Genomic DNA, 55,953 nt, shown 5'->3' with positions numbered 1-55,953 from the left:
CAGCCTCCGCGGACCGCGCCATGCTTGCGCAGCGCCTCCAGCGCATAGGCGGAGCAGGTGGGCTGATAGCGGCAGTTGAATCCGACCCAGGGTGAGAAGATGAGCCGGTAGCCGCGGATCGGAAGCGACAGGATCCAGGCGGCGGGGCTCATGACTTGCGCGGCCTGGGCGAATGCACTCGCTCCAGCGCCGTTCGCAGATCGTCCAGCAGCGCGTCGAACGGCAGGTCGGCCGTCGCGCCCGCCTTGCCGATCAGCACGTAGTCCCAGCCCGGCCGCCCGGCCTCGGGCAGCACGGCTCGGGCGATCTCCCGCAGGCGGCGCTTGGCGCGGTTGCGGGCGACGGCGTTACCGACCTTCTTTGAACAGGTAAAGCCGACCCGCACAAGCGACGGATCGGCCTCGTCATCGCGGCGCTTGCGCGCCTGAAGCAGAAATCCCGGCGTCCCGGCACGCCCCGCACGGGCGGCCGCCAGGAACTCGCTGCGCTTGGTCAGGGTGGCCATCGGTGGCCGCCCCCGGCTCACGCGCTGAGCGACTTCCGGCCGCGGGCGCGGCGGGCGTTCAGGATCTTGCGACCACCCTTGGTGGCCATGCGCGCACGGAAGCCGTGGCGGCGCTTGCGAACCAGGTTGGAAGGCTGATAGGTGCGTTTCATCGCTCCGTCTCCGTTCTTGTGCTTGGGCCCAAATCCGGCACGGATTCGAAGGCTCTGATATCTCGAAGCCCGGCGCTTAAGCGAGATTGCGACCCGAGTCAATTCGGTTTGCTCACAGAAAGCCTGCAACATTCAGGTTTTTCGGCGGCCGATTTCCAGACCGGATGTTTCAAAACCCGCACCGGGACGCAGGACTTATCACGAAAGGGCAGGTGGCGCATCAAGCGGGCGTGAGCCCTCTGTCGCATTTCCGTGCCAAAGCTCATGTTCGGGATGACAAGATCACATCATGAGCAAGCCAAGACCCATGCCGAGCGACACGACCCAACCCAGACGCGCAAATGTCACGCGCGCCCTTCCTCTTGCCGCCATTGCCATCGTGGCGGTGGCCGGCGCCTTCCTGCTCGGCGATGCCCTGAGCTTCGAGACCCTCGCCGAGAACCGCGAGGCGCTGATTGCCTTCCGCGACAGCCATTTCGTGGCCACGGCGCTTGCCTTCGTTGCTGTCTATATCGTCATCGTCGCCTTTTCCCTGCCGGGCGCCACGGTTGCCACGTTGACCGGCGGTTTCCTGTTCGGCCTGTTTCCGGGCGTGCTCTTCAACGTGCTTGGCGCCACGATCGGCGCCTGCGTGATCTTTCTCGCCGCGCGTCGCGGGTTGGGCGAGGCACTCGCGGCGCGAATGGAAGCCTCCGAAGGGCAGGTCCGCAAGATCAAGGCCGGGATCGACGCCAACCAGTGGGAAATGTTGTTCCTGATCCGGCTGGTGCCGGTGGTGCCGTTCTTCGTCGCCAACCTCGTGCCGGCGCTCGTGGGCGTGCCGCTCGGCCGGTTCGCGATCACGACCTTTCTCGGCATCATCCCCGGCGGGCTGGTCTATACCTCGGTCGGCAGCGGGCTGGGCGAGGTGCTGGCCGCGGGCGAAACCCCCGATCTCGGCGTGATCTTCGAGCCGCACATCCTGCTGCCTCTCTTTGGCCTCTGTGTTCTGGCGGCGCTGCCGATCGTCCTGCGGGCGGTTCGCGGCCGCAAGGAGGACTGAGCGATGGATCGCATCGAAACCGATATCTGCATCATCGGCGCCGGGTCGGGCGGCCTGTCGCTGGCCGCCGGCGCGGTCCAGATGGGCGCGCGGGTGGTATTGATCGAGGCCGGCGAAATGGGCGGTGATTGCCTGAACTTCGGCTGCGTGCCGTCCAAGGCGCTGATCTCCGCCGCGAAGCACGCGCATGCCATGCGCTCGGGCGCCGCCTATGGTGTCACGCCTGTGGAACCCGAGATCGACTATGCCGTGGCGATGGGCCATGTCCGCGGCGCGATCGAAACCATCGCCCCGCATGACAGCCAGGAGCGCTTCGAGGGGCTGGGCGTGACCGTGCTCCGCGACCGCGCGCGCTTTGTTTCCGAGAGCGAGGTCGAGGCCGGCCCGCACCGCATCACCGCCCGCCGCTTCGTGGTGGCGACCGGGTCCCGTCCGCTCGTGCCGCCCATCGACGGGCTGGCTGACGTGCCGTTCCTCACCAACGAGACGCTCTTCGAGCAGCGCGAACGGCCGGAGCACCTGATTATCATCGGAGGCGGGCCGATCGGGTTGGAAATGGCCCAGGCCCACCGTCGTCTCGGCTGCCGGGTGACCGTCATCGAGGCAATGCGCGCCCTCGGGCGGGAAGATCCGGAACTGGCGGCCATCGCGCTGGAGCGGCTGCGCGCCGAGGGCATCGAGATCCTCGAGGACACCAAGGTCGAGAAGGTCACCGGATCGGCGGGCAACATCACCGTGCACAGCGGCGAGGCGGCGATCACCGGCACGCATCTTCTGGTCGCGGCGGGGCGCTCCCCCACGACGGAGGGGCTGGGCCTGGATGCCGCGGGAGTCGCGTTCGACAAGACGGGCATCAAGGTCGATGACGCCCTGCGCAGCAGCAACCGGCGCGTCTATGCCATCGGCGATGTCGCCGGCCGGCAGCAGTTCACCCATGTCGCGAACTACCACGCCGGGGTGATCGCGCGCTCGATCCTGTTCGGCCTGCCCGCCAAGGCGTCTGACGCGCATATTTCGCATGCGACCTATACCGACCCGGAGCTGGCGCAGGTCGGCCTGACCGAGGCCGAGGCCCGGGACCGTCACGGCGACGGGCTGGAGGTGGTCCGCTTCTCCTACGACCAGAATGACAGGGCGATTGCCGAGGGCCGCACGACGGGCCTCGTCAAGGTGATGGTCCACAAGGGGCGCCCGGTCGGGGCCGGCATCGTGGGCCCGCAGGCCGGGGAAATGATCGGCACCTGGGCGTTGATTCTCGCCAACGGGCTCAAGATGAAGGCGCTGACCAATACGGTGCTGCCCTACCCGACGCTGTCGGAGGTCAACAAGCGCGTCGCAGGGGCCTATTTCTCCCCGCGTCTGTTTGATAGTCCTTGGGTTAAGAAAGTGGTGGGCTTCATACAGCGCCACGTCCCGTAAGGCACTCAAGGCAGATGTTCCTCAATTCGCTCTCCGGCCGCTTCCTTCTTCTGACGGTGGCATTCGTCATGCTGGCGGAGGTGCTGATCTTCGTGCCGTCGGTGGCGCGGTTCCGCGAGGACTTCCTGCTGTCGCACCTGGAGCGGGCGCAGATCGCCTCGCTGGCGGTGCTGGCCTCGGACGACATGCTGGACGAGGAGCTTGAAGCCGAGCTGCTGGAGAACGCCGGGGTGCTGAACGTGGTTCTCCGCCGCAACGAGATCCGGCAGCTTGTGCTGTCCTCGCCCATTCCCGCTCCGATCCAGGCGACCTACGACCTGCGAAATGCCAGCGCGCTGGAACTGATCCGTGATGCCATTGCCTGCATCCTCGAGCCGGAACCGCAGGTCGTCCGGGTGATCGGCGACCCGGTCCAGCAAGCCGGCCTGCTGATCGAGGTCACCATGATGACGGGCGAGCTTCGCAGCGCCATGGTCGACTACGGCCTGCGCATCCTGCTGCTCTCGGCGGTGATCTCGGCCGTCACGGCCCTGCTGCTCTTCCTCTCCGTGCGCAGCCTGATCGTCGCGCCGATCCGTCACCTCGTCGATGTCATGCAGAGCTATGCGACCGCGCCCGAGGACGCGCGCCGGATCATCGCGCCGGGGGCCGGCGTGCGCGAGCTGCGGGAGGCCGAGGAGGCGATGCAGTCCATGCAGACCCAGCTGACCGGGGCCCTGCGCCAGAAGGAGCGGCTCGCCCAGCTCGGGGCGGCGGTGGCCAAGATCAGCCACGACCTGCGCAACATCCTGACCTCCGCGCAATTGTTCGCCGACCGGATGGAAAGCAGCGAGGACCCGGCCGTGCAGCGCGCCGCGCCCAAGCTGGTGAACTCGATCTCCCGTGCCGTCTCGCTCTGCGAGTCGACGCTGGCGTTCGGCAAGGCCGAGGAGCCCGCGCCGCGGCTGCAACACATCCAGCTCGCCCCGCTCGTCTTCGACGTCGTCGAGAGCGAGCGCCTCGCCGTCGGCAACGAGGACGTCAGCTATGGCGAGGATATCCCCGCCGGCATGTACCTGCGCGCCGACCCGGAGCAACTCTACCGGGTTCTGAGCAACCTCATCCGCAATGCCCGGCAAGCGATCCTGGCCAGCGGCAAGGGCGGCGAGATCTGCATCTCTGCCGACGAGACGGACGAGGGCTGGACGATCAAGGTGGAGGACACCGGCCCCGGCCTGCCGCCCAAGGCGCGGGAATACCTGTTCCAGGCGTTCCAGGGCGGCACCCGCAAGGGCGGCACCGGCCTCGGCCTCGCGATCTCCGCAGACCTCGTGCGTGGCCATGGCGGCCGGCTCGACATGCTTCATACCGGACCGGAGGGCACCGCGTTCGCGATCTTCCTTCCGAAGGCGGTAGCGATGGTCGCCGATGTCGCGGAGTGATTTTCTTCGATTGGCTCTTGCATCGCCCGACAGCCGAGTCTAAACGAACGCCTCACGCGCTGGTAGCTCAGTTGGATAGAGTACTTGACTACGAATCAAGGGGTCGGGGGTTCGAATCCTCCCCAGCGCGCCACTCAATCCTGATATCCAACTGAAATTGAACGACTAGATCGGATTGCGATTGGTAGGTTCCCCCATTTGTTCCCCCAGCTCTTTGGAGTGCTTGGAGTCGTTGAGTTGGGCGGCAGCTATCTAGTTGCACCATGGCCGTGGAAGTCTTGGGCAGGAAGTGCGACCGCAGATGAACCTCGCAGCCAGACCTTCCGATACAAGAATGTCGCCAACGTCGCTCCCGTCCACCCTTAGGTAGGCGCAGGCGCGGCCATAGTTGCACTGGTTGGTTCCCTGGGTCCCGGGTTTGCAGGCGCATGGCACGAATTCGACTTCCGCGAACTCGGCGTTGGTAAGCAGATCTTTCAGGCGCGCAGTGGCTTGCTTGCCAAGTTCGTATCCCTTTGCGCACACTGGTTCGTACGTCTCAGGTGTATTGAATCCAACGAGCCGAATCCGCTGTCCGTCGGAACCCAAACGAATTGTGTCGCCGTCGATGACCCCAATTTCTGAGGGGTCAACCGTCGAGGATGGCCTGGGGGTACTTCTCCGCTGGGAAAGCTTTGGCCTGGGCGAGACGGATATTCCGGCGCCGTCCTTCTGTACCACGGATGTTCCAACATCCACGCCGGCAGCAAATTTTCCACCGGAGACGGCATCGAACAATCCGTCCACGCTGACGTTGTCAAAAAGTTGCCAGGCCGAGAGCGCCACAACACTTGCGGCGACCGTAGGCAGAACCCATCGGTGCCATTTGTCTCGCCAAGGGGGAAAGGTGGTTACCTGCCGCTGGGTTCCTCCACGTTGCCGGCCAACGTCACGACGGTGTTTGCTGGTTGCGCCTTGCTGCTTTGTCCGAAGATCTATCACAGTGCCGTCTCGGGTATCGTACTTGGAAAGCGTCTCATGCAGCTTTGCGAACTGACGCGCACTGAGCCGCGAGCTTCCCCAGGACTGGGTTAGCTTCCGGCGAATGTCGGTAAGGAACCTCCGCTCCCACTGCTTGAGCTTGGCACTGGCGAGCGCTCGCTCGATCCGCAAGAGCGCTTGTTTTGCTTGTTCTTCCGTCACGGTCCAATCTCGCGCATCAAATGGTGCGCATTTCGAAAGCAATAGGTCTGTCGAATGGGCACATAGCATGAAGTACGGACATTGGGCACGTCACGCCGGTGCGCCACATTCCTTCGACTAGAAGAAATCTCGTCTGACGGTCGAAGGGCAGCCCGAGCGAGCGCCGAATGTTTGAATTGCGGATGCATGCAGGTACCGAAGCGACCGGTTGCTGGTCTTGGCGCTGCCGGGATTGCCCCCCCCCCCTTTCTTCTGCACCGCGAACAAAACCGGCGCCGCGCAGATAGCGCGACGCCGGGATGTTTATCAATTAACTCGCTGCACCTCGCCTCTAAAAACCCAAGGGGCAGGTGCCAAATTCACAAGTCAAAGAGGGGCAGGAGACTCATTCACGACTTAAACCATCCAAGGGCTCGGTACACAACGTTGCCCCTCTGACAGTGACTATGCCCCATGGTGCGTCGGGTTTCATGATGCTCAATAGTGCAATCGTGGCGTGCCATGCCGGGACGATCTCTCCTCGCCGGTGCCATTGTGAGGCCGCTTGATCAAATGCCACGATCTGGACAAGTCGATGCCGCGGTCTCGACCGGCTCGATTCCTGGCATGCATGGACGAAAAGCCCGCAGCAGGCGATCTATCGTTCATGCCAATGTGTGCGGCCAGCCGAAGCCGGAAGCACCCATCGGCCGCGCCCGCTGAGCGCAAGCCGGTTAATGGCCAATCGACCGATAAGACGCTGAAGAAGCGGTCATTCGATTTCGTCGCTCAGTTGACCGTGCAGAGGCCCTTGTCGTTCGGCCAAGTACGCCGAAGTGCTTGGCATGAATGCCGACCTTGCGGTCATCTGACGAAAAGGCTCAGATGACCGTTGTGAGCCCGAAGCGGACTTAACTCTTCAAGATGCTTGCCGTTGCTGCGATCCCGTTGACCAAGAACTCTGGCAGCGCGGCAATTCAAAAAGCGATTCTCCATTCCGCCCACAGCGAATGTGTCGATCTGAACGAGAGACTTGCGGAACTTTTTTCCGTTCGCTTCACGGATTTTTGGCGTCGCCTGGTTCCGGCGATTCAGATAGGTTCTTTACGTTGGCCTCGGATTTCCGGTCCGTGCCTTTTCCTCTCTCTGCGGAGATGACAGCCCGCAAGACCGAATGCGGGACATCGCTTTGACCTCGAGCCACTCCACTCCGCTGAGCCCGCACGAGCATCCACACGAGTTGAACAACACGCGCGGGCTGTTGCTGATGGGGCTTGGCTTTCTGCTATTCTCGGCCGCCGACGCCCAGGCAAAGCTGCTGACGGAGTCATTCCATCCGGTGCAGATCGTCTGGTTCCGTCAACTTGGGTTGCTCTCCGGTGTGGTGATTGCGCTGGCCATACGGGGGCCGTCGATCTTACGCACCCGCCATCCTGTGCTGCAGATCGCACGCGGGATGTTGGCAGTGATATCTGCGACATGTTTCATATTTGCCGTGAAATTCGTACCGCTGGCGGACGCTGTAGCGGTCAGTTTCGTCGCCCCATTTCTGGTCACGGCGATGGGGGCGTTGCTGCTGGGCGAGCGAGTCGGCTTGAAGCGCTGGATCGCCGTTGCCATCGGTTTCGTCGGGACACTGATCGTGATCCGCCCGGGGATGGGAGTCATGCACCCGGCGGTGTTGTTGGTTTTGGTCGCGGCGTCTGCCTTTGCCGTGCGGCAGGTGCTGTCGAGGCGGTTGGCCTCGAGCGACCAGACGATCACCACTGTCGCATATACTGCGCTTGCGAGCGTGCTGGCTCTATCATTTTCATTACCCTTTTTCTGGACGATGCCCGAGGCAGACTTGCAATGGGCGCTGCTGGCCGGCATGGCCGTGTTCGCGGCACTGGGCGAGCTTATGATTATCAAGTCGCTGGAAATAGCACAGGCATCCGTGCTGGCGCCGATGCACTACAGCCTGATAATCTGGAGCACGTTCTGGGGTTGGCTGGTATTCGACCAGTTGCCAGACCGATGGACATGGACCGGCGCTGCGATCATTGTTGCCACCGGCCTCTACATCATCCACCGGGAGCGACAGCTGGCCAGCGTCGATTGAGGTGACGGTTCTCAGACCGGGAGCTTCGTCCGCACTCCGGACCTAGCTTGGATACGAGAGATTGTCTGCAATGCGCAGTGAGCACCAGTTGGCCTCTGCGGGCCGAACAACTGGACTGTCCGCACTGCGGGTATCGACTAGCCGGACGATGCCGCACAGCGCAAAGAACGTCGGCTTTGACGAGGCCGCGCCGCGGCGATGATCATCTTGGCGAATGTCTGCTCAGGGCCGTTCGCATCGGTCGGAAACCTTGCTGCGCGTGCGAAGTGCCGCTCCCGGCCAACGGCCGCAAAGCGCAGGAAGCGACCGGCATGGTCGCCCCGGCGACGAGGCGGATCAAAGCGCAGCGCTGAAAGGGAAGTTTGCCGACCTTGCGGACATCTGAGCGGCGTTGTTGCAGAACTCTATCCTTGAAGGATTCACAACGTGAATCCATGCGGTTAGACGGCTGGCATGAGCAAGCCATCACCCGCCCGCTATCGCACCACGAACTGGTCCAGCTACACAGCTTCGCTGCGCAAGCGCGGATCACTGTTGATCTGGTTGGACAAGGAGATGACCTGGCTTGCGCCGCATGACGGCAGCCCCGGTCGCCCTGCGGTTTACTCGGATGCGGCGATCCAGTTCTGTCTGTCGATCAAGGTCCTGTTCAAGCTGCCACTCAGGCAGACTGCCGGAATGGTCGCCAGCCTGCTGCGGCTGGCTGGCCTGGACTGGGCGGTCCCGGATTATACGACCCTGTGCCGCCGCCAGAAGACCCTGGCCGTTCAGATCCCGTATCGCCGCGCCGATGGGCCGCTGAACCTGCTCGTCGACAGCACGGGGATCAAGTTCCTCGGTGACGGTGAATGGCAGGCCCGAAAGCACGGTGTTCAGGGCCGACGCCAATGGCGTAAGGTCCATCTGGCCATGGACACCGCCACATCCGATATCCGGGCAGTGGAGTTCACCCCCAGCCGAGACGGCGACAGCCCGGTCCTACCGGATCTGCTTGAACAGATCCCCGAGGACGAAGACGTCGGCACCGTGACCGCCGATGGAGCCTATGACACGCGACGCTGTCATACTGCGATCCTCGCGCGCGACGCGATTCCGATCATCCCGATCCGCAAGAATGGTCGGTGGTGGAAGGAAGACTGCCCAGCCGCAATCACAAGAAATGAAACCCTCCGGGCCACCCGGCACTACGGCCGGGCCTTCTGGAAACGCTGGACAGGGTATCACGCCCGCAGCCGGATCGAGGCGAAGATGCGTTGCCTGAAATCCTTCGGCGAGCGCATCGCCGCCAGAGACCCCGACCGACAAACCGCCGAAATCCACATCCGCATCGCACTCATGAACCGCTTCAACGCCCTCGGCACCGCCGGGATCCTCCGCGTGGAATGACATCAACGGGGAAAGGGGAAATCACGCCTTAGGGCTGAATTGCGCAACAACGCCCATCTGAGCGTTTCACTCGGATGACTGAATAATATCTCAAAGCGGTCAGCGCTCTGAAACGGGAAATGCGCGCTCCGTAACATTTCTAAGCAGGTTATTCCCGCGTCATGCGGCATCGTGGAGACGACTGTGGCCTTTGTGTTGCCGACGACGCACGGTGCGGGTCCGCTGCCCGCGACGAATGCAGGGGCAGCGGCAAATTCAGAGGTTTCAGTTCGTTTTTTCCACACCCGGTGCTTTCCAATCTCCCTTTAACGCCGCTTCCTTGGGCCAGTAGAGACGCATGGCCATCCAGAACGGCCCGGCGGGCGCGGGCAGCCAGTTGGACTCCTTGTCCTTTCCGGGTGCCTCGTTTTGCACGTAGATTGTCAGGGACCCGTCGTCGTTCATCTTCAGATCCGGCAGCATCGGCGAGTTGACCAGGTAGCGATTGATCGGGTTCTCCACCAGCAGACTTTGCGGCAGGCCGTACATCGTCACCGACCAGAACGCATTCACGGGCGGCAATTGCCCTTTCGGGAAGGTCACTGTGTAGGCGTTGGCCCCCGAAAGAGCATTCCCGTCCGTATCCAGTTGCAGTACCGGGTAAAACGCCTCCTCGGCGGAATTTCCGTAGATCCCCAAGATCACGGCCGCCATGCGGTACATCCAGTTTCCGCCGATCTCCTCGCGCGTTCCGAACATGTCGGCCGAGGTCACCTTCCCGGTGTCGATCTGCTCCTTCTTGAACGTGTCGAACGCGTCCCAGGCATCCGTCATCCCGGCCTGAACCGCCTTCAGAACCTCCGGCGACAAGCTGTCGGGATCAAAGCCCGCCTCGGTCCCGATGCCGAGCTTGGCCATTCGGGCCCGCAAATCCTTCTCCTCGTCAGGCACCGGGCCCAGTTTCAGGGTCAGGTCGAGAATTTCGAAGAACTTCGGATCGGTTTTTTCGTCTTTCTGTGTGACCGGCGTCAGCGCCTTTGTCACAGGGTGGTCGACAGTGACCTTGGTAGGAAGAACGTTGGGCTTCTCCAGCGGTACCGCTGTGCCATCCTTGGCGGTTTGGCCGAGAAAGGCAGAGAGCGGTTGAAGCGTATAGCCCGCCTGGATCTTCTTCACGTTGTCCAGGTCGTCGGGGCCCATGAGTTGGGTGCGGTAGATGACAAAGGCGAAATCGGTCTCCGAACGGATCACGTCGTCAATGCCCGCGGGTGTGTCGCCGGTCCAGTTCGGCCCGGCAAGCAGATAGGTTCCTCCGCCATTACCTGTAGTGCGGCTGCCGACGTAGTGAAAGTTGAACGTATATGCGTCGATGAATTGCAGGGAAAAATAGCGCTTTTCGTCGATTTTGGGCACGCCGAGCACAAGCGGCTCCACTCGCAGGTCCGCTCCGAGCATCGAATAGGGCGTGTCAGAATTGGGTGTCTGGATCGTGGTGTCTTTCGGAGTAAACAGTCGTGCGGTGTTTAGTACCTTGTTCCACGGACCTTTGTATTCCGCGCCGCTTTGATCGACGAAATAGGTGTATTGAATCCGGTAGTTCTCTACCAGCGGGTAGCCGAAGATATAAGCGTCCTTGGCGATGGCCCGCGCCTCATCGGGCGAGACGTTCTGGGCAAAGACGCCAGTTGGGGCGAGTATCAGCCCCAACGTCATAGATGCCAGTAACCGCCGTAATGATGATTGCCTTTCCATCGCTTCCTCCAATTTTTGACCAGGTTGCGCTTCTCCGACGGCACCGTGCATAGGTTTTCCAAAGGTGTCTATGAAGGAGATCAAATGCCCCGCCTACTTGCGCCCATGGCACATCCCTTCGACGTGACTAATGCGCCGCTGTCGGCATAGCTTTGATTGGCCGAGTTCGTTACGCATCAGCGCACGTCTCCAATGGTCTCACAACGCGCCTTGTCCAGAAATCGACGAACGGCAGGAATGCGCAGGAAGGCGACATGTGCATGCAACCGCGGTGGATCGGATACGTGCATCAAGCAGTCACGACCACTGCCACTAAGTTAAGGTCGCCAATCTTGCTCCACCCGGAGGGTGGTATTATATTACCCTCAGCAGATCAATCGATTTCAATCCCCTGCCCCGTCTTTGGCAATAAAGAAAGATCAAGATGCCTGGACCCGATCCATTCGGCCTCGACATCGAGGAACACGAGAACGGCGGCTTCACCATCACTTGCGAGGTATGGGCACAGGGCAACCGCGCCAACCGGATCGCCAGAATGCAGGCCGTCAGCCGAAACATCAGATGGACCGGCTGGAAGTGCGCTTGGTGCTACGAGCCGATCCCGCTCTACCGTCGGGCCGACGCCAGGTTCTGTTGCGAAGGTTGCTGGAAGCGTGCGGCGCGCCAACGGCGGATGAACAGGCAATGACGGGCGCTGACCTGAAGAATGCGCGGCGAGAGATGGGATGGAGCCAGCGCGAACTTGCCCAGCGTGCAGGCGTTGACCGGACGACCGTTCAATACTGGGAGGCCAAAGCCGAGATCGACACTCGCTCCTGGGCGACAGGGCGGATAGCTGATGCACTTGGGTGGCGGGATTTTCGGACACCAATCGCGCGCACGCGTCATGGGGTCTTGGACCGAAAGGCGGAGACCAGACACCTCAACCGCCTGTACTCAGGCAGCAAAGACTCTACCCTCACCTCTGCTAACAACCAAAGGCGTATCTGCGGCGCCAGAACGCGGAAAGGCACGCCATGCAGGGCGAAATCCGAGCCGGGTAAGAAGCGCTGCCGGCTCCATGGCGGGATGTCGACGGGCCCGAAGACGGAGGAAGGGCGAAAGCAGATAGCCGAGGCACAGCGGAAACGGTGGGCGAAAGCCAGCAAACACGCAGCATCGGGCATGAGGCGCTGAAGCAGATTCACCAGCTTCGGAAAGCGGACCTTGGCTGTGAGCGCGTAGACCACCGAGTGCTGGACCAAACCGCCGCCTAGTGAACCCAGATAGACAGGCAGTTAACTGCGCATAGCCGACCTTGGGGCTTCCAGCGCAAGGTCTGGCTGTGGCGCTTCTCGAACCTTAGCCTCGGATCGTTCTACCGTCGCGACTGGACCGCTGCCGACATGCCTAGGAGGAAATCTATCGGCCCGACGTGGTCGAGATCGGATATGCGAGGGGAGTGCCGATGCGCGGTGACCTTGCCACCGCGCCCGATGGGGTAAACGCGCCCGTCTTCATGGTTGGGGCACTCAAGGATCCCTGGTCGGGAAATCTCGACGGGAAACAGATCATCAAGGGCTGGGTCGATACCGACAGCGAGCGCCATGAGCGGATCTCTGACTTGGCGGTCTCGGATGGTCGCGAAATCGGGGCTGACGGACGCGCCAGCGATCCGGTTGGCAACACTGTGGATGTAGAACAAGCGACGTGGACCAACACGATCGGCGCTCCAGAATTGCGCGCTGTCTGGACCGACACGGATTTCGACCCCTCGGTTCCGGCTGTCTATTACGCAAGTGTTCTTGAGATCCCGACGCCGACTTGGCAAGCCTGTGACAAGGCCCGCTTCGATATCAAGATTACGCCGGAAGGTATTCCGCGCTCTCACCAGGAACGCGCCCATACCTCGCCGATCTAGTATACACCGGATTTAGGGCAGACTTTCTGGGGCGGGCCGAAAAACTTTCGCGCGCCGCAGTGACACGTCGGGAAGCGCGGGGCGATGATCCTCTCCTATCTGACATGGGGGGCGCCTTCGCTCCGCCAGTCTTCGCGGTGCTGCTCAAAGTTGCTGGAACGCCTTAGGCGCCGTTCTCGGGGACGAATGAGAGATCAGTGCCATGGGCTTGCTTACGGCGACCGGGCGCGTGCCGTGCGCTATTTCTGCATGGCCTTGATCGCGGTCGGCGTGTGGCCGGCCCAACGTTGCATCGCTCGGGTCAGGGTCTCCTGATTGGCATACCCAAGCTCGCTCGCAAGGTCTCGGAGCAACGGCGGGTTTGGTGTCTGCAGGCTATTGAGAGCTATGAGCGCACGTGTTCGTTCGAGGATATCGGAAAAACAGGTTCCCTCTTCCGAAAGCCGTCGCCGGAAAGTGCGCGCGCTCATTCCTGCCGTCGCCGCCAAGGCATCGACTGTGGGTTTCTGGTGCGACATCATGCTGGCAACAAGCGTGGCCACGTCGCCGGACAGGCTGTTGCCCACGTTCAGCGGCGCGACCTTGCCAACAAATCTGGAATCAGCCTTTTCGCGGATGTGTTCCGGCATAGCCAGATCGGCCACGTCACTGTCTACGAGGATATCGAGCAGGCGATCCGCACGTCCGACGACCCGATCACCGAGCCAAGGCCGGAGGTGTGAAACGCCCAATTGCGGATGCGGCACCATACCCACCCGCGTCACGCTTGGCGCGCGCCCCGTTGCGACGCTGCAAATCGAGTCCACCAACGCAGCCACATACTGCTGCACATAATGCAGAACTTCGTCGTCGCCGAGACTCAGCGTCCAACCATCGTTGATGGTAATGTTTGCCCCGTCGGTCTGAACGGAAAACACCTCGTGGGTACAATGGAGCGGCATTTGACGAGAAAGCCGCCGGAACCCGTCACGTACGGTCGGCCCTTGAAGTGCAGCCGCTCCGATCAAGCCGATCTCGAACCCACCACGTTCACGGGCCATCCGGTATGGCGCGTCCGGTCCTTCGGCCCGCGCGATGTCTACCAGCAACCGAACAGCTCCCGACACGGGAATTGGCAGAAGCAGGTCGGCAAGTGAAACCCAACCGAGCCCGGAACGCTCAAGGAAAGGTCTGGCATCGAGTTGCCGATCGACGAGCCACCTGTGGATTGGTGCGATCGCGGCGACCCGTATCAAGGGGATGTTGTAACTCATGCCGTTTCTCCGACTCTCTATTTAGATCTTGGCCCGTAAAGTCAAATCTCCCAAAACAATTTGATCTGAATCAAGAAATTCAGCAGCGAAGTAGCGCATCTTTGTCCTTGCGCCATTAATGTGGGGGGCTCATGATGACGTAGCGTCATCTATTTTGGCGACCTGCATTTCTCTTTGTGCCAGACGGATGGCGCTGGTCCATATGGAGGAAGACCAATGTTTACTCGTCTCATTTCTGCGGCCGCAATTTCCGGCCTTCTCGCCATGTCTGCATTTGCCCAGGGAGGCTTGCATGCTCAAGCTCAGGGCGAACTTGAAAGTGCCGGAGTCAACGTCGAGATTCCGGCGGACGCGACCGAAGAGCAACTCGGTCAGATCATCGCCCTGAGCGGTCAGCATGAAGGCAACCCGTCTCAGCTCGAAATGGAAGTCAAGAAGGTGCTGGGAATGGAGTGATCCCTTGCCCTGAAATGTAGGCTTCAGGGCCGATTCAGTAGCGCCGGGCCCGCAAACGCGTCGGCCCGGCGCTTTCATTTCGCGCCATCAGATCGGAAAAAGTCGATGTCTTTCAATCGGAAGATCGTCCTGGCAGTGCCGGCGGTCCTTGTCATGCTGACCAGTTCACTTCTGCCCGGACTGGCACAAACACCAACTGGATCCCCATCTTCCACCATTACGCTCGACGGCACGCAACTGCCCCCGCCGCCGATGGCGTTTGGCGGCAAGATCGAGGAACAGGCGAACAAGTCCACGCCCTGGTGGCCGCCGCGCGTCGTTCCCCCGGAAGAGGCGCCCAACGTGCTGCTGATCATCACCGATGACGCAGGCTTCGGTGTTCCAAGCACCTTCGGCGGAGTCATTCCGACCGAGACAATGGATGCGCTGGCCGCCGAGGGGCTGAGCTATACCAACATCCACTCCACCGCTCTCTGCTCGCCGACGCGGGCCGCACTGATCACTGGGCGCAACCACCACTCGGTAGGCTTTGGTGTCATCTCGGAGCAATCGACGGCCTATCCCGGCTACAATTCCATCATCACCAAAGACAAGGCGACCATCGGCCGAATTCTGCAGGAGAACGGCTACAGTACCTCTTGGTTCGGCAAGAACCACAACGTGCCAGCCTTTCAGGCCAGCGTAGCCGGTCCCTTCGAACAGTGGCCGAGCGGTCTCGGTTTCGAATACTTCTATGGCTTTGTCGGTGGCGACGCCAACCAGTGGCAGCCGAACCTGTTTCGCAATACCACCCAGATCTACCCGTTTGACGGCGATCCGGAATGGAATCTGATCACCGGCATGGCCGATGAAGCGATTGGATGGATCACCGACCTGCACCAGGTCGATCCGGAAAAGCCGTTCTTCGTGAAATATGCCCCGGGCGCCACCCATGCCCCGCACCATCCGACAAAGGAATGGGTCGAGAAAATCGAAGGCATGAAGCTCTTCGATGATGGGTACGAGGCGCTGCGCCAGACGATCTTCGAGAACCAGAAGAAGCTGGGGCTGGTGCCGCAGGACGCCAAACTAGCCGCATGGCCCGCGGACAAACTCAAGCCTTGGGACACCCTGAACGATGACGAGAAGAAGCTCTTCATCCGACAGGTCGAGGTCTTTGCTGCCTATGCCGCCTATACCGACCACGAGATCGGCCGCGTCGTTCAAGCGATCGAGGACATCGGCGAGTTGGACAACACACTGATCATCTACATCAATGGCGACAACGGCACGAGTGCGGAGGGAGGGCCGATGGGCACGCCCAACGAGGTTGCATGGTTCAACGGCATCGCCGAGATGCCCGCCGAGACCCAGATGCAATGGTATGATGTCTGGGGTACAGAAGAGACCTACAACCATATGTCCGCCGGTTGGTCCTGGGCCTTCGACACACCCTTCGATTACTTCAAGCAGAACGCCAATCGGCTCGGCGGCATCCGCCAGAACATGGTGGTGTCGTGGCCGAAAGGTATCTCTGACAAGGGTGGGCGCCGTGATCAATTCATGCATGTGATCGACGTGGTTCCGACGATCCTCGAAGTGGCAGGGATCAAGCAGCCCGAGACGGTTGATGGCATCAAGCAGTCGCCGATCGAAGGCACAAGCTTCGCCTATACCTTCGATAATACCAATGCTGATGAGCCCTCGCGCCACACTACCCAGTATTTCGAGATGATGGGCCAATGGGCGCTCTATCACGACGGCTGGCTGCTGAGCACCGAGGTCAACCGAATGCCCTGGGAGACGCCAGGGACGCCGAACCCCGATCCGCTCAACAATCAGGTGCTGGAACTCTACGATCTGACGACCGACATGAACCAATCGACCAATGTCGCCAAGGATCATCCCGACAAGGTGAAGGAGATGAAGGCGATGTTCATCGAGGAGGCAAAGAAATATCAGGTCTTCCCGATGGACGCGTCGGTGACCACGCGACTTGCGAAGCCGCGGCCAAGCATCACGGCGGGTCGCAGTGAGTTCGTCTATACGCGGCCAATGACGGGAGTTCCGCAGGGCGACTCGCCAAGCCTGCTCAACAGTTCCTACACGATCACGGCAGAGATCGAGATGCCCGAAGGCGGAGCCGAGGGGATGATCTTGACTTCGGGTGGCCGGTTCGCAGGCTACGGTTTCTATCTGCTTGAGGGCAAGCCGGTCTTCACCTGGAACATGGTCAACCTGGAGCGGATCAAGTGGGAAGGGAAGGAAGCGTTGGCTCCCGGGAAGCATATGGTCGAGTTCGACTTCCAGTATGACGGTCTCGGCGCGGCGACGCTCGCCTACGGCAGCCCAAGCGGGTTGGGCAAGGGCGGCACCGGCACCTTGAAGGTAGATGGCCAGGTGGTCGACACCAAGGAAATGAAGAACACCATCCCGACCATCCTGCAGTGGGACGAAGCCTTCGACGTCGGTTCCGATACCCTCACGGGCGTAAACGACGATGACTACAAGCCACCCTTCTCGCTCACGGCCAAACTGGAGAAACTGACGATCAAGATCGATCGTCCAAAGCTCAGCGACGCCGATATCAAGAAGCTCGAAGCTGCGATGCAGAAGGCCAGCGACTGAGGAACGCTTGATTGAAGCGCCAGCCGGCCCCTGTTGGTCGACTGGCGCCAGAAACCCGAAAACCGTGGCCGGTCATGCAGAAGGCCCGAAGACCAGGTGCTGACTGAGCGCAACAGCCTCAAAGCCAATACGCCCAATTGGCTGACCAAACGCGTCCAAACAACCAGCAATGTCATTTATCTCGCATGGCAGCTCCTGCTCCATGCAAACGTTGCCGCGCCCATCTACAACGCAAAGCGCACAGCACCGAAGCGACACATCCAAGCCAACGTAGTATTCCATTCTCTGTCTCCCATACTCACAGCATCGCTGTGATCCGATCGGGAGCCCGACCTCAGAGCGGGATCAGCCCAACTACCCATGCTTCCCGCCCTACTTGAAGAATGCTGCAAGCGGCATGGATGGCGGCATTGCGCGTAGAGCCGTAATCCAGCATTTTCATCGGATGTCCGCGAAGTCGGCATTCCTGCCTCTGGTGCAGCTCGCAGCATCGGTCAAGAAGGGCTCGAAGCGGCCTTGCGGCCCTGCGGCAGGGCCAAGATCCGGCACAGACATCGAAGCGGGGCGCGACCGGCTCATTTTGTGGTGCTGCAACTGCAAAACGTTCTGGTGCAAAATCCGGCGGCGTCTGCGCAGTCAACCGACATCTCACCGACGGACGCCAACGGCAGCACGGTCCGCTGATCTGCCGTCTACGCTGGACGCAGCGAATGGCTTCTTTCCGCCCTTCCTTACGAATGCTGCGCGCGCATCGGTCGAGATTTCGCGCTTGCGGCTAAGGTCCGGTAGGTCGGCAAACTCGCCGTTCGATCTTGGTCGGCGGCGACCGGACCTCCCGCGCCAGCGCGAACGGCAGTGAACTGCTCAGAACCGTCGTTGAGCCGATTTCTCCAAGGTCCGCTATGCGGGGCAGGTTTCCGTTGAAAGTGCGGCGACTGATTTCAGACCATAGCTTCACATTCACGCCGCAGCTTCACTGCATGCAGACCTTCATCAATCTCAACATCATCATAGGTCAGGATCGTATCGACAGGGACATCGCGGACCAACTTGATATCGCCCGTCAAGCCGAGCGGGAGCGCGCGCATTGGAACCGATTTTGCGCTGGGACGCAGTTGCCCTGCCACGCAAAACCCACCCTCGCCGTCCAACATCTCTCCCGCCTTAAGATCCTTCTTTGACACGGCAACGACGTCAGAGCGGAACTCCTTAGCGGTTCCGGTCGCCTCCCGGCGAATGGCAACTGATCCCACACTCAGACCCAACTCAAGGCCGATCAGGTGAAAGCGTTTGAAGTTGCAGAAATAGAGACCGCTGTCGTCGGTCGATACCATATACTCCTCAAAGCAGTTTTTCTGATACTCGGATGTCGCCTTCACCACGACCCAAACCCCCAGGCGGATATCATTGGGGATCATCGATCCATCTTCGGCAAGGCACGAAATCACCTCGACCATGCCGAGTTCTTCCAGCGCACCGCCCTCGGTTCGAGGCCGCATCAAGGCTGCAATGTCGTCGATGGAGCCCGAAGGATAGGTCAGCCCATTCGTCGGTGCGTTCAATCCAGTGGCATTGGAAATGGCGGCGCATTCGATGGCAGGTTTCGTGCCATCAAGAAAGCTGTTGAACATCTTCGGGTTAAGACGACCGCGTTGGGCTTGCTCTGCCGTCAAGCCATAGTGATCCCAGACAGTGTCAGGTGTCGAAAACCGGTATTCCGGCTTCCACTTGTGGCCGCGCCCGGCGGCCGCAACCTCGAAACCGCACGTGCGCGCCCAATCCACCAGTTCCACCGTCATTGCAGGCTGATCGCCGTAAGCCTGACTGTAGATCACACCCGCTGCCTTCGCCCGCGCCGCCAACGCCGCACCGCAAACCGCGTCCGCTTCGACCGTGGCCGAGATGACATGCTTGCCCGCTGAAAACGACGCCAGACAATGCTCAACAGCGATCACGGGATTGCCGGTGCATTCAATCACAATGTCCACCGCAGTGCAGTTGATGACCGCCATCGCGTCTTCCCCGACATGCGTGCCACCAGAGGTCAGCGCAGCGTCCAGAGAAGGCATGTTCAGTTTTTCTGCGGACCATCCCGCATAGATCATGTTGGATTTGGCGACATCCACCCTGAGGTCAGCAACCCCGACCACATGGATACCGGGAATGCGTTGGACCTGTGCCAGAAACATGGTGCCGAATTTGCCCGCCCCGACGACACCGACGCGCACAGGGTTGCCGAGTTCTTGGCGTTCAAGCAGTTGTTCGTAAAGCCCCACCAGTTTTCCCTTTCAGGGGCGCAACCATCTTCGCATCAATTCGACTGATGGAAATGTCGCGGCAAGTATCCTGTTCACAGTCTGCCTCCAACGGCCACTAATGAACGAAATATAACACGGACACGGATTATCCAGAAATGCACCAATCCAAGGCAAGAGCCGACATCTGAGCAAAACGGTCGGATGCCCCCTCAGTCGGCAAAGCTGCCGCTTCTTGTGCATTGCGGCAAGCTGGTGGCTTAGCCTCTTCAGAAAAGGAAGCAGGCTGCCCCCTTGATCCCGAAGCAATCATGGTGCTGTATTGCGTTCGAACAAATCATGAACAATGGCGAGCTATGCCCAGACGCGCACGACCCGGAAGCATAACCGACCTTCTGCCGGACGATATGGTGCCATGGGCGCGGGAGGTCTGGCGGGATCGCTATGACGTTGCCATGCTCGACAGTGGCGCTTGGATGCTGAGGGCCGCGGCTGACGCGCTCGGCATCGACCAGCTTGAAGTTGACAAGGTGTTGAAGCGTTCAGGCTGAGTCTTCCGGAACCACCCATGTCTGCGTGCTCCCGTCCCAGATCCTTCCGTTCGGTCCGTGCCTTTGCCAATCCGAGAGCCGTCGGTACTCGTCAATGGATACGACGCGGCCTGTCCAGGTGCGCGGGCGCCCCGCCACGGACAGGCCATGCTGGCGGTCCTCGGGTGTCGAGAGCGGCGCTGCCGTCTCGGGATTTGGAAGCTCTGGCCGTGCTAAACGTGCTAAACGTGCTAAACGGTGCGGCTCGGTTGGGGGCGGATTAGCACGATTAGCACGTTTAGCACCGGTGGAGGAGGCTGAGGCCGGGTTTTCGTCAGAGACAATCTCCGCCAATGCGCGCCTCGCATCAAACCACATGCGACGGCCTCACGATCCGATAGGCTTCCTTGCGAGCGGTCCCGCGGACTTCCGTCCCCGGGTCCAGAGGCACCAGCCAGCCGGCTTCGACCAGAGTTGTGATTGCTCTCTTGGCCGCCGGGCGTTCCCTCAACGCCCGAACAGGCGCCCTTTGCAGGATGTCTCCCGGAAGCACCTCTGGCTCGGGCCAGTCGCCCAATAGCCAAAGGCGCAACCGTTCGGCCATGTCGATCTCGGCCGATACAGTCGCTGCGTCCGCGAGCCTGACGGCTTCGCCCAGGTAGAACTGGGCCAACTCGATGCCATCGGCCATTGTTTCGCCAGTCACCTCCGGTGCGTGCAGGTCATGCCAGAGCGTCAGCACGCCAGCTATTCGTGCCGCCTGTTCTGCTGTCTTCGAGGCGGTGCCTCCAGCATGGGAGAACTCGCCCCCTGGCGCCTGGGCCTGCTCGACCAGATCCGCGAACTGGACCAGGAGTGTTCGCGCCCTGGACGACAGCGGAAGCAGGCGCGGCTGCAACTCGCGAGTTGTGGCGTCCATGGGCAGCGGAGCCATAAGGATACGTCGCAGGTTCGTGGAGAACTCAGCCAACGCTCGGTCATCCCGCCGGGAGTGCGCATGCAGGCGGGTGCCGATTGTGCTGGGCGGCTCGCAGACGAGAAAGCGGGCGAGGAAGCCGGTATCGGCCGCCATGGGGTCCGCCATGAACGTTCGGGCCACGCCGGGCTGCACCATTAGGTGGGCGGCTAGTCGCCGCCCGTAGAGTGTCAGCGAGCCATCACCCTTGCGCGTGCGTCGGATAGGGTTGCCCTGCCAGAGGTCATTGAGGGCCGCGAGCGTCTTCTGGCGGTTGTCACTGTTCATGGCGTGGCCGCCGAGGAACTGGCCGGCCTCGTCCGAGAAGATGCCGAGGCTTGGCTGACCTTCCGCGAAGAGGCGTGTGAGGCCTTCGAATGTCGGCTCTGTCACGACACGGTCGGGTGACGCTGGTGCTGGAGGTTCAGAGCCAAGTGCGTCGAGATCGGCGCGCGCTGCCACCCGTTTCTCGCCCTTGCCTTTTTTAGCGTCCGCCAGGATGCGGTCGCGCTCGCCCTTCCAGATGGATTGTTCATTGTTCCACCGGGTCAACTCGTCCTGATATGCTTCCGCCTGTTCCTTCTCGAACTCCCGCAGTTCGGCGATGAGAGGGGCATAGCAGGCGGACTTGCGTTCGCCAGACTGGGCGATGGTCAGGGCAAAGAGGCTCGTTGGTCGTTCTCCGCCAAGCGTCTGGACGTCGGCGTGGCCTTGTACGGCCAGCGAGGCGACCGTGAGGGCCGATTGCGCTGGCAGTGCCAGCGGCGCCAATGTCATGCCCTGCACGGCTTCAACGGCCGGCCTGAGCGCTCCAAGCGCGCGGACGGGGTAGGGGTGTCCGGGCGGAAGGTCCCTCAAGAGCGGATGCGGACCCTCGGCCTGAAAGGGGGTTGGCTTCACTACGTTCATGCTGCCGTCCCCCGTTGCAGGAGGTCATTGAAATCCAGGCCGTCACCCGGATCGGCCACCGACACCCTCCAGCCTCTGGAAGTGGCGCGTTCTGCAAGGGTGAATGCGGCCGTTCGCCCCGCCTTGTCGCCGTCGCATGCTATGACCAGCTCGTGTGGAACATCGGGCAGGCGCAGGCCGGTCATGCCCGAGACTGACAAGGCAGCCCACAGCGAACCAAAGCGCTCCAGAAGGCCACTGGACAGGCTGAGCGCTGTCTCGATACCTTCCGCAACCACCAACGGTCCCGGAGCCTCGCGGAGGCGGACGCCCCCTCCCTTTGCGCTGCCGAGCATGGCCTTGTTGGGCGTAACGCCCGATTTCTCGCCGGTCACAGCGGTCAGGTATGTGCGGTGGAGGCCGAAGTATTTTTCGCAGTCAATACGCGCGAGCATGGCGGGCAGGCGCTTGCCTGTCGCATGCCAGCAATTCGGGTGGAACCGCAGCGTTTCCGGGAGCGGGGAGGTGATGCCGCGATTGCGGAGGTAGGTCTCCGCCAGCGTGCCACCGATGTGCATGGCCTCCTGCCAACTTCTCCTGGCGAGAGCAGCGCGCTTGACGATGTCAGCCTCAACCTCGGACTCGTTTCGGAGAACGTCTGTCGCATTGGGCGGATTGTAGGTGCCCGCTCCTGCAGCAATCCCCCGCGCTCTAAGGCTGTCCAGGATGTCAGCGAATTCGCAGCCCTTGAAGCACCACAGCAAGAGCTTTCCGTTGGCGCCCTGCTTGATCGACAGCGCTGGATTGGAACGATTGTCGTCGTTGCAGGCCGGGCAGCAGGCGCGACCGTATCTGCCATGCCATTTTCCGTTCAGCGCGCGCGTGAGTGTTTGTGCGTCCGTCATTTTGACATCTCCGCAACGTTTTGGTCCGTGGAGGGGGCGTTTTTTTCCGCCCCCATGCGTGCCGCTATGGTCAGACGTTCTTCGGTGACTTCGGAGAATTCGGCCTCTTGGCGCGCCTGATTGAAGCCCTTTGGCACCGTGCCCATTCGGAGCGGCCAGAGAGGACAATCGGTTTGGACGCACTTGCGGACTTCCTTGGCATCGAACGCGCAATCGAGGCACTTGGCGCGGATGGCCTTCAGTCCGATCAGGAACGGGTTACCCCGCCAGTCATCGGATTGGATGTCTCTCGGGTCACGGCCAATCACGGCGCCGCCGTCGCTGGCGAAGGGAGAGACCTGCAGGAGCGGGTTGCCGAAGGGTATGCTCATGCTTTCACCTTGCGCTCAGGCGCTCCGAACGTGACCATCTCCATCGGATCGTAGAAACCTGCGTCCTCAATGCGGGCAAGCACCCGCCCGCAGTCATCTCGCAGCACTCGTACCGGATTGCAGTGGCATGGATGACCTTCGTAGATCCCGCACCACGGATCGTGCTGGACTTCGTAATGGTAGAGTTTGCCGCGCTTGATGAGCCTTCGGCAGGCAGCCCGCCACTTTCGGCGTTGGTGACGTGAATTCATGGATCGACACCCCTTGGGGTTCAGGGGCGCTGCGGATATATTGCGGGCATCATCACATGCCGCAAACCTGGTCCGCCCGCGCCCGATTGTTGGGTGCGGGGGGATTCAGACGGGCGTTCTCAGACGGCCATTCATCCAGGCGGTTATGTCGCTTTCGCGCCAAGCAACCGCGCGCCTGCCGATACGTACCGGTCTAGGGAAAGCCCCCAAGGCCATCATGTCGTAGATCGTGGAGCGGGAAAGCCCAACCCGTGCTTGAACCTCCGGGCGACGCAGCATCCGGTCAACCATGCACTTCTTCCTCGTATTCGCCGCGGGCAGACAAATCTGTTGTCAAACGGCTTTGGTTTTGCGAGAGAAGAAGAAGGATCAGGGAGTACCATTCCGTTCCTTCTTCGGTCGGCCTGAGACGTTGGCGCGTTCAGGCCGACCTCCGCCGTTTCTCGCTTTCCGGCTTGTTCCCGTATTGTCCGCTCAAGATCGCAGGAATGAAACCTCATCGATCGCATAGCACGCATTCCATTTTTGCAATTGACACCACAATTTGTGCCAACTCGGCTTTGGCCCGATCTAAATGTGGTGTGCGTTTGGCGTGATGTCGCTATTGGGCGGGGTGTTCGCGGTATTTCAGCAGGGAGACACTGGGTTTTCCAAGGGATATGAAGCTAGCCCAGTTTTCCATGATCTTCCGTCGCTTCTCGAACAGGTCCGAGCGGGCATAGGCCTGCTCCACCGCGTCGCCTGTTTTGTGCGCAAGCGCCGCTTCGGCGACTTCGCGCGGAAAGTTGGTGTGCTCTTGTGCCCAGGTGCGGAACGATGTGCGGAAGCCGTGAATGTCGGCCTCGAAGCCGAGTTCCTTTACTAGCTTGGAGAGCGTCATGTCGGACAGCGCCTTGCCTCGTATGCTTGGGAAAACGAGACCGCTGTCGTCACGCAGCTTCTTAGCCTCCCGAAGGATTTCCAGCGCACGGCCTGACAGGGGAACCCGGTGTGGGCGCTTCATCTTCATCCGCTCGGCCGGAATCTCCCATGTAGCGGTGTCCAAGTCGATTTCATCCCAATGTGCCATACGCACTTCCCCCGACCGACTGGCGGTCAAGACCAAGAACTCAAGCGCGAGTTTCGTGGCAATCCACGCGCGGGAAGCATGGACTGTCTCGATGCAGCCGGCAACGTCGGCGTAGTGCAACGCCTTGCGGTGCTTCGGCTTCTGTTCCACGCGGGGCAGGGCCAAAGCCTGTGCGATGGACGGGTTCGCGGTGCACATGCCCTCGGCGATGCCCCATTTGAAGACGAAGGAAACCCGGTAGATGAGCTTCTTCGCCACCCCCGGCGCCTTCTCCCGTGCGGCGAGGATGGCCTGCCGAACGTCCGCGCTCGTCACCTCGGGAAGGGGCACGGAGCCAAAACGCGGGAAGATGTAGTTCTCCAATGTGGAGAGGAACGCCGCGCGGTCCTTTGGGTTCTTCCACGTCGGCGCAAGCTCTGCGTGGGTCTTCCGTGCCGCCTCTTCGAAGGTCAGGACAGCGCGCGCCCTTCGCTTCTCCGCCAGTGGGTCGCCGCCTGCTCGGGCAACTCTCTTGTTGTTCAGAGCCGCTTCACGGGCTTCAGCGAGCGACACAACTGGTGGGCTGCCCAGCCCCATTTCACGGCGCTTCCCGCGGATAACAATACGCTGTACCCAGAACCTACCGCCGGTTGGCTTCACGAGGAGGAAGAGCCCTGTGCCCTTGGCGTCGTGGTACTTCCCGGGTTCCTTGACGGAATTAACAAAGGCCGCGGTGAGAGATTTCGGCTTTGGCTTGGGCAGAGAGGTCATCCGGTTCCCCCAATAGTTCCCCCAGAGAGTCGCGGAACATGCTGGAACATTCAAGGCCCTCTCGGAGCTAGTTTCCGAAAAAACATCTCCTTTTCAGGGGCATTGCCGGCGCGCGCCGGAACGGCTAGGAACTACCTATGGCGCGTCCCCAGCGCGCCACTCAATCCTGATATCCAACTGAAATGTTTCCGTTATCCAGCCTTGGGCTGAGGCGGTTTCCACTTTACTCCGCAGCGGTGCGCGATGTCTGGGAGCCCGCTATCCATCGCCGTCCTTCGCCGGACTTCGGATGCCGCGGCAGGAACGCCATGAAGTCGGCAACGATCCGTCCTCGACATGCCGTCAACCTCCGTCAAGCCTTCAAGGGGCCGGCAAAGCTGTCGTGGAGAACTCAGAGGCGGAGGCGTGGCGAGGGGGCGGCCCGAGCCTGTTGATTTCCTGTTGCTGCAGCCCGCCGTTTGCCTTCGGACGAATCGCGCTAAGTTGCGCCGGAAGGGGAGGGATCAGATGCAGATTGGAAAGGCCGGAAAGGCAACGACCTCGATTTCGACCGCTACACATGATTCAATCACGGTGCGAAATCATGATCTCGTGAACGAACTGATGGGTGGGCTGACGTTCACCGAGTACTTCTATCTTCTGACGACCGGGCGCAAGGCGACCTCCGATCAGGCGTTCTTCCTGGACGTCCTGCTGGTGTCGATCGCGGAGCACGGACTGGTCCCGACCAACCAGGCCGCGCGGATGACTTACGCCGCCGACCCGGACTTCCTGCAAGGCGCCGTGGCTGCAGGGCTCTTGGGGTGTGGCAAGGTCATTCTTGGAACGACCGAAATCGCGGGGCGCTTCCTGCAGGATACCCAAGCCAGGATCGACAGGAACGGCGAAACCCTCGACGACATCATCATCGGGATGCGCGACGCCGGGCGGCGCATCCCGGGTTTCGGGCACCCGCTTCACAAGCCGGTCGACCCCCGCGCCCAACGCATACTCGAGCTTGTCGAGGAACGGGGTGTGATGGGCCCCTATTCCAGGCTCGCGCGTGACGTGGAAGCGTCCGTGTCCCGCCTTTGGTCGAAGCCCTTGCCCATGAACGTCTCGTTCGCGATTCCCGCGGTCTTGCTGGACCTGGATTTCCCGCCCTCTGTCCTGAAAGCGGTGCCCATCCTGGCGCGCACGGCAAGCCTGCTGGCCCACCTCGCCGAAGAGAGCGAAACGCCGATCGGGTTCACCCTGGCGCATCACGCGGAGATGGGGATCACCTGCGAGCCATCCGGGTCCTCGAAATGAGCCGCCTGAGATATTCTGACGCGTCGTTGGAGGGGGCGCACGCTGCCAGTGACGCGGCCTACCGGACCCAGCTTGCGTATCTCTGGGACCACTCGGAATTCTACAGGAAGAAGCTTGCAGCCGCCGGGATCTCTTCGGTCGAAGACGCCGGAGGGCTCGATGATATTGCACGCCTGCCTTTCACCGAGAAAGACGAACTGCGCGCCTCGCGCGACGAGACCCACCCAATCGGGCGTCACCTGGCGGCTCCCATGTCGGACATCGTCCGCGTGTATTCCACGAGCGGCACGACCGGAACCCCAAGCTACATCCCGCTGACCAAGAGCGACCTCGCCAACTGGGTGGAGATCTCGATGCGATCCTATGGTGCCAGCGGATTGGCCCAGGGTGAGCGTATGGTCACGACATACAACGCCGGGCCTTTCGTGGCCGGTGTGACGCTGGACGCCTTTGCCAAGCTCGGCGTCTGTCACATCCCGGTGGGCGCCGGCAACACCGAGCGCTTGATGGCCGCGGTTCAACTCCTGAAGCCGACGGTCCTCGGCTGTACGCCCTCCTATGCGCTGCACTTGGCGGAATGGGCGGTCGAGCGCGGCGTCGATATCGCTGCGTCCTCGGTGAACAAGATCCTCGTTGCCGGCGAGCCGGGCGGCGGGGAGCCCGCGATGCGGCAGCGGATCGAGAAGGCGTGGGGGGCGCGGGTCACCGAAGCGATGGGAATCGGTGACATATCGGTGTCGCTCTGGGGCGAATGCGTCCATCAGGATGGGATGCACTTCTCCGGTGCAGGCTTCGTTCACTTCGAACTCATCGATCCTGACAGCGGCGAAACCGTCCCGATTTCAGACGGCGCAGAGGGTGAGTTGGTCTACACCCACCTGAAGCACGCGGCTGCGCCTCTGCTTCGGTTCCGCTCTCGGGACAGGGTGCGCCTGAGCACCGGTGCCTGTCCTTGCGGACGCGATGGCTCGCGTGTTCGTTGCGTGGGACGGACAGACGATCTTCTGATCGTGCGGGGCGTCAACGTCTTTCCCTCCGCTGTACGAGACGTTGTGGGGAAGATCGGGAATGGGGTCAGTGGAGCGATCGCCATCAGGCCCACGGCCAGGTCCGTGAAGCAGGCACCGCCATTGCCGGTGGTTGTCGAACTGGCCCAGGGCGCAGAACCGGATGACGCCCTGGCAGGGCTCATTCGCAAGCGCCTGCGCGACGAACTTCTGGTCAGTACGGACATCACGATGGTTCCGTTCGGCACCTTGCCGAGAACGGATTACAAGTCGAAGCTGGTTGACTGGTCCGAAGCGGAGTGAAGCCAGAACAGGGGAGGTAGGGAAATGAAGGAAAACAGCGAAATCAGGAAGATCCAGACGCAGGGGGTCCACCATATCACGATCATCGGGGCGGACCGGCAAACGTCCATCGACTTCTGGGAAGGCGTGCTGGGCATGCCTTTCATCTTCGATCAGCCTAACCTCGACAACCCGAGCGAAGGACACCTCTACTTCGATCCGGGCGATGGCCGCTTGATCACCATCTTCACGAACGAGGATCGCAAGCCGGACCCGGCTGCGGTCCCCGAGGATACCGGCTCGCTGCACCATCTTGCTCTGAACGTCAGCCAGGCAACGTTCTGGCAGGTTCCTGCGCGACTTGACGCGCGCGGCGTCAAGCATTCAGGCCCCGTCGATCGCGGGTTCATGGACTCGATCTATTTCCGTGACCCGCTCGGGCTTCGGATCGAACTGGCTTCCTATCGGTTCGAACCGCCCGAGGGGTGCCGCCACGCCGACGTGATGATCGAAGCGCACCGCATTCGGGTGGCCCGTGGAGATCACCACATCGACAGGGAGCACCTTGCCGACGCCATCGAGCTTCTGGTCCGGAGAGATCAGCAGACGCTGTCCGCGGATCGCTCCGCCAGGAACCCCTATGCTTGAATGTTGCAGGGAACCCTGAACCTTCTCGGAGTTTCGAGATGATGGACCAGATCGATCTCGGCGCATTTGAGCTCGGCAAACGCGATGGCCTGCCGGATGCGCTGTTGGTCTTGCTCGAGGAATATCCCCACGAGATCTGGGCGGAGCATCCCGGTTTTGACGGCCTGGTCCGATTCTGGCTCGACCGCCACTTGATGTTCCGCCAGCTTCTGGGGTTGCTGACCTCGGAAGCCGAAAAGCGGCTGGACAAAAAGACGGACCCGATGCTGTTCAAGGCGCATGTGGCGAGGCTCGGATCGACGCTGGTCGGAGAACTCCACGGTCATCACGGCATCGAGGACGCGCACTACTTCCCCGTGCTTGCGAGGAAGGATCCGCGGATCACACGCGGCTTCGACATCCTGGACCGCGACCACCACACGCTCGACGATCTTCTGAGCCGTTATGTCGAGGCCGCAAACCGCGCGATCCAGGCGGATCCTGGATCAACGCGCGAGATCGGGAGATTCCTCGAAGAGACGCGTGGCCTCGAGGCAATGCTGTCCCGGCACCTGATCGATGAGGAGGAACTGGTCGTGCCGATAATCCTGAAGCATGGCGCGGGCGGCCTGAGTTGATGTCGGCGCCGCCGTGCGGTGCGCGCCGACCCATCGAGGCGCTCTGTGAGATCCTCTTGGGGCGTACATCGTCAGTGGCCGGGAGGCCGGTGGCAGCGCTGTCGTCCAGATCGGACCCGCCGTTGCGCCTCTAGCCGAGAATTCCCGGCCAGTTCTTGAGACCCGCCGCGATGTTGCCCGGAACGTCCTGAAGCCAGAGTTCCCGAGCTCTCAACGTGGCATTCAGATAAAGCTTTCCTTCGTGTATCGTCCAGGCTTCCGGTATTGTCGGCGCCAGGTAGCCCCGCGACGCGGCGAAGGCACAATAGCCGCCAAACACCGGTGCATACTTCGTCGGGTTCGCTTCGAAAGCGGCCGCATTCTCGGGGCTCGCGAAGTGCCACGCGGCGCCTTTCCACATCACCCGATTTGCCGAAGATCCGGGAACAGGTTCTCGATCGGTGAAATACCCGACCGGGTCGGTGCCATTGATGGCGATCGGGTTCTGGAAGATCTCCGGCTCCATCGCCAGAGCCACGCCCGATGTGAGGGCATATGCCATTGGTGAGAGCACGGAAAGTTCGAGCAGGGCGCGTCGCGTAATCATCGGGTATCCTCCTATCCGGCCCTCGATATAGGCAACCGCGCGGGTCGATGCTCCCGGCCTGACCATTGTGTGATTGGCCTTTGAGCGGCTCCTTGAGCAGGGAGAAGCGGACCTGTGCGCCCTGGCCTGTTGGTGGGCAGTCGGGGGGGCTCGGTGCTCGCTGGTCGGTAAGTCGCCCGACGAGGTCGGGTGTCCGCATCATGGCGCACCACGCCCGGTCCTGCACGCCCCGGAGGAATGGGCCGCCCACTGCCAGAGGACATGGCGCCATTGGCGTGTTCGCTCTCGCGGGCCCGATGTGACGCGGCGAGGTTCGACAGGGACGGATGAACGTTCAGGGCGCCTGCCTTGCACAGGCAAGCGCCCCAGACATTGAGGGTTAGGGTCGGTGGGGCGTCACTGATGCGGCCCGTATCAGCCGGCGCGTTCCTGCTCCCCGACTTCGCCGAAGCGGCCGGCGTAGGCCTCGATCTCCTCGACCGACAGGCCTTTCACCGCGTTCCATTGCCTCTGGTTGTATTCCTCGGTTTCGAGGTCGGTCCAGAAGCTGTCGTTCAGCCGGTTGATCATGTTGAACATGGCGCAGGCCATCGAGATCTCGACGATCTCGGTGTCGGTAAAATTGGCCTTCATGTTCTCCCAGGTGTCCTTGTCGCGCTGCGCGGTGTTGCGTGTCATGGCCTCGGACCATGCAATCGCCGCCCTGTCGCGCTCGTCGAAAAGCGGGCTGGTCTTGTAGCTGTCGTCCATCATGGCTTCGAGTTCCTCGTCGCTGATGCCAAGGCCCTGTCCGAAGACCGATGTGTGGGCCGTGCAGTAGCTGCAGGCGTTGACCATCGACGTCTTGATGCAGGCCAGCCCGCGCAAGCGGGGATCGGTGGTGGCGCCGAGGTCCGGTTGCCGGACGGCGGCCACGAGGCCGCCGAACCAGCGGGCGAGATAGGGGCTGTGGGTGGCGAGGATGCGTTGCAGGTTTGCCGTTCGTCCGAGAAATCGGTCCGACGCCTCGTAGATCATCTTGGCTGTTCCGGTGGCGTCCTCGTGGCTCAGGCCAGTCAGTCTTTGTGTCACAATCTTCCTCCCATTCGGTCAAATCTTCCGGTCCCGATGCTCGGGCTCGTCTGCGTAATGCGCTCCGGTTCGCTCGCGCGTCGGCGCCTCAAAGGCCGTCAGCGCGCCTCCGGCCAGATCCTCCTGCCGGCATGCGGGCTGCCGTAGGCGTGCGTCACGTACTCCAGCACGTGCCGACCGCCCCAGTCCTCGTTGCGGTCCGCGGCGACGAAGCGGTGCTCGAAGCTGTGATCGCCCTCCGGCAGATCGGTGAACTCCCACAGCACGCCGTGCTTCGCCCAACCTGCGATCGACAGCAGCTTGCGCCCGCGGATCATGCCCGGCGTCACCGAGACCCGGGCAAAGCGCTCGGCCCGGTACCATCGTGCAAGCTCAACGTCGTCTTCGGGCGTGTTGGTGTTGTAATTGCCGAGCTGCATCGCAGGCGGCGGGCCCATTCCGTAGGGGGAGGCGCGCTGTTCGGGGGCGTTGATCACCTGCTCTTCGAGGTAAACCGCGCTGCGGTGGTTCAGCAGCGCGGAGAGCCGGGACTCATTTGCGGCGGCAAGGGCGTCCAGCTCATTGTCCTTGCCAAAGAACACTTCCGGCGAGACGGCCGCGGTCAGGACGACGTTCTGCCAGCCGGTGGGGAGCGACGGGTCGGTGGTTTCGACCCTCCGCGGAGCGCCCTCGATATAGGGTTTGTCCGGCAGCGGAACGATCTCGTAATGCCCGACCCAGCAGACGCCCGGTGTCGCCTGAGCGCTGGGAAAGTAGCTCTGGTGGAGCCAGCGCAGGGTGTCTTCGCGAGTGGCCTCGTCGAGGTCGAACCAATCTGCCCGGATGATCTCGCCCAACACATATCTCCCGATCTTTTCGCGCCATGCATTCCTCCCACGCCCAGGTGCGCGCGGGTGCCCTCACCGTCCGTCTCCGGGGGCGAAGCTTGGTGTGACCAGATGGCCGGATGTTCCTCCCCGGGAGGCGCTCGCCCAATCGGCGTCGTCGACTCCCGGTCCTCGGATCGGAGCGTAACAGGCGGCCGGTGCGGCGGGTAAACATGGTTCCGTATGGGCGGCATCAAGTTCCTTGATAGTGGGGCGCTTGAAGGAAAGGTTAACCAATTTACTGCAGGAATTGCCTGACCGTTCGCGCTGATTCAGTTTCTTTGGCATAAATACCTTGATTTTCCCGGCGTTCGCTCTCCATAACAGATCGACCAAAGATTGCCACAATGGTTGACCAAATCTGAGCGGCGCGAGGAGGAGCAAATGGACGCCAAGGTAGAAATCGAGCCGGCCCGGCGTGGCCTGGGAGAGGATGTGCCGCAGACGATGCGCGCCTGGGTTCTGGGCGGGCCGGACGAGTTGGCGCTCGTCGACAAGCCGACCCCGATGCCCGGGCGGGCGGAGGTGCTGGTGCGGATCGATGCGGTCGCCATCTGCGCCACCGATCTTGAGATCCTGACCTATGGCACACCGGCGATGATCGAGGGCGGCGCGCCGTTCAACAAGGGCTTCACGCCGGGACACGAGTACATGGGCACCGTCGCGGCCCTCGGCCCGGGTGTCGACGAGTTCGCTGTCGGGGACCGGGTCACGGTGGAGATCCACGCCGGTTGCGGCCAGTGCAAGCGCTGCCGGCAGGGGATGTACACCTCCTGTCACAACTACGGCCTGAACTATGGCGATGTCGACAAGGGGCACCGGGCGAACGGTTTCACCACCGACGGCGGCTTCGCCGAATACGCGGTGAACAACATCAACACCCTGATCCGGGTACCCGACGCCATGTCGGACGAGGAGGCCACGCTGGTCGTGACGGCGGGCACCTCGATGTACGGGCTGACGGAACTGGGCGGGCTGGTCGCGGGCGAGAGCGTCGTGGTCATCGGGCCCGGGCCGATCGGGCTGCTGGCGGTGGCCGTGGCCAAGGCCCTCGGTGCTGCGCCGGTGATCCTCGTCGGCACCCGCGAAAGCCGCAACGCGATCGGGCGGCAGCTCGGTGCCGACCACGTGATCGATGCCCGCAACGAGGACGTGGTGGCCCGGGTCAAGGAGCTGACCGGCAAGGGCGCGGATTACGTGGTGGATTGCGCGGGGTCCGAAACCACCGTCAACCAGGCGGTGGCGATGACCAACCGGGGTGGCAAGATCTGCCTGGCGGCTTTCCCCAAGAACGCGGTGTCCTTCACGCTCGGCGCGCTCGCGGTCAACAACATCTATCTCTACGGCATCCGCGGAGAGGGCCGGTCCGCCACCCACCGCGCGATGGCCTTCATGGAGGCAGGGCGTTTCGACGCGAGCCTCATTCACACCCATACCTTCCCACTGGACGATCTTCCGACGGCGCTGAAATACGCCCGCGAGCGGATCGACGATGCGATCAAGGTCGTCGTTTCGACCCGGCCCGGCATCACCGGCGGACCCAAGGCGAAATGACGGAGAGGAGACCTTTCATGACCAAGGCACGACGCGGCATCTATGCGGCCGCCATTTCACCCTTCGATGCGGATGGCCGGCTGGAAAGCGACAAGCTGGTGGCCTATTGCCGGCACCTGCTGGCGGAGGGGGGCTGCGATGGCGTGGCGCCCACGGGCACCACCGGCGAAGGCACGTCGGTCGCGATGGCTGACCGGCTGGCGCTGCCCGGGATCTTCGCGCAGGCCGGTTTCGCGGCCGACCAGGTCATCTTCGGCACCGGTGCGCCGTCGCTTCCCGATTGCGTGGCGCTGACGCGGGCGTCCTGCGAGGCGGGGTTCGTCAACGCTCTCGTGCTGCCGCCCTATTACTACAAGTCGCCCTCTGACGAGGGGCTCTATGCCTATTGTGCGGGGCTGATCGACAAGGTGGGCCGGGACGATCTGCGGATCTATCTCTATCACTTCCCGCAGATGTCCCAGGTGCCGCTGTCGGTGGACCTCGTGCTGCGGTTGCGGGAGGCGTTCGGGCCCATCGTCGCCGGGCTCAAGGACAGCAGTGGCGACTTCGAGCAGTCCCGCGCCTTCGTCGAGGCGACCGGTGGCGTCGCCGAGGATTTCGACGTCTATCCGTCGTCCGAGGCCTTCCTTTGGGATGGGCTGTCGATCGGGACGGCCGGGATCATCTCCGGCTCGACCAACATCTTCGCGCAGAAGGTGCAGGCCGCGCGGCGGGCCGCGGAGGGGCCGGAGCGCGAGGCGGCCATGCGAGAGGTGCGCGCGGCGCGGGCCGTCGCCTCGAAATACCCGCTGATGGCGGCGATGAAGACGGCCGAGGCCTGGCGCAGTGGCGATGACGGCTGGCTGCGGATGCAGCCGCCCCTGCAGCCACTGTCAGGGGCGCAGAAGGCCGCGTTCAAGGCCGATCTCGAGGGGCTGAACGCTGCCCCGGAACTTGCCAGCTGAAGGAGGAGCGCATGGCACAGGTTGAAACGCACGGTCCCGACCACGTCGAGATCAATCCCGACCCGGCGGCTTTTGCTCACTGGCCGGAGGGCGTCTACGAGGAGATGCTGGGCGACATGTACAACGGCTGCGTCGGTTCGGTGCTGGTCTCCGAAACCGATACGATGCGGATCTGGCACCTCCGTCTGCCGCCCGGCAAGCGCTGCCGCTTCCATCGCCACGTGAACCGCTATTTCTGGACCGCGATGGTGCCGGGCAAGGCGCGCGGGTATTTCTCGTCGGGCGAGATCCGCGACGTTGTCCATTACCAGGGCGAGACGAAGCACTTCAATTACGGGGCGGGGGATCACATGCTGCACTCGGTCGAGAATATCGGCGACAGCGAGCTGATCTTCACGACCGTCGAGTTCATCGACGGCCCGAACCCGCCGCTCGACGTGCCGGACGAGGTCCGGCTGGTTCCCCCGGGCAAGGCGTAACGCCCGGGGTCAGCCCGTGGTCGCGCGCGCGATGGGCAGCAGGATGGCCGAATTGTCCAGCTCGCCCTCGCCGTGCGCGATCGCATCCTCCATCATGGCAAGGTAGGTCTCCGCAAAGGGCAGGCCCTGTCCGGCCGCGGCGGCGCCATCGCGGATCAGCCTGAAGTCCTTGGCCGATTGCGCGATCTTGCCTTGCGGGGCGAAGTCCCGCCGCGCCATCAGATGCCCCTTCGACTCCATCACGGCCGACTGCGCCGCCGAGGCGCGGGCCATCTCGAGGAAGTCGTCCGGGGCAAGCCCGAGGGCTTCGGCAAAGACCATGCCCTCGGCCAGTGCGGCCCGGTTCAGGCCGAGGACGAGGTTGATCGCCAGCTTGGCGCGGTTTCCGTTTCCGATTGCGCCGACGTGGATGTGCTGGCGCGAGAGGGCGTTGAAGATCGGGGCGAGGCGCTGCGCCGTGTCCTTGTCGCCAGCGACCAGCAGCAGCACGTCGCCGCTCGCGAGCGCCCGGCTGGTGCCGGAAATCGGCGCCTCGATGAGGGTGATGCCGCGCATTGCAGCCGCCCCTGCGAGGCCCTGCATCCGCTCCGGATCGCAGGTGCTCATCGACACCAGCACGCAGGGCGCCTTGGGCGCCGCGTCGATCAGCGCTGAAAGCTGGTCGGTGTCGAATACGCAGGACAAGACGACGTCCGCCTTCCAGACCTCTTCGGGAGGGCAGGCCGTGCCGCCCTGCTCGGATAGCTGGTCCATTCGAGTCTCGTCCGGATCGTATCCCCGCAGGTTGTAGCCCGCCGCGAGCAGGCGGCTGGCCAGCGAGGCGCCGATCAGGCCCAGTCCGAAAACGCCGATCTCGGTCCTCGGCTCAACCATCCTGCGCCTGCCGCGTCAGTTGATCGAACATCGGGAAGAGATGCGAGAAATCCGTCTCGCCTTCGCCGATTGCCAGTGCGGCCGCGAGCAGCCGATGGGTCAGGTCGGTATAGGCCGCCGGTCCGCCCTGCGCTGCGGCGAAGCGGGAAGCAAGCCCGAGATCCTTCTCGAGGTTCGCGATCCGCGAGCGTCCGTTCATCGTGCCGCTCAGGATGTCGCGGGGAAAGCGCACCTCGGTCACGAAGCTGCGCGCGTTCCCGGCGTTCAGGACCTCGACCGCGCGCGCGACGTTCAGCCCGGCCTTTTCGGCCAGCGTCAGGCCCTCGCAGGTGGCCATGAAGGCGCTGTGCAGGATCAGGTTGTGGACCAGCTTCATCGCATGGCCCGCGCCGACCGGCCCCATGTGAAAGCGCTGCGCGGAGATCCGGTCCAGCACCGGGGCGATCCCGGCGATGACATTGGCCTCGCCGCCCATCATCAGCGTCAGGGTGCCCGCGTCCGCCCCTGCGGCCCCGCCGGTCATGGCGGCATCGACATAGGCGATGCCCCGGTCGAGGAGCCTTGTGGCCAGCGCGGCGCTGTCATCGGGGTGCGATGTCGTGAGGTCGACGATCACCTGTCCGTCCCTGCCGGGCGCGCTCTCCAGAACCTCAGCGATCTGTGCGGTGCTGGGCACAACGAACACCAGGACGTCGGCATCGAGGATATCCGCCCCGACCCGGTCCGAGAGGTCCGCAGCCTCCAACATGCCGGTCTGGGCATCCGCCGCGGCAACCAGCAGCCCGGCCCCATCGAGGCGCCGCGCGATGCCGCGCCCCATCTGGCCGAGGCCGACGACGCCGGCGCGGGTCAACTCGCTTCCCGGTTCTTGGCCTCGATCATGTCGGCCAGCGTCGCCATTGCGTGGTTGGAGAGCGGCAGGTCCACGACCTCGCCGGTCTCGGCCGAGATGTCGGCGGCCAGGTAGCTCTCCATCACCATCCGCGCATGTTCCGGCGACACCAGCGGTTCGCGATCCAGCAGGACGGATTCGAGGAAGTGCAGCGTCTCCGGCCCCATCTGCCCGGCATACATGTGATCCACATGCTCGCCCGGCATGGTCGACATGGGAAACTGGGTATGCCCCTCGACCGTGTTGAGCCAGTTGTCCCGCGACGTGTCGTCGAGGATCAGCGAGCCCTCGGTGCCGGTGATCTCGATCCACGTGGCGCAGTAATTGGGATAGCTCGGCGGAAGGTTCCAGCCGCCACCGATCACCACCAGCGCGCCGTTGTCCATGTTCACGGTGTTCCACATGCAGTCATAGGAGCCGTTGAGTTCCTTCATGTAGCCGTAGGCACCCTGCGAATAGACGCGCACCGGCTTGGCATCGAGCAGCCAGTAGACGAAATCGAGATCGTGGGTGGATTCCATCGCCGCCGGCGAGAGCTTCACCCGGCCGGCGATCCGCGAGCCGAGGCTGCGCGAGAGATGGCGGCTGACCATCACGTTCACGATCTTGCCGAGCTTGCCCTCGGAAATGGCCTTCTTGGCCCAGGCGATCTTGGGGTTGAAGCGCTGGGAATAGCCGATGGTGAACTTGAGATTGTTCTGGCGCGCGATCGCGATCAGGTCGTCGGCCTCGGCCAGTTCCATCGCGATGGGCTTCTCCAGCAGCACGTGCTTGCCGGCCTTCAGGCAGTCGCGGGCGATGGGGTAGTGGGTCGGCTCCGGCGTGGTCGAAATATAGACCACCTCGATGTTGGGGTTCTTCACGATGTCCTGGTAGTCCATCGTGGCGGTCGCGGGGCTGGTCAGCGCCTTGACCTCCATCAGCCGTTCAGGGCGGATTTCGCAGATGTGAAGCTTGTCGACCAGCGCCGATTTTGCCAGCGATTCCGCGCGCATGCCCCCGCACCATCCGGTGCCGATCACGGCGACTTCCACCTGTCTCATCTCATATCCCCGAGCTTTCCAACGTGTTGATCAGTGTCGCAACTCGGGCCCGCTCTCGGCAAACAAGCTTTGCTGATACTTGCTATGCGACTTTCTGATCCTGTGGCTCAGGCCGGCGGGGCGGCCGTCATTGCCGCCAGCGTGCCTTGCAGGTGCTGGCGCATCGCGGCGCTCGCCGCGGGGCCGTCGCGGCTTTCGAGCGCCGCGAGGATCGCGTCGTGTTCGTCGAAGGAATGGTAGTCAGCGCCGGGGCCGCGCTCCGTGCTCTTGAGGCGCCGCCAGACGACGATGACCCGGACGCCGTTGACCATCCTGTGCAGCGCCTGGAGCAGGGTGTTTCCCGAGGCCGCGGCGATGGTTTCGTGGAACTCGCTGTCGAGTTCCTCGTAGGCGCTCCAGCTTGTCGCTTCGCGCATGGCGCTGGCCAGCCGGCGCAGCTCGCGCAGCTGCAGGGGCGTGGCGTGAAGCGCGGCCAGGTTGGCGAGCTCCGGCTCCAGCACGAGCCGGGCGGTCATGGCGTCGACCGGTCCCGTGCTTTCGGCCAGCTCGGAAATCGCGCCCTCGATCCCGTTGCTGCCGCGCGCGGCGCGCAGGCTGCGCGACAGGAACGTCCCCCGCCCGACATGGCGCTCTAGGATGCCCTCGGCTTCCAGCACGAGATAGGCGTTGCGCAGCTCGGCGCGGCTTACCCCGAGGGTCGTGCACAGGGTGCGTTCCGGGGGCAGGCGGTCGCCCTTCGCCAGTCCGGAGCCGGAGATCCAGTTGCGTAGCCTCGGGAGAACTTTTTCTTGCATTGGTTTACCATCGCGCAGATCCGTCGAGCGCCGGAGAGCGGAAATTCCGCTTGGTTCCTGAACGCTTCCGGGTATGTTGGAAGGGTCTGCCGCGCAGATGACATGGCTTGCCCTCAATGGTCAACCAATTTGCATCTCCCGCTGCGCATTGGCCACGTCACACCTGATCGCGAGGAGACATATGCGCGACCGTTTCGCCGGTTTCCACGAAGGTCCGGGTCACTTCCCGGGCGCCGTAGATCCAGAGGATCTTGAGCGGCCCGTCACCGATGTTGCGAAAGTAATGCGGCACGTCGGCGGGCACGAAGCTGGTGTCCATCGGCCCCAGCGTCGAGACCTCGCCGCCCACCATCGCCTCGGCCGCGCCCTCGAGGATCGTCACCTGCTCGGCGCAGTTGTGGGTGTGCAGCGGCGCGGCGCTGCCAGCGGGAAAGACCGTCGTCCCGGTGGTGAACGGCGCCGCCGGGTCGGTCGAGCGGCCGACGATCAGCCGCGTCTCGACGCCGTCTCCGCGTGCGAAGGGCGTGATGCCCTCGTACCGCACGATTGTTCCGATGGGTCCGTCCTGATGCGCATCGGGTTTCGGGCCTGTCATGTCCTGTCCTTTCATCTGTCTGGGAAACGTCCATGTCACTGATCGAGAAATGTCCCCTCGCGGGGTTGGAGGCCTTCATCGGCCGCTGTCTTGAAGCCTGCACAATGCCGGGGCCGGATGCCGCGAAGGTGGCCGGTCTGATGGCGCAGGCCGACCTGATGGGGCAGGATGGCCACGGCGTGTTCCGCCTGCCGATGTATGTCCGGCGCATCCGGGCCGGCGGGATGAACATGACCCCGACCTTCGAGCGGCTGTCCGAGCGCCCCGCCACCGCGCTGATCGACGGCGACAACGGGATGGGGCATTTGGTGATGCACCATGCCACGGAGCTGGCGATGGACAAGGCGCGCACGACCGGTGTCGCCTGGGTGGGGGCGCGGCACTCCAACCACGCAGGTCCGGCGTCGCTCTATGCGATGATGCCGGCGCGGGAGAACATGATCGGCCTCTACCTCGCGGTGGGCAGCGCCAACCACATGCCGCCCTGGGGCGGAACGGACATGCTGCTCTCGACCAACCCGATCGCGGTGGCGGTGCCGTCGCAGGAGTATCCGCCGATCGTGCTCGATATGGCCACGACCGTCGCGGCCTATGGCAAGGTCAAGACCGCCGCGCAACGGGGCGAGACCATGCCCGAAGGCTGGATGATCGACCGCGAGGGCCGTCCGCTGACCGACCCCGCCCGCGCGTCGGAAGGGTTCCTGCTGCCCATCGGCGGGCCCAAGGGATACGGGCTCTCGCTGATCTTCGGCATTCTGGCCGGGGTGCTGAACGGCGCCGCCTTCGGGCGCGACGTGGTGGATTTCAATGCCGAGGCCGAGACCGTCACCAACACCGGCCACATGATCCTCGCGCTCGACATCGCCGCCTTTGCCGATCCGGCGGCGTTCCGTGCCGGGATCGACGACGTGTGGCGGCAGATGAAATCCTCCGCCCGGATGCCCGGCGTCGGCGAGATCCGCCTGCCTGGCGAGCGGCTGCACCGTGTGATGATCGAGCGCAAGGCCGAGGGCATTCCGATCCCGGCGCAGCTTCGCAACGCGCTGGACAGGCTGGCCGCGGACCTCGGCGTCGCTTCGCTCTGACGAAGCCGCCACGCGAAAAAAGCGCCGGGCGGGAGGCCCGGCGCTTTCGATTGTATCTGCCGCGGAATGCAGCATGGGGCGCGTTCCTTATTGCGAGGTCAGGTCTTTCACCAACTCGTCATAGGCCACGGCCTGCCCTTCGCGCAGGGCCTGGTATTCCGCGCCGGTCATCGGGTCGACGCTCTCGCCAAGGCGGTCCATCAGCTTCTTGAAGGTCTCGTCCTCGGACATCTGGGCGAAGGCGGCCTCGAGCTCGTCGAGCGCTTCCTGCGGCGTGCCGGCCGGCGCAAGCACGAAACGGTGCATGAAGCCGATGTCGCCGTCGATGCCGACCTCGGTGAAGCTCGGCACGTCCTCGAAGATGCGCTCCTCGCCGGCGGTGGCCAGCACGCGGATCTTGCCGGCTTCGACCAGCTCGCCGAGGGCCGAGGGGAAGGCGAGCGACATGTCGGAGTCACCGGCCAGCAGCGCCTGCATGGCGGGGCCGCCCCCCTGGTAGGGGACCATGTTCATCACGAAATCGAGCTTTTTCATGATCTGCGCGGCCGGCACGAAGAAGGCGCCCCAGTTGCCGGAATGGCCGAGCTGCAGCTCGCCCGGGTTCTCCTTGGCAAAGGCCACCAGTTCCTCGAAGGTCTGGAACGGGCTGTCGGCCCGCACGATGATCGAGGCCGGAGCGTAGTTCACCCGTGCCACCGGGACGAAATCCTCGAGCGGCTGGTAAGGCAGGTTCTCGACATACTGCTGCAGCATGTCGATGTAGTTGTGCGTGAACAGCAGGGTGTAGCCATCCGCGGCCGAATTCGCGACCTCCTGGGTGCCCTTCTGGCCGCCGGCGCCCGGCGTCAGCCGCACGATCATCGCCTGGCCGAGGTAGCTGGGAATGATCGAGGTGATGATCCGCGCGTTCAGGTCATGCGAGCCGCCGGCGCCGAGCGGGATCACCATGGTGACCGGCTTCTCGGGGTATTCCGCCAATGCCGGCGACATGGTTGCCGTCAGCGCGGCCCCGGTGATTGCCAGCGAGGCGAGGGCTTTCCTGGTAAAGTTTCTCAACATGGTTTTCCTCCCTTTGTTGATTGGGTCGTTCGCATGAAAGACGCGGCGCATCGCTGCGCCGCGCCGATGTGTCAGGTGGGCAGCGGTCGGCCGTAGAGGCGACGCCACAGGATGAAGCCGATGATCGGGGTGACGAGCAGGACCACGAGGGCGCCCGTGCGTTCCGACAGGAAGAAGCCCAGGGGATTGCCGCTCGACATGGCGACGGTCTGGCCGAAGGCGTATTCCATCGACGGCCCGAGGATGAAGCCCATCACCATCGGCATCACGTCGAACCGCGCCGCCTTGGCTATGATCCCGAAGATCCCGAAGGCCACCAGGATCAGCAGGTCGGTGGAGTCGGAGCGGAACACGTAGGTGCCGGCAAAGGCGAACATGATCACCAGCGGGATCAGGATCGAGGTCTTGATCGTCACCAGGCGGGCGAAGAAGGGGATCGACAGGTAGCCGATGGCCACGAACAGAAGGTTGGCGATGACCATGGCCACGAGGATGGCGAAGACGGTCGCGCCCTGCTCCTCGAAGAGCTGCGGGCCAGGCCGCAGGCCCTGCGCCACGAAGGCGCCGAGCAGGATCGCCGTGACGTTGTCGCCCGGGATGCCGAGGGTCAGCAGCGGCACCATGGTCGGCCCGTTCACCGCGTTGTTGGCGGCCTCGGCGGCGGCGACGCCCTCGATCTCGCCCTCGCCGAATGTCTCGGGATGTTTCGAGGCGTTCTTGGCCGCCGAATAGCCCATCATCGCGGCCACGATCTGGCCGAGGCCGGGCACGATTCCGATGCCGGTGCCGATCACCGTCGAGCGGCAGATCGTCGGCAGGCAGCGACGGAACTCGACGCGGGTCAGACGCTCGCCGACCAGCGCGGCCAGTTGCCGGCTCTTCTCGTTCTTGATCACCACGTTGGCGACCTCGGGAAGGGCGAAGACGCCGATCAGCATGGGCAGCAGCGGGATGCCGGACTTCAGGTCGAAGAGGCCGAAGGTGAAGCGCTCGACGCCGCCCAGCGGGTCTGTGCCGATGAAGGACAGCCAGAGGCCCAGCATCATCATGATCAGGCTCTTGAGCGGGTTGGCAGCCGAGGTGGCGGCGATGATCACGAGGCTCATCAGCAGCACCGCAAAGAGCTCCGGCGGACCGAATTGCATCACGAGGTAGGCGATGGGGAACATCATCACGATGGTGAAGATGTCGCTGCAGGTGTCGCCAAAGGCGGAGGAATAGAGCGCCATGTCCAGCGCCTTGCGGGACTGGCCCTTCTGCGTGAGCTTGTAGCCATCGCGGGAGGTGGCCACGGCCGCGCCGGTGCCCGGCATGGAGATCAGGATCGCCGGCACGCTGCCGCCAAAGATGCCGCCCTTGTAGATCCCGAGCAAAAAGGGAATTCCGACGATCGGGTCAAGGAAGAACGAGATGGGCAGCAGGATGGCCATCGCCATCAGCGTCGTGAAACCGGGCAGCGACCCGACAAGCATACCGGCGAACAGGCCGACGCTCACCATGGCCATCGTGTCAAGGCGCATTGCCATGGCAAAGCCCTGGGTGAACTGTTCAATCATGCGAGCCTCTCGCGTTGAGGAATTTCAGGGGATTACAGCGAAAGAATGCGCGCATAGGCCATTTCGATCGCGTTGAGTTCGGGAAGGGACACGGCCAGCAGCTGTGTGGCCGACAGATAGAGAAGGATCGGTCCGAGCAGCGCCACGAGCGTGATCTGGATGACCGACCGGGCCCCCATTTGCAGGGAGATCAGCGTCATGGCGATGGCGGTCGAGATCAGGAACCCGAAGGGCACCATCGTCAGCGCGTAGAGCGTCATGATGCCGAACAGCGTCACCGCGCGCAGCCATTCGGCCCGGTTCAGACCCTTGTCGACCCGGGACGAGATGCGGGTGCGAACCAGCACCAGGGCGCAGGCGCACATCACCGCCATCGCCGCAAGGACGATGCTGGGAAACAGGCTCGGCGGGATCGCCGAGAGCGAGCGCCCGAACAGGGCCTTCGGGGCCGCGACAAGGGAGTTCATGAAGATCAGCGACAGCACCGACGCGATCATCAGGGCGTTGAGCGTCAATATCTCGGGCGTGAGAAGCGGATGCTTGCGGGTCATTTGCGACCTCCCATTGTTGCTTGTGCCGGGCGCCACGCCTTCGGCCTCCGCCCGTGGCGACTGGTCGACGGATTCGTGCATCATGCTGGAGCCCTCCCCCTGGCTTCGAGTCCGGTTTGAAACAGCGACAGCAGGTCCGGATCGAACCGGGCGCGGCTGCGCGCCAGTTCGGGCTCGGCGGCGTCGCGCCATGCGGCGCGGTCCTCTGCGGTCAGGTGGTGCATCGTCGCGCCGGCCTCGAGCAACGCCCGGGCACAGTGCGCGTCGTCCTCTCGGGCCAGCTCGCGTTGCGCGCGGCTGGCCTCGGTGGCGGCGGCCCTGACGGCCGCGCGGATAGCCTCGGGCAGGGCCTGCAGCCGCGCGCGGTTGAAGAGCAGGAGCGCGATCCCCATCAGGTGCCCTGTGAGGGTGATGGTCGGCAGCGTCTCGTGCAGGCCGAAGTTGTAGGTGTTCGTGAGCGGGTTTTCCTGTGCGTCGACCTCGCCGCGGGACACGGCGCCGGCCAGGTCCTTGGCATCGACGACGCGCGGCTCGAAGCCGAGCGTGCGAAAGGCGCGCTGATGGTCGGCATTGGGCAGCGTTCGCAGCACGAGGCACTTTCCCTGCGCGGGCCGATGCAGCGGGCGGTCGGCGGTCGAGATGTGGCGCAGGCCGTTGTCCCAGATGCCGAGGAGGACCAGGCCGGTATGCGCCTCGACCTCCTGCGCGAAACGTGCGCCCAGGGCTCCGTCCAGAAGGGCGAGCGCCGCGTCCCGGTCCGGAACGGCAAAGGGCATGTCGAACAGCGACAGCGCTTGGATACGGTCCGAGAGGTAGCTCGACGAGATGTAGCAACCATCGAGCTGCCCGCTCTCGACAAGGTCGGGAAGGTCCGCGGTGCCGTGGCCGTCTTCGGCGACATTGGCCCGGATCCGCACCTCGACCGCGCCGCCTGTGCGGCGCTCGATCGCGTCTTGCAGCTGGCTCAGGGCGCGGGTGTGCACCGAGCCGGGGCCCTGGTAGCCGCCGAGGGATATGCGGATCGGTTCCGTCATCCGGGCAGCTCGCCGGCCCACGCCGGATGGGCGTGCGTGTCGGATACGGCAATGGCAATCGTGTCGTGCACGGGTGTCCTCCCTTGTGAGACCCGGGCGCTCCCATTGCCCGTTGCGGTCCCTGTCTTGTGCAGCGCCGGTGTTCGCCCCGGCTTGTCTCAGTCGTTCGTGTACGTTGCTCCCAGGCTGGTTTCAGTTCGGGTCATGGCCTGAGAGAGCTGCGCGTCCGCGCCGCTCCCGCGTTCCGAGATGCCCAGAGCCGTCCAGACCAGCAGCGGCAGGCAGACGAAAGTCACGAGCGTCGAGGTGACGACCGACCCCGCAACCTGCCGCGGGTTGTGCTGGAACCGTTCGGCATAGACGTAGTTGACGATGGCGGTCGGCATGGTGGCCAGCAGGAACACGACGCCCGCGGTCAGCCCGTCCAGGTCCAGAAAGGCGATGACGAACACCGCCGACAGGATGCCGAGCCCCAGGCGCGACACCGCGATGAGCAGGGCAGGGCGCAGGTCGGTCACCTTGAGCGTGGCCAGCGAGGTGCCGAGCAGCAGCAGCATCGCGGGGATCATCATGCCGCTGAGCATCTCCGTCGTCACCATGACGATGTTCGGCACGGGCATGTCCGTCCAGGTCACCAGCAGGACGGCGGCAACGGAATAGAGCAGCGGCTGCCTGGCGATTGTCGCAAGCTGCAGGCCGCCGGCATAGATCGACAGGCCAACCGAGTGCTGCACCACCGACACCACGAAGAAATAGGCCACACCGAGTTGCAGCCCCTCCGGCCCGAAGGCCAGAAGCACCAGCGGCAGCCCCATGTTCCCCGAGTTCGGCAGCATGATCGGCGGCAGGAAGCTGCGCACCGAGCTGCGCGCCATGACCAGCACCAGGAGCCCCAAGGCCCCTGAGATGGCGATGCACAGCAGGGCGGCGCTGGACATCGTGCCGATCGTTTCGGGCGTGATGTCCAGCGACGTGAGCGTGTTGAAGATCAGCGCCGGCGTCGCGACGAGGATGACCACGGTGCTCAGCGTTCGCGTCTCGAACCCGATCGAAGATCGCCCAAGCAGGAAGCCGATCGCGGTGATGACCATGATCGGACCGAGGATGTCCATCATTTGCGTCATCATGACGGCACATCCTCGCAGGGTTGGGGTGGGATCGGGGCGGGCACCTCAAGATGGATTGCCTCAGACCGCCACGCCGTTCAGGGTCCAGTTCTCGACCACCTCGGTGCCCGATTCCTGCAGCATCTTGGAGACCGCGCAATACTCGCGCAAGGTTTCTGTAACCTTTACAGCACCTTCGCGCGGTCCGTCGAAGTCGGCGTTGATGTTCAGTACGACCGAAGGAAACGGCACGTCGATCGGGTTGATCAGGCGGGTGCCGTGGCTGTCCATGGTGACATCGATGTCGATGTCCATGGAGGTGAAGGTGATGCCATTGGCGGCGGCAAGCTTGTTCGAGATCACGTGCGTGCAGCCAACCAGCCCCATGAAGACGTATTCCACCGGCATCGGCCCCTCGTCGGTACCGCCACGCAGGATCGGCTCGTCAATGATCACGCTCTTTCCGCGCGCCTCGGCCACGGACTTGGTGCTGGAGGTGTGCTGACCGGAAACCTTGAATTTCCAGATCGGCTTTTCCTTGACTTTCGACATGTTCGGTCCTTCGGCAAAATGCAGGGCGTGCCAGGGGAAGGTGCCGGGTCAGAGCGTTGCAGTAGCTTGCAAGCGTCTGATTTTCTGCTTCAAAAAGCGCGGTCTCCTCCCCGAGAACGCAAGGTCATGCCAAGGATCATGCAAGCGAGTCGCGTTCAGGGGAAATGGAGTTTTTGCCTAGCTGCCTTCAGGAAACTTGATACTGGGTGCGACGCCACGGGCATCAGGTTCTCTGACGGATAGCATCAGGTTACATTATTTGTTCGGATGGATCGGCTGTCGCTAGGCTTCTGCGGCACTCTCCCGGCCCCATCGCGGGCCGGCGCGGGCGGACAAAACGCCGGGGGCAGAAACCGATATCCGACTGGGAGGATCTCCATGACCGAGGCCACTTCGACCTTTACCGTAGCCATCGCGGGCTTCGGTTGGTGGGGCAAGCATATTGCCAAGCGACTTCAGGGGCATCCCTGGTTGCGAGTGGCCGGGATCGTCGAGCCGGTGACCGACAATCACGACGGCATCCGGGAGATGGGGCTGACCGCATGGACCGACCTTGCCGAGCCGCTGGCGCAGGAGGAGGTCGACGCGGTCATTCTGACCACGCCCAATACCCTGCACGAGGCGCAGATCGCGCAGGTCGCTGCGGCCGGCAAGCACGTGTTCTGCGAGAAGCCGCTGGGCCTCTCGGCCGACAGCGCGCGGCGGTCCGTCAAGGCATGCGAGGCGGCGGGCGTACAGCTCGGCATCGGGCATGAGCGGCGCTACGAGCCGGCCATGCTGGCGCTGAGGGAGGCCATCAGGCGCGAGGAACTCGGGACGATCATGCATGCCGAGGCGGCCTGGAGCCACGACAAGCTCATCGGTGTGCCGGCGAATGACTGGCGCACCCGCAAGGACGTATCGCCCGCGGCCGGCATGACGGCGATGGGGATCCACCTGAGCGATCTGCTGATCTCCTTCTTCGGGCCGGTCGAAACCCTGCACGCCTTCACCGCCAGCCGGTCTCTGGGCTGGGAGACGGGCGACATCGTGACCGTTCAGCTCAAGTTCGAGGCCGGGATGACCGCCACCTTCAGCGCCGTCCTGCACACGCCGCATTTCATCCGCATGCATGTGTTCGGAACCGACAAGTGGGTCGAGATCCTGAACGACAGTCACCCCGACACGCCGGACGGGATCGTGCGCGTGCTGACGTCGGAAAGCGGCAAGCCGGTCGAGCAGACGCACTATGACTGGGAAGATGCGGTGACCGCCAACCTGGAGGCCTTTGCCCATGCAGCCGAGGGGCGGGCGCCCTATCCCTTCACGCCGGAGGAAATGGTCCACAACATCCAGGTGCTGGAGGCGATCGCCCTCTCCGCCGAGACCGGGCAGGCGGTGACCCTGGCGGATATCTGAGTGCCGTGGCCGGCGTAACCGCCACCGGGCGCGGGGAATGATACAGATAAGGGGCGCTGCGCCGTCCGGGTCCGGCCCGGTTCGCGCAGCGCCCCTTTCGCGTCAGGCGTCGAGGCCGAGGAAGCCGAGGATGGCCGCGTTGAACCCGTCCGGACGGTCGATGTTGACGATGTGTTTTGCGCCCGGCACCACGGCATATTCCGAGCCGGGGCAGGCCTGTGCCATGGCCAGCATCGCCTCGGGCGGTGCGGCCGCATCCTCGGCCCCGGCGATGAACAGGGTGGGCACGTTCAGCCCGCCAAGCTGCCGAAGGTAGTCGAGCCCCATCAGCGCATGGGCGCAGCCGCGATACCCCTCGTCGGTGGTCTGCAGGAAGCTCTCGCGCAGCCCGGCCTCCCGTTCGGGATGGCTCTTGCGCGTTTCCTCACCCAGCCACATGCCGACAGTGCCGTTCCAGACCGCTTCGATCCCGCCGTCTTCGAGCATCCCGAGACGGTTGTGCCAGTTCTGAACGAAGGGCGGCGGGGCGTCGGCTCGGGCGGCGCAGCACACCAGCCGCTCGATCCGTTTCGGCGCTGCCAGGCCCAGCCCCAGGGCAGTCATCCCGCCAAGCGACAGGCCCATGACGCTGGCCTTTTCCACGCCGTGGCTGTCGAGCAGGGCGAGCACGTCTCCCACGATATCGTCGAAGCTGTAGGGCGCAGGAGGGGTGGGGCTCTGGCCGTGGCCTCGCGTGTCGCAGCGGATCACCCGGTAGCGGGCCTCGAGCAGCGGCAATTGCGGCTCCCACATCGCCTGCGTTGCGCCAAGGCTGTTCAGCAGCAGCAGGACAGGCGCGCCTTCGCGGCCCGAAACGGTGGAATGTAGTGTCTGACTGGTCATGCTTGATCTGGCCTTCTGGTCTTGCTGCGCGAACGCGCGGTGTCTGGATCGGGAACAGGGCCGGTTCGCGGCATGGCCGATTGGCGGAAATGATCCGCTTCGGCCACGACGACATCGCCTCCTGCCTCGAAGCTAAGGGCAAGACCGCAAGCAATTGAAATAATATAAGATCGCGGGAGGCATCAGGAAACGTGATGGCCGACGCGCCTCTTTCCGGAGATGGGCGTGTCGTTACCTGCGGCTGAAGGGCTCGATCTCGAGCGAGGAGTTGAGCTCTTCCTGCAGGATGTCCGCAAAGGCTTGAGCCGCTTCGCTGAGGGGGCGCTTGCGGGTCTCGATCCGCATGTAATCCACCATCAGCGGCGGATCGGCGAGCGGCGCGACCTGACGCGGCCCGCCTTTCAGGTCTGGCAGGCACATGATGCCCGACAGGATCGTCACCCAGTCCGAGTTCGCCACCATGTCGAGCGTGCCGTGCATCGTGTCGAGTTCCATCAGGTCGGTCACCTGGACCTGGTTCGCGGTGATGTAGTTCTCGATCCGTCGCCGCCGGGCATTGCCCGGCCCGGGAAGCACAAGTTTCAGGGGCGACACGTCCCGGAGCAGCACTCCGTCCTTCGTCAGCGGAAGCTCCCTGTCCGAACGGCAGACGAGGCATTCGTGGTCGGTGCCCATCCGCTTCGAGATCAGGGCCTCGTCAAGCTCGACAAAGGCGGGCACCACGCCGAAATCGAGCCGCCCTTCCCGCACCTCCTGAAGGAGGTTGCCGGAATAGGATTCCGAGACCGACAGCCGGACCTCGGGGTATTCCGTGCCGAAGCGCTTCAGGACGGCCGTCAGCACCGCCCGGGTGAAGGTCGGCATCAAGCCCACGTGGACATGGCCGACGACCGTCTTGGACAGCGACTGCAGGCGCTCTTCGGCGATGCGCGCAGCGGCGAGCACCTTGACCGCTTCCTTGTAGAAGGCCCGTCCGACCTCGGTCGGCGTCACGCCCGAGGAGCTGCGTTCGAACAGGGTCACGCCGTAGCGTTTCTCGATCTGGCTGACATGCATCGAAAGCCCGGACTGCGTGGCGTGAACCTTGTCCACCGCTGCCGAAAACGATCCCTGTTCATAGACGGTAACGAAGTAACGAAGTTGCTGCAGCTTCATCTGGCTATCCGATTTTCTTATGGCCACTATCCCGTATTGTACTTATTTGTGAAGGGTCGGCATCGGATATTTTCGTCCTGCGACGATTTCAGGAGTGCATCATGGTTGCAAACCTCCGCATTGGGAAACCCATGCAAATGTCTGCCGGTTCCTGCCCGACGGGCGCCGTCATCCTGGCGGGAGCGGCGCGATGACGCCGTTGCCACGGTTGATGGTCGCGCCCAACGGCGCAAGGCGTGGCAAGGCCGATCACCCGGCGCTGCCGATCACCGATGACGAGATCGTGGAGACAGCGCGGGCCTGCCAGGACGCGGGCGCGGACGGAATCCACGTGCACATCCGCGACGAGCGCGGCCGGCATCTGCTCGATGCCGGGCGATACCATGCGCTGCTGGATCGCCTGGGCGATGCGGTGCCCGGCATGTACCTGCAGGTCACCTCCGAGGCCGCTGGGCGCTACGAGGCGGCGGAGCAACGCGCGATGATGCGCAAGCTCAAGCCGGCGCACGTCTCCGTCGGTCTGCGCGAGATGGTGCGCAGGCCGGAAGACTGGCCGGAGGCTCGGGATTTCTACCACTGGGCAAAGGACAGCGGGGTCGAGATCCAGCATATCCTGTATTCGCCTCACGAGGTCGGCGCCTTTGCCGTCGCCTGTGCCAGCGGCCTGATCCCCGGAACAAGCCAGGCGGTGATCTTCGTCCAGGGCAGCTATGCCAACGGTTCGCGGGACAGCATCGCGCTGGAGGAATACCTGCAGCCGCTCTCGCGGGCCGGCGATGTCGCCTTCGACTGGATGGTCTGTGCCTTCGGCGCAGAGGAGACCGCCAGCCTGGTGCGTGCCGCGGAACTCGGCGGCAAGGCCCGGGTGGGGTTCGAGAACTCGCTGTGGAACGCCAATGGCGAGGTGGCGGAGGACAATGCCGCGCGGGTCCGCGAAGTCTTTGCCGCGTTGCAGGGTGTCGGACGGCCGGTCGTCAGCCAGCCGACCAATTGATCGCAGGCTCATGGCAGGCGGTGGCACGAGCATCCTCGGCCGCTGCCTTTTCTTTTGCGCTGAATGCAAGCGTGCTCCCCACAACGGGCGCGGCCCGGCCGGGGAGAGGTCGGCCGGGCCGCAATCGGGCCAGAATCGGTCCCTGCGGTAAGGGACGGGGCAGGAGCCGTCCTTTACGGCCCGATGAGCTGTCGCAGAACGCTGGTGAAGGTGTCGATCTCGTCGTCGCTGAAGCGTTCGAAGGTTTCCTGGGCATGGGCTTCGGCAAGGTCCCAGCATTGATCTGCCTTGGACTGCCCGGCGGCGGTCAGGCTGTAGCCGGACTCGCTCTTCTCGATCAGACCGGCGGCGAAGAGGTTCTGCAGCGCCACCCGCGCTTCGGTGATCGGGGTGTGCATGTGAACCACCAGCTGTTCGGCGGTGATGCTGGTCAGATCGTTAAGCACCAGCAGGGTGCGGGCTTCGAACAGGCTCAGGCCGAGGGTCTTGAGCTTGGGCTGGTACTGCTCCTGATAGGCGCGAACCGCGCGCAACATCAGGAAGAAGGTGTGATTGCCCATCCGTCCCCGGTCCAGGTCGGGCGAGGCGCCTTCGGCGGCCGGCGGGATGGTGTCGGGGTGGTTGAACACCACGGCATAGGAGCCCTGGTGGAAGCAGAGCGGCGAGCGGCCGAAATCGTCGAAGGCCAGCACCCGGCCTACGAAGATCCAGTGATCGCCCCCGTCGAGCTTGTCATAGGTCTCGCACTGGAACCGCCCGGCACAGTTGGGAAAGATCGGCGCACCGCCGATGCCTTCTTCCCAGTCGATTCCGGCGAACTTGTCCTTCTGCTGCCGCGCGAAGTGGTTCGACATCTCGAGCTGGTCGGAGGCCAGAATGTTGACGGCGAAATGCGTCGCGGATTCGAAGACCTCGCAACTCCGCGCCTCCTTCATGCTGCTCCACAGGATCAGCGGCGGATCCATGGAGAGCGAGTTGAAGCTGCTGGCCGTGACGCCCACCTGCGTGCCGTCCGGGGCCCGCGCCGTGATGATCGTCACCCCCGTCGCGAAGTTGCCAAGCGCCCGGCGAAACGCTTTCGGATCGATCTCGATTTGCTGCGTCATCATTGTCATCTCGTGTCTCCGGGGGCAGGGGGCGGCGGTGCAGGGTGACCGGACGGCCGATCACTCAGGCAGCGACGGCGCTAGGCTCCGATTTCGTGGCCTCGGTCAGGATCGGCATCACCTTCTCGGCCATCAGGATCATACCCCTGCGGCCGAGATCGTAATCGGCCCAGTCATGCCCGGCGTAGATCAGGTGCCGGAAGGGGCCGGTTTCCTCGCGCAGGGCGAGGACCTGATCGGCGACCGAGGCGGGATCGCCGTGAATGACCAGGCGGTCGAGCACGTAGTCCAGCGTGACCTCGTCATCGGGCATGTTCTGATCCTCTTTGAAGAGGTTCAGCCGCCCGCCGGCCCGCATCTTCCGCAGGAGCTGTGAATAATAGAGCACGTAAGGGCTGCCGGCATCGCGGGCATAGGCGCGTGCGGTCTCCATGTCGTCGGCGACGCAGATGTTCTTGGCCACGCGCCAATCCCCGTAATCCGGAACGATCCCGGCCTTCTCGCAACCCTCGACGTATTTCGGCCAATGGGTCGCCACCCATTTCGGCAGCAGGAAGTTGGCGGAGATCGGTTGCCAGCCGCGCTCGGCCATCGCCGCTACGCCCTTGGAGAACGGGGCCACGGCGGTGCCGACGATCGGCGGGTGCGGATCCTGGTAGGGCTTCATGATCTCGCCCTGGCCGATCTCCGGCATCATCGTGCGCTCGGTCGAGACCTTCCAGTACTTGCCCTCGAGGTTGTAGGGAGCCTGGCCGGCCCAGATGTCGAGCACCATGTTGATGCACTCGACGAACATCGCGTTGCGGTCCTGGTCGAGCGAGCCGAAAGCCTCGGCGTCCGACATCAGCCCGCCCGGCGAGATGCCGAAGTTCAGCCGGCCTTCGAGCATGTGATCCAGCATCGCCACCTCCGCCGCAATGCGGGCAGGGTGGGAATTGGGCATGTTCACGGTGCCGGTGCCAAGGCGGATGTTCTTCGTCTCGTAGGCGAGGCTCGATAGGAAGGCGACGGTCGAGGTGATGATCTCGGCCTGATCGGTCGTGTGCTCGCCGCAATAGGCTTCTGCGAACCCGAGTTGATCGGCCAGCAGAAAGGCTTCGCGGTCCTCCGCAAGGCTCTTCGCATAGGGCTTGCCCAGGGGATGAATCGGCATCGTGAAGAAAGACAGCTTCATTGGGGGCTCCTTGGCTTTCGAAAAAGTCTGGAGCACTTGGGGCAGCTGAAAAACTGAAACTTTCTGATGTTTTCCATCGCCTTTTTTGATGGTGGTTATTGCGTGGCCGGCCGGTGCGGTACGGTGCCGCTTCGCAACCTGCGCAGGCCGGCGGCGGGCTTACCACGTCGGGGCACGCGCGCGGTCTCTGCGCGGGTCACCCGTGAGATGGCCTCGAGTTCGGCTTCAAGCACCCCGGGTCAGCGCCCAATTCCTGCCCGGCAGCGCGATCCAGCGGTCCGGAAACCTTGCCGTACAGCCTCCGAAGAACCCCTCCCCGGAGTTGTCTCTTCAGGATTTCAAGGCGTTCGGTGCCGCGAGCGGCTTTTTGAACCACGAGACAATTCCGCCTTGTGTCCCCTCGGGTTGGACCGTTATACGGGTCGGCGGAGACGTGGCCGAGTGGTCGAAGGCGCTCCCCTGCTAAGGGAGTAAACCGGAAACGGTTTCGTGGGTTCGAATCCCATCGTCTCCGCCACCTGCACCTGCGAAATCAAACAGTCTGCGCGATTGCGGAGCGACGATCGGTGATGTCGCGCCCGGTGGTGCGGAGGGGTGCCGTGTTGGGGAAAGTGGGACGGGGCTGATCTCAACCCTCACTCGGCGGAAGGGATGCGGGCCTCCACGGCTGCGACGATTTCCGGGAAGGCCTCTCTTGCGGGATCGATCTGCTGCGGGCGAAACATCAGGATGGTTTCCACGTCCCTTTCGATTCCAACACGGATCTGCGGATCGGAAACGACATCCTCGCCCTGTCCGGCCGCGAAGCGCAGCCGTCTGGAGGCAAGCGACGAGGAGTAGGGGGCGAGTTCATAGGACCGCCTGAAGGCCTCGAGCGCGGGTTCCGGCTGGCGCGTTCCCCTCAGGCTTTCGGCCAGCAATTGCCAGGCATGGGCGCTCGCCGGGTTGACCGCGAGGCTCGCTTCGGTGAGCGAGGCGGCGCGGGCGGTGTGTTCGCGCATCGTGTCCACGGTGATCGTCGACAGGTCCGCCCCCTGCATGAGCGCGTTCGCGATGAAATGCGCCTCGCCGTAGCCCATCTGGTAGAGGTATCCCGCGGTGTCGTACATCGTGGCCGTCAGGATTGGGCGGGTGCCACCATAGGGGGCCTCCACGCGCAACTCGCGGTTGAACGCCGGCGTGTCGCCAAGGGTGGACACGCCCTGCCAGGCGGCAAAGACCAGCACGGCGAAGCTGGCGACAGGAGCGAGGGTCAGGGATTGGGAGGCAGGCATCGGCTCGCAAATCTAGCGGTGGGTCCGGCGGTCAGTGGCATAAATTGTAATGCCGGACACAAGACCACGACCCGCCCGGACTCGCAAACGGCTTTTCGTCCGAGGTCGCGCCTGCAGCTGCCGTGCAAAAATGGCGCACTTGCCGGAGCGTCATAGGGCTGTCACTTGAATTGAGGCAGGCAATTCCCGAGAAATAAACAAAAAACTCATATTGAGGATATCGAGGTGATTCGGGCAAACGGAATTGTCCTGGCCAGTTGCATCGCGCTGGTCGGATGCGGTGGCGGTGGGCCAAGTTCCCGCGCCATTCTCCACGGGACGGATGTTGTCGTCGGCCGCGCCAAGAACGACGCCGCCGTCAACGACGCTCCCTATGTACTTATAAATGTCGACCGGGGCATCGCGTCCTCGGTGACCCATGCGCGGCGCGCCGACGAGGCGCGCGGCTTCCACCCCGTCGGCTCTCCTGCCGGGGTGGTGATCGGTCGCGGCGACGTGCTGGAGATCTCCATCGTCAGCACGGCCGAAACCGGCTTCATGGATTTCACCACGGCGTCGATCTCGCCGATCTCCCAGACCACGCTGGTCCCGCAGGAGGTCAGCAGCGACGGTATGGTGCGTGTTCCGCCGCTTGGCCGGATCAAGGCGCAGGGCATGACGGTGCAGCAGTTCGAGAACACGCTCACCCGGATGCTCAGCGACGTGCTGGTCGATCCGGCCGCCATCGTGCGCATCTCGGACCGGCAGAGCGCCAAGGTCTCGGTCGTGGGGCAGGTGGGCGTGCCCGGCAAATACGCGATCGACGAGTCCAACCTCCGGCTGCTGGACATGATCTCCGCCGCCGGCGGCCCGGTCGAACGCTCCGAGAACCTGAGCGTCAAGGTCAGCCGCAATGGGGTGACCCAGAGCGCCCTGATGCGCGACGTGCTCTCCAACCCGCATCTCAACATCTACGTCCGGACCAACGACGTCATCGAGGTGGAGACCCCGGAGAACAGGATCACCATCCTCGGCTCCGGCGGGACGAAGAACGCGACGCTGCTGATGAACGAGCCGGACAGCACGGTCGTCGATGTCCTCGGCAATGGCGAGGGGCTTGCCAACCGGCAGGCCGACCGGTCCGGTGTGTTCCTCTATCGGGACGTGCCGACCAGCACGCTGAGCCAGCTCGGGGTCGAGACCTACAGGTTCACCGCCCCGACGGTTCCGACGATCTTCCGCTTCGACCTGACCCAGCCCGAGTCGCTGTTCGCGGCGAAGTCCTTCGAAGTTGCCGATGGCGACATCCTGTATCTGTCCACCAGCATCAAGGATGCCTTCGAGGCGCTGTCGACCTTCATCCCGGTGCCGGCGGACTACATCGCCGACTGGACGATCGACGGCGCGAACGTCATCATCACCGATTGATTTCGAGGTCCCGGCGCCGGGGTCTGACCCTTGGCCCGGCCTCGCACAGAAAACAGGCAGCCACCCTTCCGTTGCATACGGATTCGGTGGCTGCCGATCCTTTATGCAACAAGTGCGCATTCGCGCGCCGACCTGTCATTTACCCGTCAACATTCACCTGCTAACAAAACTCCGAAAATCGTCAATGTATTGCCCGGTTTTCCGCGTTTGTAAGAATCGCTGTGGATATGCAGCGAGTGAGTATTTCGGGGATTTTTATGAGACAGCATGCGGTGGCGCTTTCAGTTCCCAGGATTTTCCAGGGGCCTACCCAGCACTTCTATAGCGAAGATCAGACCGACGTTACTCACTGGAGTCTGCGCTTCAAGGTCGGAAAGTTCGTCTTCGACAAGGGTTTGGCGCTGACCGGCATCTCCCTGATGGTCGGCGTGGCGCTCGTGCTGCTGCTCCTGAACCCGCTGCTGAACCCGGGGCCGCTGTTCTTCCGGCAGACCCGTATGGGCAAGAACGGCGCCGAGTTCAGAATGTGGAAGTTCCGGACGATGATTCCCGTCGACGAGTCGCAGATGCGCAAGGCGGACGGGGCCCTGGAACAGGATCGGATCACGCCTTTGGGGCAATTCCTGCGCACCTATCGCATCGACGAGTTGCCCAATTTCCTGAACGTGCTGCGCGGCGACATGAGCGTGATCGGGCCGCGCCCGGATTCGGCCTCCCACGCGAAGCACTTCGCCAAGGTCATCCCGCATTACAACTATCGCTTCAAGGTGAAGCCCGGGATTACCGGCCTCGCCCAGATCGAATCCGGCTATGCCGAGGGGATCGAGGCGACCGAGATCAAGGCGCATTACGACCAGATCTATGTCGAGACGTCCTCCGGGCGGCTGGACCTCTACATCGCCGTGCGCACGATCCTCGTCATGCTGACCGGTTACGGCGCACGCTGACGACCGGCGCGGGCGGCACGTCGC

Annotated in this window: 53 protein-coding genes and 2 tRNA genes (1 of these 55 cut by a window edge); 23 read left to right on the top strand and 32 right to left on the bottom strand. The window is 63.3% G+C overall.

Features of this window, described 5'->3' with window-relative positions; all coding sequences use genetic code 11:
* The 3 genes in view from yidD to rpmH are tightly spaced (at most 17 nt apart) and all read right to left on the bottom strand, a layout consistent with a single transcriptional unit that may run on beyond the window.
* Positions 1-152, bottom strand: partial view of a membrane protein insertion efficiency factor YidD gene (gene yidD, locus CHB86_RS11760; RefSeq protein ID WP_089233249.1) — the 5' portion only. It extends 103 nt beyond the left edge of the window; the window shows 152 of its 255 coding nt (coding positions 1-152); its start codon is at positions 150-152; its stop codon lies beyond the left edge, outside the window.
* Positions 149-505: a ribonuclease P protein component gene (gene rnpA / locus CHB86_RS11755; protein ID WP_089233248.1), complete on the bottom strand. Its 357-nt coding sequence runs from the start codon at positions 503-505 to the stop codon at positions 149-151. Before rnpA ends, yidD begins: the two co-directional genes overlap by 4 nt.
* 17 nt (positions 506-522) lie before the next feature.
* The gene (gene rpmH / locus CHB86_RS11750; RefSeq protein ID WP_089233247.1) at positions 523-657 is read right to left on the bottom strand and encodes a 50S ribosomal protein L34; all 135 of its coding nucleotides are present in this window, start codon (positions 655-657) and stop codon (positions 523-525) included.
* A gap of 289 nt (positions 658-946) precedes the next feature.
* Here rpmH and CHB86_RS11745 point away from each other — a divergent pair, with 289 nt between their 5' ends.
* The 4 genes from CHB86_RS11745 (at position 947) to CHB86_RS11730 (ending at position 4,672) form a co-directional block, all read left to right on the top strand.
* Positions 947-1,699: a TVP38/TMEM64 family protein gene (locus CHB86_RS11745; RefSeq protein ID WP_089233246.1), complete on the top strand. Its 753-nt coding sequence runs from the start codon at positions 947-949 to the stop codon at positions 1,697-1,699.
* Between the two features lie 3 nt (positions 1,700-1,702).
* Complete coding sequence (locus tag CHB86_RS11740) at positions 1,703-3,118, top strand: dihydrolipoyl dehydrogenase family protein (RefSeq protein ID WP_089233245.1); 1,416 nt, start codon at positions 1,703-1,705, stop codon at positions 3,116-3,118.
* A gap of 14 nt (positions 3,119-3,132) precedes the next feature.
* Complete coding sequence (locus CHB86_RS11735) at positions 3,133-4,539, top strand: sensor histidine kinase (RefSeq protein WP_089233244.1); 1,407 nt, start codon at positions 3,133-3,135, stop codon at positions 4,537-4,539.
* Positions 4,540-4,595: 56 nt separating this feature from the next.
* A tRNA-Arg gene (locus CHB86_RS11730) sits at positions 4,596-4,672 on the top strand.
* Between the two features lie 119 nt (positions 4,673-4,791).
* Here the strand turns inward: CHB86_RS11730 and CHB86_RS11725 are convergent.
* Positions 4,792-5,721, bottom strand: coding sequence for a thermonuclease family protein (locus CHB86_RS11725; protein WP_176442860.1), 930 nt, complete (start codon positions 5,719-5,721; stop codon positions 4,792-4,794).
* A gap of 1,153 nt (positions 5,722-6,874) precedes the next feature.
* Here CHB86_RS11725 and CHB86_RS11720 point away from each other — a divergent pair.
* Together CHB86_RS11720 and CHB86_RS11715 are read left to right on the top strand one after the other, a co-directional pair.
* The gene (locus CHB86_RS11720) at positions 6,875-7,801 is read left to right on the top strand and encodes a DMT family transporter (RefSeq protein WP_245837919.1); all 927 of its coding nucleotides are present in this window, start codon (positions 6,875-6,877) and stop codon (positions 7,799-7,801) included.
* A 453-nt stretch (positions 7,802-8,254) separates the two neighbouring features.
* Positions 8,255-9,187, top strand: a complete 933-nt coding sequence (locus CHB86_RS11715; RefSeq protein WP_089233242.1) for an IS5 family transposase — start codon at positions 8,255-8,257, stop codon at positions 9,185-9,187.
* Between the two features lie 264 nt (positions 9,188-9,451).
* On the opposite strand, the gene CHB86_RS11710 is transcribed toward CHB86_RS11715, so the two are convergent.
* Positions 9,452-10,969, bottom strand: coding sequence for a DUF1254 domain-containing protein (locus CHB86_RS11710; protein ID WP_217898300.1), 1,518 nt, complete (start codon positions 10,967-10,969; stop codon positions 9,452-9,454).
* Between the two features lie 447 nt (positions 10,970-11,416).
* Between CHB86_RS11710 and CHB86_RS25225 the strand changes: the two genes are divergently transcribed.
* Both CHB86_RS25225 and CHB86_RS11700 read left to right on the top strand, forming a co-directional pair.
* Positions 11,417-12,094, top strand: coding sequence for an HGGxSTG domain-containing protein (locus CHB86_RS25225; protein WP_089233240.1), 678 nt, complete (start codon positions 11,417-11,419; stop codon positions 12,092-12,094).
* A gap of 223 nt (positions 12,095-12,317) precedes the next feature.
* Positions 12,318-12,818: a DUF3604 domain-containing protein gene (locus tag CHB86_RS11700; protein ID WP_342747467.1), complete on the top strand. Its 501-nt coding sequence runs from the start codon at positions 12,318-12,320 to the stop codon at positions 12,816-12,818.
* 239 nt (positions 12,819-13,057) lie between these two features.
* Here the strand turns inward: CHB86_RS11700 and CHB86_RS11695 are convergent, their stop codons facing one another.
* Positions 13,058-14,071 carry an AraC family transcriptional regulator gene (locus CHB86_RS11695; RefSeq protein WP_089233238.1) on the bottom strand — a complete coding sequence of 338 codons (1,014 nt, stop codon included), beginning with the start codon at positions 14,069-14,071 and terminating at the stop codon, positions 13,058-13,060.
* Between the two features lie 216 nt (positions 14,072-14,287).
* Here CHB86_RS11695 and CHB86_RS11690 point away from each other — a divergent pair, with 216 nt between their 5' ends.
* Positions 14,288-14,527: a hypothetical protein gene (locus tag CHB86_RS11690; RefSeq protein WP_089233237.1), complete on the top strand. Its 240-nt coding sequence runs from the start codon at positions 14,288-14,290 to the stop codon at positions 14,525-14,527.
* Between the two features lie 105 nt (positions 14,528-14,632).
* The gene (locus CHB86_RS11685) at positions 14,633-17,134 is read left to right on the top strand and encodes an arylsulfatase (protein WP_089233236.1); all 2,502 of its coding nucleotides are present in this window, start codon (positions 14,633-14,635) and stop codon (positions 17,132-17,134) included.
* A 72-nt stretch (positions 17,135-17,206) separates the two neighbouring features.
* Here the strand turns inward: CHB86_RS11685 and CHB86_RS24200 are convergent, their stop codons facing one another.
* From CHB86_RS24200 to CHB86_RS11655, 7 genes are all read right to left on the bottom strand, one after another.
* Positions 17,207-17,416 carry a hypothetical protein gene (locus CHB86_RS24200; protein WP_141134885.1) on the bottom strand — a complete coding sequence of 70 codons (210 nt, stop codon included), beginning with the start codon at positions 17,414-17,416 and terminating at the stop codon, positions 17,207-17,209.
* A gap of 659 nt (positions 17,417-18,075) precedes the next feature.
* Positions 18,076-19,410, bottom strand: coding sequence for an NAD(P)H-dependent oxidoreductase (locus CHB86_RS11680; RefSeq protein WP_089233235.1), 1,335 nt, complete (start codon positions 19,408-19,410; stop codon positions 18,076-18,078).
* Positions 19,411-20,286: 876 nt separating this feature from the next.
* The gene (locus tag CHB86_RS11675) at positions 20,287-21,783 is read right to left on the bottom strand and encodes a YfjI family protein (RefSeq protein ID WP_089233234.1); all 1,497 of its coding nucleotides are present in this window, start codon (positions 21,781-21,783) and stop codon (positions 20,287-20,289) included.
* The gene (locus CHB86_RS11670) at positions 21,780-22,667 is read right to left on the bottom strand and encodes a DUF7146 domain-containing protein (RefSeq protein WP_089233233.1); all 888 of its coding nucleotides are present in this window, start codon (positions 22,665-22,667) and stop codon (positions 21,780-21,782) included. The genes CHB86_RS11675 and CHB86_RS11670 overlap by 4 nt, the downstream gene beginning before the upstream one ends.
* Complete coding sequence (locus CHB86_RS11665; RefSeq protein ID WP_089233232.1) at positions 22,664-23,038, bottom strand: hypothetical protein; 375 nt, start codon at positions 23,036-23,038, stop codon at positions 22,664-22,666. The genes CHB86_RS11670 and CHB86_RS11665 overlap by 4 nt, the downstream gene beginning before the upstream one ends.
* Positions 23,039-23,394: 356 nt before the next feature.
* Positions 23,395-23,568, bottom strand: a complete 174-nt coding sequence (locus CHB86_RS11660) for a helix-turn-helix transcriptional regulator (protein ID WP_342747466.1) — start codon at positions 23,566-23,568, stop codon at positions 23,395-23,397.
* Between the two features lie 322 nt (positions 23,569-23,890).
* Positions 23,891-25,108: a tyrosine-type recombinase/integrase gene (locus CHB86_RS11655; protein WP_089233230.1), complete on the bottom strand. Its 1,218-nt coding sequence runs from the start codon at positions 25,106-25,108 to the stop codon at positions 23,891-23,893.
* A 441-nt stretch (positions 25,109-25,549) separates the two neighbouring features.
* Between CHB86_RS11655 and CHB86_RS11650 the strand changes: the two genes are divergently transcribed.
* The 4 genes from CHB86_RS11650 to CHB86_RS11635 are packed head-to-tail and all read left to right on the top strand — an operon-like array spanning position 25,550 to position 28,952.
* Positions 25,550-26,398: a citryl-CoA lyase gene (locus CHB86_RS11650; protein WP_217898299.1), complete on the top strand. Its 849-nt coding sequence runs from the start codon at positions 25,550-25,552 to the stop codon at positions 26,396-26,398.
* A complete protein-coding gene (locus tag CHB86_RS11645; protein WP_089233228.1) occupies positions 26,395-27,708 on the top strand; it encodes a phenylacetate--CoA ligase family protein in 1,314 nt (437 codons plus the stop codon). The genes CHB86_RS11650 and CHB86_RS11645 overlap by 4 nt, the downstream gene beginning before the upstream one ends.
* Before the next feature lie 42 nt (positions 27,709-27,750).
* Positions 27,751-28,335, top strand: coding sequence for a VOC family protein (locus CHB86_RS11640; protein WP_089233574.1), 585 nt, complete (start codon positions 27,751-27,753; stop codon positions 28,333-28,335).
* 38 nt (positions 28,336-28,373) lie between these two features.
* Entirely contained in the window at positions 28,374-28,952 is a 579-nt protein-coding gene (locus CHB86_RS11635) for a hemerythrin domain-containing protein (protein WP_245837918.1), read from the top strand.
* 130 nt (positions 28,953-29,082) lie between these two features.
* Here CHB86_RS11635 and CHB86_RS11630 read toward each other — a convergent pair whose 3' ends face one another.
* The 3 genes from CHB86_RS11630 to CHB86_RS11620 form a co-directional block, all read right to left on the bottom strand.
* Positions 29,083-29,538: a YHS domain-containing (seleno)protein gene (locus tag CHB86_RS11630; protein WP_089233227.1), complete on the bottom strand. Its 456-nt coding sequence runs from the start codon at positions 29,536-29,538 to the stop codon at positions 29,083-29,085.
* A gap of 414 nt (positions 29,539-29,952) precedes the next feature.
* A complete protein-coding gene (locus CHB86_RS11625; RefSeq protein ID WP_141134883.1) occupies positions 29,953-30,609 on the bottom strand; it encodes a carboxymuconolactone decarboxylase family protein in 657 nt (218 codons plus the stop codon).
* A gap of 98 nt (positions 30,610-30,707) precedes the next feature.
* The gene (locus CHB86_RS11620) at positions 30,708-31,445 is read right to left on the bottom strand and encodes a hypothetical protein (protein ID WP_089233225.1); all 738 of its coding nucleotides are present in this window, start codon (positions 31,443-31,445) and stop codon (positions 30,708-30,710) included.
* A 414-nt stretch (positions 31,446-31,859) separates the two neighbouring features.
* On the opposite strand from CHB86_RS11620, the gene CHB86_RS11615 reads away from it, so the two are divergent.
* The 3 genes from CHB86_RS11615 to CHB86_RS11605 are packed head-to-tail and all read left to right on the top strand — an operon-like array spanning position 31,860 to position 34,452.
* A complete protein-coding gene (locus CHB86_RS11615; protein ID WP_089233224.1) occupies positions 31,860-33,029 on the top strand; it encodes a zinc-dependent alcohol dehydrogenase in 1,170 nt (389 codons plus the stop codon).
* Between the two features lie 17 nt (positions 33,030-33,046).
* On the top strand, positions 33,047-33,973 hold the full coding sequence (locus tag CHB86_RS11610; protein WP_176442858.1) for a dihydrodipicolinate synthase family protein: 927 nt from the start codon (positions 33,047-33,049) through the stop codon (positions 33,971-33,973).
* Between the two features lie 11 nt (positions 33,974-33,984).
* Positions 33,985-34,452 carry a cupin domain-containing protein gene (locus tag CHB86_RS11605; protein WP_089233222.1) on the top strand — a complete coding sequence of 156 codons (468 nt, stop codon included), beginning with the start codon at positions 33,985-33,987 and terminating at the stop codon, positions 34,450-34,452.
* 9 nt (positions 34,453-34,461) lie between these two features.
* Here CHB86_RS11605 and CHB86_RS11600 read toward each other — a convergent pair whose 3' ends face one another.
* The 5 genes from CHB86_RS11600 to CHB86_RS11580 all read right to left on the bottom strand — a co-directional run bounded on the left by CHB86_RS11600 (position 34,462) and on the right by CHB86_RS11580 (position 38,649).
* On the bottom strand, positions 34,462-35,325 hold the full coding sequence (locus CHB86_RS11600; RefSeq protein WP_089233221.1) for an NAD(P)-dependent oxidoreductase: 864 nt from the start codon (positions 35,323-35,325) through the stop codon (positions 34,462-34,464).
* Positions 35,318-36,178, bottom strand: a complete 861-nt coding sequence (locus CHB86_RS11595) for an NAD(P)-dependent oxidoreductase (RefSeq protein ID WP_089233220.1) — start codon at positions 36,176-36,178, stop codon at positions 35,318-35,320. The genes CHB86_RS11600 and CHB86_RS11595 overlap by 8 nt, the downstream gene beginning before the upstream one ends.
* A complete protein-coding gene (locus CHB86_RS11590) occupies positions 36,175-37,260 on the bottom strand; it encodes a Gfo/Idh/MocA family protein (RefSeq protein WP_089233219.1) in 1,086 nt (361 codons plus the stop codon). The genes CHB86_RS11595 and CHB86_RS11590 overlap by 4 nt, the downstream gene beginning before the upstream one ends.
* Positions 37,261-37,367: 107 nt before the next feature.
* The gene (locus tag CHB86_RS11585) at positions 37,368-38,054 is read right to left on the bottom strand and encodes a FadR/GntR family transcriptional regulator (protein ID WP_089233218.1); all 687 of its coding nucleotides are present in this window, start codon (positions 38,052-38,054) and stop codon (positions 37,368-37,370) included.
* Between the two features lie 157 nt (positions 38,055-38,211).
* Entirely contained in the window at positions 38,212-38,649 is a 438-nt protein-coding gene (locus CHB86_RS11580; RefSeq protein WP_089233217.1) for a cupin domain-containing protein, read from the bottom strand.
* A gap of 32 nt (positions 38,650-38,681) precedes the next feature.
* On the opposite strand from CHB86_RS11580, the gene CHB86_RS11575 reads away from it, so the two are divergent.
* The gene (locus CHB86_RS11575) at positions 38,682-39,734 is read left to right on the top strand and encodes an Ldh family oxidoreductase (protein WP_089233216.1); all 1,053 of its coding nucleotides are present in this window, start codon (positions 38,682-38,684) and stop codon (positions 39,732-39,734) included.
* A gap of 87 nt (positions 39,735-39,821) precedes the next feature.
* On the opposite strand, the gene CHB86_RS11570 is transcribed toward CHB86_RS11575, so the two are convergent.
* The 6 genes from CHB86_RS11570 to CHB86_RS11545 all read right to left on the bottom strand — a co-directional run bounded on the left by CHB86_RS11570 (position 39,822) and on the right by CHB86_RS11545 (position 45,592).
* Entirely contained in the window at positions 39,822-40,793 is a 972-nt protein-coding gene (locus tag CHB86_RS11570) for a Bug family tripartite tricarboxylate transporter substrate binding protein (protein WP_176442857.1), read from the bottom strand.
* Positions 40,794-40,864: 71 nt separating this feature from the next.
* Positions 40,865-42,349 (bottom strand): tripartite tricarboxylate transporter permease, encoded by a 1,485-nt coding sequence (locus tag CHB86_RS11565; RefSeq protein ID WP_089233214.1) that lies wholly within the window; start codon positions 42,347-42,349, stop codon positions 40,865-40,867.
* A gap of 32 nt (positions 42,350-42,381) precedes the next feature.
* Positions 42,382-42,900 (bottom strand): tripartite tricarboxylate transporter TctB family protein, encoded by a 519-nt coding sequence (locus CHB86_RS11560; protein WP_176442856.1) that lies wholly within the window; start codon positions 42,898-42,900, stop codon positions 42,382-42,384.
* Between the two features lie 80 nt (positions 42,901-42,980).
* On the bottom strand, positions 42,981-43,934 hold the full coding sequence (locus CHB86_RS11555; protein WP_089233212.1) for a TRAP transporter substrate-binding protein: 954 nt from the start codon (positions 43,932-43,934) through the stop codon (positions 42,981-42,983).
* Between the two features lie 158 nt (positions 43,935-44,092).
* The gene (locus tag CHB86_RS11550; protein ID WP_089233211.1) at positions 44,093-45,061 is read right to left on the bottom strand and encodes an AEC family transporter; all 969 of its coding nucleotides are present in this window, start codon (positions 45,059-45,061) and stop codon (positions 44,093-44,095) included.
* Between the two features lie 60 nt (positions 45,062-45,121).
* A complete protein-coding gene (locus tag CHB86_RS11545) occupies positions 45,122-45,592 on the bottom strand; it encodes an OsmC family protein (protein ID WP_089233210.1) in 471 nt (156 codons plus the stop codon).
* Between the two features lie 378 nt (positions 45,593-45,970).
* Between CHB86_RS11545 and CHB86_RS11540 the strand changes: the two genes are divergently transcribed.
* Complete coding sequence (locus CHB86_RS11540; RefSeq protein ID WP_176442855.1) at positions 45,971-46,990, top strand: Gfo/Idh/MocA family protein; 1,020 nt, start codon at positions 45,971-45,973, stop codon at positions 46,988-46,990.
* 102 nt (positions 46,991-47,092) lie between these two features.
* Here the strand turns inward: CHB86_RS11540 and CHB86_RS11535 are convergent, their stop codons facing one another.
* Positions 47,093-47,872 carry an alpha/beta fold hydrolase gene (locus tag CHB86_RS11535; protein ID WP_089233208.1) on the bottom strand — a complete coding sequence of 260 codons (780 nt, stop codon included), beginning with the start codon at positions 47,870-47,872 and terminating at the stop codon, positions 47,093-47,095.
* Between the two features lie 231 nt (positions 47,873-48,103).
* On the bottom strand, positions 48,104-49,027 hold the full coding sequence (locus CHB86_RS11530; protein WP_089233207.1) for a LysR family transcriptional regulator: 924 nt from the start codon (positions 49,025-49,027) through the stop codon (positions 48,104-48,106).
* Positions 49,028-49,217: 190 nt separating this feature from the next.
* Here CHB86_RS11530 and CHB86_RS11525 point away from each other — a divergent pair, with 190 nt between their 5' ends.
* Positions 49,218-50,021 (top strand): beta-keto acid cleavage family enzyme, encoded by an 804-nt coding sequence (locus CHB86_RS11525; RefSeq protein ID WP_089233206.1) that lies wholly within the window; start codon positions 49,218-49,220, stop codon positions 50,019-50,021.
* Positions 50,022-50,194: 173 nt separating this feature from the next.
* Here the strand turns inward: CHB86_RS11525 and CHB86_RS11520 are convergent, their stop codons facing one another.
* Both CHB86_RS11520 and CHB86_RS11515 read right to left on the bottom strand, forming a co-directional pair.
* Positions 50,195-51,130 (bottom strand): p-hydroxyphenylacetate 3-hydroxylase reductase component, encoded by a 936-nt coding sequence (locus CHB86_RS11520; RefSeq protein WP_089233572.1) that lies wholly within the window; start codon positions 51,128-51,130, stop codon positions 50,195-50,197.
* A 61-nt stretch (positions 51,131-51,191) separates the two neighbouring features.
* Complete coding sequence (locus CHB86_RS11515; RefSeq protein ID WP_089233205.1) at positions 51,192-52,301, bottom strand: LLM class flavin-dependent oxidoreductase; 1,110 nt, start codon at positions 52,299-52,301, stop codon at positions 51,192-51,194.
* Positions 52,302-52,728: 427 nt separating this feature from the next.
* On the opposite strand from CHB86_RS11515, the gene CHB86_RS11510 reads away from it, so the two are divergent.
* Positions 52,729-52,818: transfer RNA gene (locus CHB86_RS11510), tRNA-Ser, on the top strand.
* Between the two features lie 118 nt (positions 52,819-52,936).
* Here CHB86_RS11510 and CHB86_RS11505 read toward each other — a convergent pair.
* Positions 52,937-53,575 (bottom strand): hypothetical protein, encoded by a 639-nt coding sequence (locus CHB86_RS11505; protein ID WP_089233204.1) that lies wholly within the window; start codon positions 53,573-53,575, stop codon positions 52,937-52,939.
* A gap of 225 nt (positions 53,576-53,800) precedes the next feature.
* Here CHB86_RS11505 and CHB86_RS11500 point away from each other — a divergent pair, with 225 nt between their 5' ends.
* Complete coding sequence (locus tag CHB86_RS11500; RefSeq protein ID WP_176442854.1) at positions 53,801-54,982, top strand: polysaccharide biosynthesis/export family protein; 1,182 nt, start codon at positions 53,801-53,803, stop codon at positions 54,980-54,982.
* Between the two features lie 257 nt (positions 54,983-55,239).
* Complete coding sequence (locus CHB86_RS11495) at positions 55,240-55,929, top strand: sugar transferase (RefSeq protein ID WP_176442853.1); 690 nt, start codon at positions 55,240-55,242, stop codon at positions 55,927-55,929.
* Positions 55,930-55,953 lie beyond the last annotated feature (24 nt).

Source organism: Tropicimonas sediminicola, from assembly GCF_900188335.1.
Taxonomy (GTDB): Bacteria; Pseudomonadota; Alphaproteobacteria; order Rhodobacterales; family Rhodobacteraceae; genus Tropicimonas; species Tropicimonas sediminicola.
Note: the sequence above shows the minus strand (reverse complement) of the source record. Positions and strands in the feature narration are given on the sequence as shown.

Bases quoted from the DNA above. Each gene is read 5' to 3' on its own strand.
- CHB86_RS11665 (WP_089233232.1), bottom strand. From the start codon at position 23,038: ATGAGCATACCCTTCGGCAACCCGCTCCTGCAGGTCTCTCCCTTCGCC.
- CHB86_RS11645 (WP_089233228.1), top strand. From the start codon at position 26,395: ATGAGCCGCCTGAGATATTCTGACGCGTCGTTGGAGGGGGCGCACGCT.
- CHB86_RS11555 (WP_089233212.1), bottom strand. From the start codon at position 43,934: ATGACGGAACCGATCCGCATATCCCTCGGCGGCTACCAGGGCCCCGGC.
- CHB86_RS11515 (WP_089233205.1), bottom strand. From the start codon at position 52,301: ATGAAGCTGTCTTTCTTCACGATGCCGATTCATCCCCTGGGCAAGCCC.
- CHB86_RS11540 (WP_176442855.1), top strand. From the start codon at position 45,971: ATGACCGAGGCCACTTCGACCTTTACCGTAGCCATCGCGGGCTTCGGT.
- CHB86_RS11745 (WP_089233246.1), top strand. From the start codon at position 947: ATGAGCAAGCCAAGACCCATGCCGAGCGACACGACCCAACCCAGACGC.
- CHB86_RS11600 (WP_089233221.1), bottom strand. From the start codon at position 35,325: ATGGTTGAGCCGAGGACCGAGATCGGCGTTTTCGGACTGGGCCTGATC.
- CHB86_RS11550 (WP_089233211.1), bottom strand. From the start codon at position 45,061: ATGATGACGCAAATGATGGACATCCTCGGTCCGATCATGGTCATCACC.
- CHB86_RS11560 (WP_176442856.1), bottom strand. From the start codon at position 42,900: ATGACCCGCAAGCATCCGCTTCTCACGCCCGAGATATTGACGCTCAAC.
- CHB86_RS11605 (WP_089233222.1), top strand. From the start codon at position 33,985: ATGGCACAGGTTGAAACGCACGGTCCCGACCACGTCGAGATCAATCCC.
- rnpA (WP_089233248.1), bottom strand. From the start codon at position 505: ATGGCCACCCTGACCAAGCGCAGCGAGTTCCTGGCGGCCGCCCGTGCG.
- CHB86_RS11495 (WP_176442853.1), top strand. From the start codon at position 55,240: ATGAGACAGCATGCGGTGGCGCTTTCAGTTCCCAGGATTTTCCAGGGG.
- CHB86_RS11685 (WP_089233236.1), top strand. From the start codon at position 14,633: ATGTCTTTCAATCGGAAGATCGTCCTGGCAGTGCCGGCGGTCCTTGTC.
- CHB86_RS11690 (WP_089233237.1), top strand. From the start codon at position 14,288: ATGTTTACTCGTCTCATTTCTGCGGCCGCAATTTCCGGCCTTCTCGCC.
- CHB86_RS11740 (WP_089233245.1), top strand. From the start codon at position 1,703: ATGGATCGCATCGAAACCGATATCTGCATCATCGGCGCCGGGTCGGGC.
- rpmH (WP_089233247.1), bottom strand. From the start codon at position 657: ATGAAACGCACCTATCAGCCTTCCAACCTGGTTCGCAAGCGCCGCCAC.
- CHB86_RS11630 (WP_089233227.1), bottom strand. From the start codon at position 29,538: ATGATTACGCGACGCGCCCTGCTCGAACTTTCCGTGCTCTCACCAATG.
- CHB86_RS11715 (WP_089233242.1), top strand. From the start codon at position 8,255: ATGAGCAAGCCATCACCCGCCCGCTATCGCACCACGAACTGGTCCAGC.
- CHB86_RS11565 (WP_089233214.1), bottom strand. From the start codon at position 42,349: ATGATTGAACAGTTCACCCAGGGCTTTGCCATGGCAATGCGCCTTGAC.
- CHB86_RS11710 (WP_217898300.1), bottom strand. From the start codon at position 10,969: ATGCACGGTGCCGTCGGAGAAGCGCAACCTGGTCAAAAATTGGAGGAA.
- CHB86_RS11670 (WP_089233233.1), bottom strand. From the start codon at position 22,667: ATGACGGACGCACAAACACTCACGCGCGCGCTGAACGGAAAATGGCAT.
- CHB86_RS11655 (WP_089233230.1), bottom strand. From the start codon at position 25,108: ATGACCTCTCTGCCCAAGCCAAAGCCGAAATCTCTCACCGCGGCCTTT.
- CHB86_RS11615 (WP_089233224.1), top strand. From the start codon at position 31,860: ATGGACGCCAAGGTAGAAATCGAGCCGGCCCGGCGTGGCCTGGGAGAG.
- CHB86_RS11735 (WP_089233244.1), top strand. From the start codon at position 3,133: ATGTTCCTCAATTCGCTCTCCGGCCGCTTCCTTCTTCTGACGGTGGCA.
- CHB86_RS11695 (WP_089233238.1), bottom strand. From the start codon at position 14,071: ATGAGTTACAACATCCCCTTGATACGGGTCGCCGCGATCGCACCAATC.
- CHB86_RS11530 (WP_089233207.1), bottom strand. From the start codon at position 49,027: ATGAAGCTGCAGCAACTTCGTTACTTCGTTACCGTCTATGAACAGGGA.
- CHB86_RS24200 (WP_141134885.1), bottom strand. From the start codon at position 17,416: ATGGAATACTACGTTGGCTTGGATGTGTCGCTTCGGTGCTGTGCGCTT.
- CHB86_RS11660 (WP_342747466.1), bottom strand. From the start codon at position 23,568: ATGCTGCGTCGCCCGGAGGTTCAAGCACGGGTTGGGCTTTCCCGCTCC.
- CHB86_RS11635 (WP_245837918.1), top strand. From the start codon at position 28,374: ATGATGGACCAGATCGATCTCGGCGCATTTGAGCTCGGCAAACGCGAT.
- CHB86_RS25225 (WP_089233240.1), top strand. From the start codon at position 11,417: ATGGGCACAGGGCAACCGCGCCAACCGGATCGCCAGAATGCAGGCCGT.
- CHB86_RS11575 (WP_089233216.1), top strand. From the start codon at position 38,682: ATGTCACTGATCGAGAAATGTCCCCTCGCGGGGTTGGAGGCCTTCATC.
- CHB86_RS11570 (WP_176442857.1), bottom strand. From the start codon at position 40,793: ATGTTGAGAAACTTTACCAGGAAAGCCCTCGCCTCGCTGGCAATCACC.
- CHB86_RS11580 (WP_089233217.1), bottom strand. From the start codon at position 38,649: ATGACAGGCCCGAAACCCGATGCGCATCAGGACGGACCCATCGGAACA.
- CHB86_RS11590 (WP_089233219.1), bottom strand. From the start codon at position 37,260: ATGAGACAGGTGGAAGTCGCCGTGATCGGCACCGGATGGTGCGGGGGC.
- CHB86_RS11505 (WP_089233204.1), bottom strand. From the start codon at position 53,575: ATGCCTGCCTCCCAATCCCTGACCCTCGCTCCTGTCGCCAGCTTCGCC.
- CHB86_RS11675 (WP_089233234.1), bottom strand. From the start codon at position 21,783: ATGAACGTAGTGAAGCCAACCCCCTTTCAGGCCGAGGGTCCGCATCCG.
- CHB86_RS11720 (WP_245837919.1), top strand. From the start codon at position 6,875: ATGCGGGACATCGCTTTGACCTCGAGCCACTCCACTCCGCTGAGCCCG.
- CHB86_RS11525 (WP_089233206.1), top strand. From the start codon at position 49,218: ATGACGCCGTTGCCACGGTTGATGGTCGCGCCCAACGGCGCAAGGCGT.
- CHB86_RS11545 (WP_089233210.1), bottom strand. From the start codon at position 45,592: ATGTCGAAAGTCAAGGAAAAGCCGATCTGGAAATTCAAGGTTTCCGGT.
- CHB86_RS11520 (WP_089233572.1), bottom strand. From the start codon at position 51,130: ATGATGACGCAGCAAATCGAGATCGATCCGAAAGCGTTTCGCCGGGCG.
- CHB86_RS11610 (WP_176442858.1), top strand. From the start codon at position 33,047: ATGACCAAGGCACGACGCGGCATCTATGCGGCCGCCATTTCACCCTTC.
- CHB86_RS11535 (WP_089233208.1), bottom strand. From the start codon at position 47,872: ATGACCAGTCAGACACTACATTCCACCGTTTCGGGCCGCGAAGGCGCG.
- CHB86_RS11585 (WP_089233218.1), bottom strand. From the start codon at position 38,054: ATGCAAGAAAAAGTTCTCCCGAGGCTACGCAACTGGATCTCCGGCTCC.